At 64.6% G+C, this 57077-nt stretch carries 48 protein-coding genes and 2 pseudogenes (1 of these 50 running past the window's edge); 27 read left to right on the forward strand and 23 right to left on the reverse strand.

Features of this window, described 5'->3' with window-relative positions:
* The 4 genes and pseudogenes from FJ967_RS28305 to ppa all read left to right on the forward strand — a co-directional run.
* Positions 1-726: pseudogene (locus tag FJ967_RS28305) on the forward strand (YgcG family protein); the annotation flags it as partial.
* An 8-nt stretch (positions 727-734) separates the two neighbouring features.
* Complete coding sequence (locus FJ967_RS28310; protein WP_140735609.1) at positions 735-1373, forward strand: TPM domain-containing protein; 639 nt, start codon at positions 735-737, stop codon at positions 1371-1373.
* Between the two features lie 147 nt (positions 1374-1520).
* Positions 1521-2027 carry a GNAT family N-acetyltransferase gene (locus FJ967_RS28315; RefSeq protein ID WP_140735610.1) on the forward strand — a complete coding sequence of 169 codons (507 nt, stop codon included), beginning with the start codon at positions 1521-1523 and terminating at the stop codon, positions 2025-2027.
* A gap of 178 nt (positions 2028-2205) precedes the next feature.
* Positions 2206-2739, forward strand: coding sequence for an inorganic diphosphatase (ppa, locus tag FJ967_RS28320; protein WP_135900105.1), 534 nt, complete (start codon positions 2206-2208; stop codon positions 2737-2739).
* Between the two features lie 9 nt (positions 2740-2748).
* Here the strand turns inward: ppa and FJ967_RS28325 are convergent, their stop codons facing one another.
* Together FJ967_RS28325 and FJ967_RS28330 are read right to left on the reverse strand one after the other, a co-directional pair.
* On the reverse strand, positions 2749-3342 hold the full coding sequence (locus FJ967_RS28325; protein WP_140735611.1) for a hypothetical protein: 594 nt from the start codon (positions 3340-3342) through the stop codon (positions 2749-2751).
* 44 nt (positions 3343-3386) lie between these two features.
* The gene (locus FJ967_RS28330) at positions 3387-4001 is read right to left on the reverse strand and encodes a TetR/AcrR family transcriptional regulator (RefSeq protein ID WP_140735612.1); all 615 of its coding nucleotides are present in this window, start codon (positions 3999-4001) and stop codon (positions 3387-3389) included.
* Positions 4002-4079: 78 nt separating this feature from the next.
* Here FJ967_RS28330 and FJ967_RS28335 point away from each other — a divergent pair, with 78 nt between their 5' ends.
* Positions 4080-5363: an MFS transporter gene (locus FJ967_RS28335; protein WP_140735613.1), complete on the forward strand. Its 1284-nt coding sequence runs from the start codon at positions 4080-4082 to the stop codon at positions 5361-5363.
* 47 nt (positions 5364-5410) lie between these two features.
* Here the strand turns inward: FJ967_RS28335 and FJ967_RS28340 are convergent, their stop codons facing one another.
* Positions 5411-5638 carry a hypothetical protein gene (locus tag FJ967_RS28340; protein ID WP_246675421.1) on the reverse strand — a complete coding sequence of 76 codons (228 nt, stop codon included), beginning with the start codon at positions 5636-5638 and terminating at the stop codon, positions 5411-5413.
* A gap of 250 nt (positions 5639-5888) precedes the next feature.
* Between FJ967_RS28340 and typA the strand changes: the two genes are divergently transcribed.
* Entirely contained in the window at positions 5889-7718 is a 1830-nt protein-coding gene (typA, locus tag FJ967_RS28345; RefSeq protein WP_140735615.1) for a translational GTPase TypA, read from the forward strand.
* Positions 7719-7776: 58 nt separating this feature from the next.
* On the opposite strand, the gene FJ967_RS28350 is transcribed toward typA, so the two are convergent.
* A complete protein-coding gene (locus FJ967_RS28350) occupies positions 7777-8403 on the reverse strand; it encodes a DUF1062 domain-containing protein (protein WP_140735616.1) in 627 nt (208 codons plus the stop codon).
* Between the two features lie 403 nt (positions 8404-8806).
* On the opposite strand from FJ967_RS28350, the gene FJ967_RS28355 reads away from it, so the two are divergent.
* The gene (locus FJ967_RS28355; protein WP_140735617.1) at positions 8807-9418 is read left to right on the forward strand and encodes a LysE family translocator; all 612 of its coding nucleotides are present in this window, start codon (positions 8807-8809) and stop codon (positions 9416-9418) included.
* Between the two features lie 4 nt (positions 9419-9422).
* Here the strand turns inward: FJ967_RS28355 and FJ967_RS28360 are convergent, their stop codons facing one another.
* On the reverse strand, positions 9423-11195 hold the full coding sequence (locus FJ967_RS28360; RefSeq protein WP_246675422.1) for an aromatic amino acid ammonia-lyase: 1773 nt from the start codon (positions 11193-11195) through the stop codon (positions 9423-9425).
* Between the two features lie 187 nt (positions 11196-11382).
* A complete protein-coding gene (locus FJ967_RS28365) occupies positions 11383-11946 on the reverse strand; it encodes a peroxidase-related enzyme (RefSeq protein ID WP_140735619.1) in 564 nt (187 codons plus the stop codon).
* A gap of 138 nt (positions 11947-12084) precedes the next feature.
* Between FJ967_RS28365 and FJ967_RS28370 the strand changes: the two genes are divergently transcribed.
* Together FJ967_RS28370 and FJ967_RS28375 are read left to right on the forward strand one after the other, a co-directional pair.
* Positions 12085-16875 carry an NAD-glutamate dehydrogenase gene (locus tag FJ967_RS28370; RefSeq protein WP_140735620.1) on the forward strand — a complete coding sequence of 1597 codons (4791 nt, stop codon included), beginning with the start codon at positions 12085-12087 and terminating at the stop codon, positions 16873-16875.
* 253 nt (positions 16876-17128) lie between these two features.
* Entirely contained in the window at positions 17129-18508 is a 1380-nt protein-coding gene (locus FJ967_RS28375; protein ID WP_140735621.1) for an MFS transporter, read from the forward strand.
* Between the two features lie 41 nt (positions 18509-18549).
* Here FJ967_RS28375 and purH read toward each other — a convergent pair whose 3' ends face one another.
* Positions 18550-20166, reverse strand: a complete 1617-nt coding sequence (gene purH, locus FJ967_RS28380; RefSeq protein WP_140735622.1) for a bifunctional phosphoribosylaminoimidazolecarboxamide formyltransferase/IMP cyclohydrolase — start codon at positions 20164-20166, stop codon at positions 18550-18552.
* A gap of 75 nt (positions 20167-20241) precedes the next feature.
* On the reverse strand, positions 20242-20565 hold the full coding sequence (locus tag FJ967_RS28385) for a GIY-YIG nuclease family protein (protein ID WP_210243597.1): 324 nt from the start codon (positions 20563-20565) through the stop codon (positions 20242-20244).
* A 120-nt stretch (positions 20566-20685) separates the two neighbouring features.
* On the opposite strand from FJ967_RS28385, the gene FJ967_RS28390 reads away from it, so the two are divergent.
* Complete coding sequence (locus tag FJ967_RS28390; RefSeq protein ID WP_140735624.1) at positions 20686-21303, forward strand: DUF2239 family protein; 618 nt, start codon at positions 20686-20688, stop codon at positions 21301-21303.
* Positions 21304-21333: 30 nt separating this feature from the next.
* On the opposite strand, the gene FJ967_RS28395 is transcribed toward FJ967_RS28390, so the two are convergent.
* On the reverse strand, positions 21334-23058 hold the full coding sequence (locus FJ967_RS28395) for a heparinase II/III family protein (RefSeq protein WP_140735625.1): 1725 nt from the start codon (positions 23056-23058) through the stop codon (positions 21334-21336).
* A 366-nt stretch (positions 23059-23424) separates the two neighbouring features.
* Between FJ967_RS28395 and FJ967_RS28400 the strand changes: the two genes are divergently transcribed.
* On the forward strand, positions 23425-24357 hold the full coding sequence (locus tag FJ967_RS28400) for a phytanoyl-CoA dioxygenase family protein (RefSeq protein ID WP_140735703.1): 933 nt from the start codon (positions 23425-23427) through the stop codon (positions 24355-24357).
* 42 nt (positions 24358-24399) lie between these two features.
* Here the strand turns inward: FJ967_RS28400 and FJ967_RS28405 are convergent, their stop codons facing one another.
* Together FJ967_RS28405 and htpX are read right to left on the reverse strand one after the other, a co-directional pair.
* Positions 24400-25788: an RsmB/NOP family class I SAM-dependent RNA methyltransferase gene (locus tag FJ967_RS28405; protein WP_181176175.1), complete on the reverse strand. Its 1389-nt coding sequence runs from the start codon at positions 25786-25788 to the stop codon at positions 24400-24402.
* The gene (gene htpX, locus FJ967_RS28410) at positions 25779-26798 is read right to left on the reverse strand and encodes a zinc metalloprotease HtpX (RefSeq protein ID WP_140735627.1); all 1020 of its coding nucleotides are present in this window, start codon (positions 26796-26798) and stop codon (positions 25779-25781) included. The genes FJ967_RS28405 and htpX overlap by 10 nt, the downstream gene beginning before the upstream one ends.
* 105 nt (positions 26799-26903) lie before the next feature.
* On the opposite strand from htpX, the gene FJ967_RS28415 reads away from it, so the two are divergent.
* Complete coding sequence (locus tag FJ967_RS28415) at positions 26904-27125, forward strand: DUF1674 domain-containing protein (RefSeq protein WP_140735628.1); 222 nt, start codon at positions 26904-26906, stop codon at positions 27123-27125.
* Between the two features lie 32 nt (positions 27126-27157).
* On the opposite strand, the gene FJ967_RS28420 is transcribed toward FJ967_RS28415, so the two are convergent.
* Positions 27158-27823: an HAD-IA family hydrolase gene (locus FJ967_RS28420; protein WP_140735629.1), complete on the reverse strand. Its 666-nt coding sequence runs from the start codon at positions 27821-27823 to the stop codon at positions 27158-27160.
* A gap of 170 nt (positions 27824-27993) precedes the next feature.
* Here FJ967_RS28420 and FJ967_RS28425 point away from each other — a divergent pair, with 170 nt between their 5' ends.
* From FJ967_RS28425 to FJ967_RS28435, 3 genes are all read left to right on the forward strand, one after another.
* Positions 27994-28863 (forward strand): transglutaminase family protein, encoded by an 870-nt coding sequence (locus FJ967_RS28425; RefSeq protein WP_140735630.1) that lies wholly within the window; start codon positions 27994-27996, stop codon positions 28861-28863.
* Between the two features lie 301 nt (positions 28864-29164).
* The gene (locus FJ967_RS28430) at positions 29165-30640 is read left to right on the forward strand and encodes a pilus assembly protein (RefSeq protein ID WP_140735631.1); all 1476 of its coding nucleotides are present in this window, start codon (positions 29165-29167) and stop codon (positions 30638-30640) included.
* A gap of 404 nt (positions 30641-31044) precedes the next feature.
* Complete coding sequence (locus FJ967_RS28435; protein ID WP_140735632.1) at positions 31045-32307, forward strand: cyclopropane-fatty-acyl-phospholipid synthase family protein; 1263 nt, start codon at positions 31045-31047, stop codon at positions 32305-32307.
* Between the two features lie 9 nt (positions 32308-32316).
* Here FJ967_RS28435 and FJ967_RS28440 read toward each other — a convergent pair whose 3' ends face one another.
* The 3 genes from FJ967_RS28440 to acs form a co-directional block, all read right to left on the reverse strand.
* Complete coding sequence (locus tag FJ967_RS28440) at positions 32317-33135, reverse strand: sugar phosphate isomerase/epimerase family protein (RefSeq protein ID WP_140735633.1); 819 nt, start codon at positions 33133-33135, stop codon at positions 32317-32319.
* A 116-nt stretch (positions 33136-33251) separates the two neighbouring features.
* Positions 33252-34001, reverse strand: a complete 750-nt coding sequence (locus FJ967_RS28445) for an MOSC domain-containing protein (RefSeq protein ID WP_140735634.1) — start codon at positions 33999-34001, stop codon at positions 33252-33254.
* Positions 34001-35956 (reverse strand): acetate--CoA ligase, encoded by a 1956-nt coding sequence (gene acs, locus FJ967_RS28450; RefSeq protein ID WP_140735635.1) that lies wholly within the window; start codon positions 35954-35956, stop codon positions 34001-34003. Before acs ends, FJ967_RS28445 begins: the two co-directional genes overlap by 1 nt.
* 300 nt (positions 35957-36256) lie before the next feature.
* On the opposite strand from acs, the gene FJ967_RS28455 reads away from it, so the two are divergent.
* Complete coding sequence (locus FJ967_RS28455) at positions 36257-36529, forward strand: usg protein (protein ID WP_140735636.1); 273 nt, start codon at positions 36257-36259, stop codon at positions 36527-36529.
* A 110-nt stretch (positions 36530-36639) separates the two neighbouring features.
* Here the strand turns inward: FJ967_RS28455 and FJ967_RS28460 are convergent, their stop codons facing one another.
* Together FJ967_RS28460 and FJ967_RS28465 are read right to left on the reverse strand one after the other, a co-directional pair.
* Positions 36640-37674 (reverse strand): aldo/keto reductase, encoded by a 1035-nt coding sequence (locus FJ967_RS28460; protein WP_140735637.1) that lies wholly within the window; start codon positions 37672-37674, stop codon positions 36640-36642.
* A gap of 34 nt (positions 37675-37708) precedes the next feature.
* Positions 37709-38896, reverse strand: coding sequence for an MFS transporter (locus FJ967_RS28465; RefSeq protein WP_140735638.1), 1188 nt, complete (start codon positions 38894-38896; stop codon positions 37709-37711).
* Positions 38897-39015: 119 nt separating this feature from the next.
* Here FJ967_RS28465 and FJ967_RS28470 point away from each other — a divergent pair.
* Both FJ967_RS28470 and FJ967_RS28475 read left to right on the forward strand, forming a co-directional pair.
* Positions 39016-39919, forward strand: a pseudogene (locus tag FJ967_RS28470) (LysR family transcriptional regulator).
* A 123-nt stretch (positions 39920-40042) separates the two neighbouring features.
* On the forward strand, positions 40043-40768 hold the full coding sequence (locus tag FJ967_RS28475) for a neutral zinc metallopeptidase (RefSeq protein WP_181176176.1): 726 nt from the start codon (positions 40043-40045) through the stop codon (positions 40766-40768).
* A 34-nt stretch (positions 40769-40802) separates the two neighbouring features.
* On the opposite strand, the gene FJ967_RS28480 is transcribed toward FJ967_RS28475, so the two are convergent.
* From FJ967_RS28480 to FJ967_RS28500, 5 genes are all read right to left on the reverse strand, one after another.
* Entirely contained in the window at positions 40803-41108 is a 306-nt protein-coding gene (locus FJ967_RS28480) for a hypothetical protein (protein WP_140735640.1), read from the reverse strand.
* Positions 41109-41356: 248 nt separating this feature from the next.
* Positions 41357-42406 (reverse strand): aldo/keto reductase, encoded by a 1050-nt coding sequence (locus tag FJ967_RS28485; RefSeq protein ID WP_140735641.1) that lies wholly within the window; start codon positions 42404-42406, stop codon positions 41357-41359.
* A gap of 127 nt (positions 42407-42533) precedes the next feature.
* On the reverse strand, positions 42534-42935 hold the full coding sequence (locus tag FJ967_RS28490; protein ID WP_140735642.1) for a type II toxin-antitoxin system VapC family toxin: 402 nt from the start codon (positions 42933-42935) through the stop codon (positions 42534-42536).
* The gene (locus tag FJ967_RS28495) at positions 42935-43189 is read right to left on the reverse strand and encodes a type II toxin-antitoxin system Phd/YefM family antitoxin (protein WP_140735643.1); all 255 of its coding nucleotides are present in this window, start codon (positions 43187-43189) and stop codon (positions 42935-42937) included. Before FJ967_RS28495 ends, FJ967_RS28490 begins: the two co-directional genes overlap by 1 nt.
* 80 nt (positions 43190-43269) lie before the next feature.
* Positions 43270-43932 carry a YggS family pyridoxal phosphate-dependent enzyme gene (locus FJ967_RS28500; RefSeq protein ID WP_140735644.1) on the reverse strand — a complete coding sequence of 221 codons (663 nt, stop codon included), beginning with the start codon at positions 43930-43932 and terminating at the stop codon, positions 43270-43272.
* 153 nt (positions 43933-44085) lie between these two features.
* Here FJ967_RS28500 and leuS point away from each other — a divergent pair, with 153 nt between their 5' ends.
* The 3 genes from leuS to FJ967_RS28515 all read left to right on the forward strand — a co-directional run bounded on the left by leuS (position 44086) and on the right by FJ967_RS28515 (position 49987).
* Entirely contained in the window at positions 44086-46713 is a 2628-nt protein-coding gene (gene leuS, locus FJ967_RS28505) for a leucine--tRNA ligase (RefSeq protein ID WP_140735645.1), read from the forward strand.
* Complete coding sequence (gene lptE / locus FJ967_RS28510) at positions 46700-47278, forward strand: LPS assembly lipoprotein LptE (protein WP_140735646.1); 579 nt, start codon at positions 46700-46702, stop codon at positions 47276-47278. The genes leuS and lptE overlap by 14 nt, the downstream gene beginning before the upstream one ends.
* Positions 47279-47494: 216 nt before the next feature.
* The gene (locus FJ967_RS28515) at positions 47495-49987 is read left to right on the forward strand and encodes a DNA translocase FtsK (protein ID WP_140735647.1); all 2493 of its coding nucleotides are present in this window, start codon (positions 47495-47497) and stop codon (positions 49985-49987) included.
* 73 nt (positions 49988-50060) lie between these two features.
* Here the strand turns inward: FJ967_RS28515 and fsa are convergent, their stop codons facing one another.
* On the reverse strand, positions 50061-50717 hold the full coding sequence (gene fsa, locus FJ967_RS28520) for a fructose-6-phosphate aldolase (protein ID WP_140735648.1): 657 nt from the start codon (positions 50715-50717) through the stop codon (positions 50061-50063).
* Between the two features lie 91 nt (positions 50718-50808).
* On the opposite strand from fsa, the gene FJ967_RS28525 reads away from it, so the two are divergent.
* The 6 genes from FJ967_RS28525 to FJ967_RS28550 all read left to right on the forward strand — a co-directional run.
* A complete protein-coding gene (locus tag FJ967_RS28525) occupies positions 50809-52992 on the forward strand; it encodes a primosomal protein N' (RefSeq protein WP_140735649.1) in 2184 nt (727 codons plus the stop codon).
* A 55-nt stretch (positions 52993-53047) separates the two neighbouring features.
* A complete protein-coding gene (locus tag FJ967_RS28530; RefSeq protein WP_140735650.1) occupies positions 53048-53743 on the forward strand; it encodes an aspartate/glutamate racemase family protein in 696 nt (231 codons plus the stop codon).
* Between the two features lie 95 nt (positions 53744-53838).
* Complete coding sequence (locus FJ967_RS28535) at positions 53839-54234, forward strand: DUF4345 family protein (RefSeq protein ID WP_127275645.1); 396 nt, start codon at positions 53839-53841, stop codon at positions 54232-54234.
* 246 nt (positions 54235-54480) lie between these two features.
* Positions 54481-55041 (forward strand): F0F1 ATP synthase subunit delta, encoded by a 561-nt coding sequence (locus FJ967_RS28540; protein WP_140735651.1) that lies wholly within the window; start codon positions 54481-54483, stop codon positions 55039-55041.
* Complete coding sequence (gene atpA, locus FJ967_RS28545; RefSeq protein WP_140735652.1) at positions 55041-56570, forward strand: F0F1 ATP synthase subunit alpha; 1530 nt, start codon at positions 55041-55043, stop codon at positions 56568-56570. Before FJ967_RS28540 ends, atpA begins: the two co-directional genes overlap by 1 nt.
* A gap of 46 nt (positions 56571-56616) precedes the next feature.
* Positions 56617-57077 carry the 5' portion of a F0F1 ATP synthase subunit gamma gene (locus FJ967_RS28550; protein ID WP_140735653.1) on the forward strand. It continues 424 nt past the right edge of the window, so 461 of the gene's 885 nt are visible here — the first part of the coding sequence; its start codon is at positions 56617-56619; the stop codon falls past the right edge of the window.

Raw genomic sequence — 57077 nt, forward strand, 5'->3', positions numbered from 1 at the left:
CACGGGCCGCGCTGACCCAGAAGCTTGCCGCCTTCGAGGCCAAGGGTTCCGACCAGATCGTCGTCGCCACCATCCCCCAGCCTCGACGGCGAGGAGATCGAGCCTTACGCCAACCGGCTGTTCCGTTTCTGGAAGCTCGGCCAGGCCAAGGAAAACAACGGCGTGCTGCTACTGGTGGCGCCCAACGACCGCAAGATGCGCATCGAGGTCGGCTACGGGCTGGAAGGCACGCTGACCGACCTGCACACCAAGCTGATCATCGAGAACGACATGGTGCCGGCTTTCCGTGCCGGCGATTTCTCCGGCGGCATCTCGAAGGCCGTCGACGACATGGTCATGGTGCTGGAAGGCAACCCGGAGGAATTGGAGGCGCGCGGCAAGCGCAATCCGGCCGACAGCAGCGCGCCCATGGATCCGATCGTCGCGGTTTTCCTGATCCTGTGGGCAACGATGTTCTTCGGCGGCCTGGCGATGGCCTTCCTGCCGCCGATGTTCGGCACAAAACTGTCGCCGGGCGTGTACAGATGGTTGGGCATGACGTTTCGCTATGGCCGCGGGCCGAGCGGCTCATCCGGCACCAGCGGCTGGACGACGGGATCGTCGGGCGGCGGCTGGTCGTCGGGCAGTTCCGGGGGCGGCTGGTCCTCGGGGTCGAGTGGTGGCGGTGGCGGATTCTCGGGCGGCGGCGGTTCGTCCGGTGGTGGCGGTTCTTCAGGAAGCTGGTGAGACAGATCATGGCAACACGACCGATCAGCCCGCAGGATCATGAGCGCATCGCCGCCGCGATCCGGGCCGCCGAGGCGAAAACCGATGGCGAGATCTATTGCGTCGTGGCGCATGCCAGCGACGGCTATTTCGCTCCCGCCGCCATGATGGCGACGCTCGGCATGCTGATCGTCAGCCTTGCCGTCGCCTATGGGCTGGAGGCCTGGTGGCTGACCATCCGGCTGCCGCATTTCGTGCTTGTCCAGTTGCTGGCGCTGGCTTGCGTGCTGGCGCTGCTGTGGGCTCTGCCCGGCCTGCGCATCCATATGGTGCCGCGCCGGTTGCGCTATCAGGCAGCGCACGCCAATGCGATCAAGCAGTTCCTCGCGCGCAACGTCCACCGCACCACGGCGCGCACCGGCGTGCTGATCTTCGTCTCGATCGCCGAGCGTTTCGCCGAGGTGGTCGCCGATTCAGGCATCGACGCCAAGGTCGGCCAGCATGTCTGGGACGGGGTGGTGCGTGACCTTACCGCGCATGCCGGCGACGACCGGCTTGCCGATGGCTTCGTCAAGGCGATCGAGCAGGTCGGGGCGGTGCTTTCAGAGCATTTCCCGCTTACCACGGGCGATACCAACGAGCTGGACGACCATTTGGTCGAGATCTGAGAGGCTGCCCGCGGGGCGGCTCCCGGTCCGGCTCCTTTCCAGGCAGGCTGTCCGATATCGCCGGCGCTGCGATCGGCTGTGAGAAAGCGGTCCGCCGGCCGCCCGGACTCTTGCAATCGGGCGATGCGGGTTTATGGTTAACAAATCATGAATACGCTGACGATCGATATCCGGAAGGCAGACCCGCGCGATGCCGGTGCAATCGCGCAAGTGCATCTGGAGGCCTGGCGCGGCGCCTATAGCGGCATCATTCCGCACCGCACGCTGACATCGATGATCAACCGCCGTGGCACCGACTGGTGGGCGAATGCGATTCGGCGTGCCGCCACAGTGCTGGTGGTCGAGATCGGCGGCACGATCGCCGGCTATGCGACGATCGGCAAGAACCGCGCCAAGGAGCTCAGGCAGCAGGGCGAAATCTACGAATTGTACCTGCGTCCGGAATATCAGGGCATCGGGCTCGGCAGGCGGCTGTTCGCCGCCGCGCGGGCCCGGCTTGCCGACCACGGGCTGAAAGGCATGGTGGTGTGGGCGCTGGAGGACAACCAGAACGCACTCGCCTTCTATGCCGGGGCCGGCGGCCGCGACATTGCCGAAGGGGTCGAGATTTTCGAGCAGAAGGCGCTGAAGAAGGTCGCCTTCGTCTGGGAATGACCTCTGAGGGATAAGCTCAGCGTATCCCTGTGAAATCACGACGCTGAAACATCTTGTGCCGATGATTGAACGCGCCGGACGCCGTCGCGTCCAGCCTTGTGCATGCAAGCACCATTCGCCGCATTGCACCATTTTGCGCCGCCCGCTATCTCCTGCCAATCGAGAGAGGGACAAAGCCATGCGCATCGAAGCCATAGCCACTGGAAAGAATCCGCCTGAGGACGTCAACGTCATCATCGAGGTGCCGATCGGCGGCGAGCCGATCAAGTACGAGATGGACAAGGAGGCCGGCACGCTGTTCGTCGACCGCTTCCTGCACACCTCGATGCGCTACCCCGGCAATTACGGCTTCGTGCCGCACACGCTGTCGGGCGATGGCGACCCGATCGACGTGCTGGTCTGCAACACCCGCGCGCTGGTGCCGGGTTGCGTCATCAACGTCCGGCCGATCGGCGTCCTGATCATGGAAGACAATGCCGGCCAGGACGAGAAGGTCATCGCGGTGCCGTCACCGAAGCTGACCTTGCGCTACGAGAACGTCACCGAATACACCCACCTGCCCGAGATCACGCGCCAGCAGGTGCAGCACTTCTTCGAGCACTACAAGGATCTCGAGCCCGGCAAATGGGTCAAGATCGAGGGCTGGCACGATTCCAAATACGCCAAGAAGATGATCATGGACGCGGTCGATCGGGCGAAGGCCAGCAAATAGCCTAGGCGCTCAGTTGTCGACCCGGCCGAAAGCCGGCACGTTGCCGATCACCATGCGCTTGTCCTTGCCGCAGACGAAGCTTTTGGCCTTCTCATCGGCGATCTTGCGTGCCTGATCGTTGGCGGCGGGGTTGCCGGTGGCCAGAACCAGGCCGACGGTGCAGCCTTCACGGGCGTCCATCTGGGCGACCTTGGCGACGAGCAGAACCTCGGTCTGGCTGGTCCCGTCCTCGGGATTGCTGATCGAGCGGCGGTGGATGACCGCGAACGGCACGGCTTTGTCGCCTGACGTTTCGATGCGCCATTCGACCTTGGCCGCCGACGAGTTGAAGCCCGAAAAGCTCTCCCAGGCCGACGTCATGTCGCCGCCGGGCGGAAAACCGTAGAACAGCGATTCACGGGCATCGTCATAGCCGATCAGCACGGGATAGCCGCGATAGCCCGAGCAGGCGAGATCGGCCCAGTCGCCATCGCCCTCTTGCGCCTGCGCATAGGTCACGCAGTCTTTCTTGGAGTCGAGGTCGGTGTAGGCGCTGGATATCTCACCGGCATGCGCCGCCTGGCAGAGGCCGGCGAGGGTGAGCGGAATCAACAGGCTGCGCATCGCGGACGTCTCCGTTGGAGGTCGTCCCAGCCTATCGCCAATGGCTATTTCTTCAAGCTCGCTTCGATCAGCAGGTCGGCGTTGAGCGCCACCGACCGCGCGGGCCCGCCGAGGCCGAACAACTGGCCGCTGATATAGGCGCCTTCGATGAGCAGCAGCAGCCCGTCGCCCAGCGTGTCGGCGTCGGCGGCGCCCATCGCGGCGGCCAGGGCACGCAGCCGGCGGCGCAGTTCCTGTTTGTTGTCTTCGCTCACCACGCGCGCCGGATGGCCGCGCTCGGGGTATTCGACCGCCGCATTGGTCATGCCGCAGCCGCGATAATCGGGTTGCTGGGTGCGCTTGCCGATGCGGGTCAGGAAGGCGCGGATCTGTGCGCGGGGATCGCCCGGATGCGCGTCCACGGCTTCATCGAAGCGCTGCCAGAACTCCAGATCGTATCGCCTGAGATAGGAAGCGGCCAGTTCGTCCTTGGAAGGAAAACTGCGGTAGAGACTGGGCTTGGTGACGCCGGCGCGCCTGACGATCTCGTCGACGCCGATCGCCCTGATGCCTTCGCGATAGAAAAGGTCGCGTGCCACATCGAGGATCTTGTCGGCTGCCTTCGGAGGCGAGGCAGGGGCCCCGCTCAGCGACGCTTCAATATTTTTGTCCGATGACATTCAAGGAACTCGCTTGACAATGTTACTGACCGGTACGTATGTGTGGCGTCATTCCATTGCAACGTACCGGTCAGTAACATGGTAGCTCAATCACGTCCCTTTGGCCAGCGCTACGCATTCGTCGTGGTCGGCGTCATCTTCCTCTGCCTGCTGGTCGCGGCCGGCCTGCGCTCCGCTCCGGCCGTCATCATGCTGCCGCTCGAAAACAGCTTTGGCTGGCGGCGCGATGTCATTTCGCTGGCCGCGGGCGTCGGCATCCTGCTCTATGGCCTGACCGGTCCGTTCGCCGCCGCGCTGATGGAGCGCATCGGACTGCGCCGCACGGTGATCGCCTCGCTCGTGGTGATGTCGGGCTCGACCGCGCTCAGCCTCCTGATGACCAAGCCCTGGCATCTGTTCATCACCTGGGGCGTGTTTTCCGGCATCGGTTCGGGCGCCGTCGCCAGCGTGCTCGGCGCCACCATCGTCAACCGCTGGTTCAAGACCAATCGCGGCCTGGTCATGGGGCTGATGTCGGCCTCCAGCGCCTCGGGCATGCTGGTGTTCCTCCCGTTGATCGCCGCTTTGGCGCAGTCTGGCGGATGGCAGCCGGTGGTCATCGCGGTTTCCATCTCCACCGCCGCCCTGGTTCCGCTGGTCTGGCTGCTGGTGCCCGAGCGTCCGGCCTCCATCGGCATGGTGCGCTACGGCGCCGCGGCCGACGACGTGCCGCCGGTCTCGCCGGCCTCGCAAGGCAATTTCCTGGCGCATACGCTGAACACGCTGCGCCGCGCCGCCGGTACGCGCGTATTCTGGTATCTGTTCGCCACCTTCTTCGTCTGCGGCTTCACCACCAATGGCCTTGTCGGCACGCATCTGATCGCGTTTTGCGGCGACATGGGCATCGGCGAGGTGCAGGCCGCCGGGCTGCTGTCGATGATGGGCATTTTCGACCTGATCGGCACGACGCTGTCCGGCTGGCTCACCGACCGTTTCGATCCGCGCAAGCTGCTCGGCGTCTACTATGCGGTGCGCGGCCTGTCGCTGATCTATCTGCCCTATTCCGGCTTTTCGGCAACCAGCCTGATCATCTTTGCCGTGCTCTATGGCCTCGACTGGATCGCCACGGTGCCGCCGACGCTGCGCCTCGCCAACGAGGCGTTCGGCGACCGTAGCGGGCCGATCGTGTTCGGCTGGATCGTCGCCGGGCACCAGGTTGGTGCCGCCGCTGCCGCCGCCTTCGGCGGCACCATGCGCGAACTGCAGGGCAATTACGAACTGGCCTTCATGATTGCCGGCATGACGGCGATCGCCGCGGCCTGTATCTCGCTTCTGATCAACACCAGCCGGCCGGCTTTCGACCCCGAACCCCAGGCTGCTTGAAGCGCGACGGCTCAACAACGAAAAGGTTTTCTGAGGATGCCGCGGGATCAGTCGGGGTAGCAGACCATCGGAATATTGGGCCAAACCGCCGTATCGCAGTTGGCGCTGGCCTGTCTCTGCTTGAAGGCTGTGCTCACCGGCCCGGTCACCACCGGGTCGACGCCGTCGGGCGCGTCGGCGTAAACCTGCTGTGCCGATACCGCGTCGGCCGGCAGGACAGGCCGCGCTTCATTCAGCGTCGCGGCCGACTGCGCGGCGTTGGCCGCCAGCAGCATGGCAAAAGCCGCGGAAGCGATAAGCGGCCAAAATCGGTTGAGTCTATCGGTCATGACGGTCGAACTGCCCGGGCCTCGAAAGGTTCCCGCCTTGGTTAACAAAATCATTTCACACCGAGACCGTTAAGATTTGATGAGTATTTGGTGTCGCGCCTCCCCTTTCGCAACTGCGAAAAACCCTGTATGAGCCGCGCAACCGAAAGAGGCAGCGCCTTTGGCCTGCTGCCTGCAACGCTTCCGAGACCAGACCATGAACCTCCGCAATATCGCGATCATCGCGCACGTCGACCATGGAAAGACCACCCTGGTCGACCAGCTTTTGAAACAATCCGGCTCCTTCCGCGACAACCAGCGCGTCGCCGAGCGCGCCATGGATTCCAACGACCTCGAAAAGGAACGCGGCATCACCATTCTTGCCAAGGCGACCTCGGTCGACTGGAAGGATACCCGCATCAACATCGTCGACACGCCCGGTCACGCCGATTTCGGCGGTGAGGTCGAGCGCATCCTGTCGATGGTGGATTCGGCCATCGTGCTGGTCGATGCCGCCGAAGGGCCGATGCCGCAGACCAAGTTCGTCGTCGGCAAGGCGCTCAAGGTCGGCCTGAAGCCGATCGTCGTCATCAACAAGATCGACCGGCCGGACGCGCGCCATGTCGAGGTGGTCAACGAGGTGTTCGACCTGTTCGCCGCGCTCGACGCCACCGACGAGCAGCTCGATTTCCCGATCCTGTATGGTTCGGGCCGCGACGGCTGGGTGTCTGAAAACCCCGAAGGCCCCAAGGACCAGCAGCTCGCGCCACTGTTCGACCTCATCGTCAAGCATGTGCCGGCGCCGACCGTTCATCCCGGCCCGTTCCGCATGATCGGCACCATCCTGGAGGCCAACCCGTTCCTCGGCCGCATCATCACCGGCCGCATCGAGAGCGGCACGCTGAAGGCCAACCAGGCCGTCAAGGTGCTGCACCATGACGGCACCCAGATCGAAACCGGCCGCGTCTCCAAGATCCTCGCTTTCCGCGGCCTCGAGCGGCAGCCGATCGACGAGGCGCAGGCGGGCGACATCGTCGCCATCGCCGGCCTGTCCAAGGGCACCGTCGCCGACACGTTCTGCGACCCGGCGGTGAGCGAACCGCTGCATGCGCAGCCGATCGATCCGCCGACGGTGACGATGTCGTTCCTGGTCAATGACAGCCCGCTCGCCGGCACCGAAGGCGACAAGGTGACGAGCCGCGTCATTCGCGACCGCCTGTTGCGCGAGGCTGAAGGCAATGTCGCGCTGAAGATCGAGGAATCGCCGGAGAAGGATTCGTTCTTCGTCTCGGGCCGCGGCGAATTGCAGCTCGCCGTCCTGATCGAGACCATGCGCCGCGAAGGCTTCGAGATCGCCGTGTCGCGTCCGCGCGTCGTCATGCAGAAGGGCGAGAACGGCGAATTGCTGGAGCCGGTCGAGGAAGTCGTCATCGACGTCGACGAGGAGCATGCCGGCGTCGTCGTGCAGAAAATGTCGGAACGCAAGGCCGAGATGGTCGAGCTGCGTCCCTCCGGCGGCAATCGCCAGCGGCTGGTCTTCCATGCCCCGACGCGCGGCCTGATCGGTTACCAGTCGGAACTGTTGACCGACACGCGCGGCACCGCAGTGATGAACCGGCTGTTTCATGCCTACGAGCCCTACAAGGGCGAACTGGCCGGCCGCACCAATGGCGTTCTGATCTCCAACGAGCAGGGCGAGTCCGTTGCCTACGCCATGTGGAACCTGGAAGACCGTGGCCCGATGGTCATCGATCCCGGCGTCAAGGTCTATCAGGGCATGATCATCGGCATCCACTCCAGGGACAACGACCTCGAAGTCAACGTGCTGAAGGGCAAGAAGCTGACCAACATCCGTGCCGCCGGCAAGGACGAGGCGGTCAAGCTCACCCCGCCGATCCGCATGACACTGGAACGCGCGCTGGCCTGGATCCAGGACGACGAGCTGGTCGAGGTAACGCCCAAGACCATCCGCCTGCGCAAGCTCTATCTCGACCCCAACGAGCGCAAGCGCTTCGAGAAGTCGTCCAAGGCGGTCGGCGCCGCGTAATTTTATCTTCTTCGGATTGAGGAGGGGCGGGGCACATCGGTGCCTCGCCCCTTCTCATTTATCCTCCGGCGGCCAGCATGATGGCCTGACGATCCGGTTCGCCGGCAAGATCGATGCGGAGCGTCGTCCCCTCACGGGCAGGCTTGCGGAGGGCTTTGCTTCCCTCGGGGTCAACGACCAGCAAACGTCGCTCCTCCAGCGCCTGGAGCCGTGATCGCGAAATACCGAGCTCGCCGGCCAGCAAGCGGTCGAGCCGGAGCGCTGTCGGCATGTCGAGCCCAAGCCGCAATTCCAGTGCCGTGGCGGCGTCATTGGCCTCGCCGGTCACCTGCTTGCGCACGGCGACCTCCGAAAACTCCTCGACGCGCCCCACATGGTTGCGCAGGGCTGTGATGTCGAAGGCGTGGCGCCGTGCCAGACCCGGATCGTTGCTTTCAAGCGCCGCCAGCAGCGCCGGCTCGATGTCGCGGCGGTTGCAGCGCTCGAAAATGCCGAAATTCCAGGAATTGTCGCAGTCGATGCAGCGATAGATCAACCAGACGTCTATGCGCTTGCCATTGGCGTTGACGCGGAATTTCCCGCTGCAGCGATAGGCTTTCAGGGTGCCGCAGCGATTGCAGTTGATCAGCGGGCGTGGTGTGATTTCAGGCGCGATCGTCCACTGGACGCGCAGGATGGAAGACATGCCGGGTAGGTCCTTCCCGTCGGGAAGTTCATCCGGTCAGCGATGTCGAGATGCCCTTGCGGGCGCGGCGTGGCGAGTGGCTGCGAAAATCGTGAAGTCTAATGTTGCTGGCGGAAAGCCGAGCGACAGCGGTTCAGCGGTGCCAAACCGGTCTCGAACCGCCGCCCAGAGGAACACATGAAAAACGAAACAGGCACTGCTGATGCGGTGCCATGCAAATGTGTCGGGGGAGTTGACGAGACCGGCAGTTACTGAGGCAAAGTGAAGCTCGAAATTGTTTCGCGGCGGCTCTTCTAGCGGCGTGACGCCGCGCCGACAAGCGTCTTTTTGTCGGCGCTACCGCTGCCGGGCCGCTTGCGCTAATGTCCTGCTTTCCAAGGCTGTCCAGACAGAGACCCGCGCCATGCACGTCACCTCATTGCTGATCTTCGCCGCTGCCTTGTTCGTGGCCGCCGGTTCGCCCGGCCCATCGATCGCCGCACTTGTCGCGCGCGTCATCTCGAAAGGGTTTCGCGATGTGTTTCCATTCCTGCTCGCCATGTGGATCGGCGAGGGCATCTGGCTGTCGCTGGCGGTGTTCGGCCTCGCCGTGGTGGCGCAGACCTTCCATCTCGCTTTCGTCATCGTGAAATGGATCGGCGTCGCCTATCTCGCCTACCTCGCCTGGAAGATGTGGACGGCGCCGGTCGACGCCAGGGAAGGCGAGATGCCGCGTGAGGATTCGCCGGCAAAGCTTTTCTTCGCCGGGATGGCCGTCACGCTCGGCAATCCCAAGATCATGATGTTCTATCTGGCGCTTTTGCCGACGATCATCGACCTCGCTTCGGTCAGTCTCGTCGGCTGGGTGGAGCTAACGGCGACCATGGCGGTCGTGCTGATCGCCATCGACCTTGCCTGGGTACTCGCCGCCTCGCAGGCGCGCAAGCTGCTCAGGAGCAAACGCGCCATGAAGATCGCCAACCGCATCAGCGCCACGACTATGGCCGGTGCGGCGGCGGCCATCGCGGCGCGTTAAAAGCCTATTTCGGCAGGACTCCGGCCGCCGGCATGGCGGCAGCCGGCGGCGTCTGCGGTCCGCCGGAATAGAATTTCGAGGCGGGGTTCTCCTGCATGAAATCATAGGCAACCATGCCGAGCGGCCGTTTTTGCCGATCCGATGCAGCCTGATGCCAGGGAATGACCTGGCGCAGCGCCTCCAGCGCGGCCGTCGGCGCCTCGCCGAATTTGCGCTGCGGGTTCTGCGCCTTGCGGATTTCCATCCAGTAGCTCGCTGTCAACAGGTCCTGCGCCAAGAGATGAAAGGAGACGTCGACCGCCTCGCGGGCGCGTTGCGTCTTGATGCGGGTCTGCGCTTCCAGATCCTCGACGGTGGCCACGATTGCCTGGCCGTTCGGCGTCACCGGCGTGCCCAGGTCCGCCAGTTCCTGCCAGAGATCCGTCGGCAGATAGCCATCGAAGGTCGGGATGTCCTTGCGCTCTTCCGGCTTCAGCACATCGGCCGGCTTGACCACGGTGAAGAAGGGATTGCGGAAGCGCTCGATGCGCTGCGCCACCGCGACACCGAGATTGGTGAGCGAGATGGTGAAGGCCTCGACCTGATTGGCCATCGGATAGGGGTCCCAATTGGCGTTGGAGAAGATGTAGCCGGACTTGCCGTTACTCAGCGGTCCGCCCTTGATGTAGTATTTCATGAATTGCGGCGTGCTCAGCTCCGGCGCGCTCTGCGGCGTCAGGCCCGGCAGCACGGCCGGGTTGTGATCCGATGAATTGATGGAGAGCAGCACGGATTGGCGCAGATCCGCCCAGGCCTGCCAGGCCGAGCCCTGGCGCTGGCTGGAGGCACGCATGCTTTCGGGATCCTGGATGATGCGAGCCGGATCCTCGTCGAAGAGATAGCTGCCCTTGATCATGTCCATGATCCTCGCCGCGTCCCATGTCAGCCAGGGATAAGGCCGCATGGATTGCACCGGCACGGAAATCGGCGTTACGCTCGAATTCATGCCGTTCAGCCCCATGGCGTAGCTGAGGTCGGTCCATTCCAGCAGTTTTCTGGCGTCTTCCAGCAAAAGCACCGCCTGCGCCTGCGCGTAGGCGTTGGTGCTGATCAGCGCCGCCTGGTCGGCGGCGAACGGTTCGAGCGGCTTCAGCCCGGCCTGCGACAGGGCCTGCGAGGCCGGCATGCGAACGCCGTCGAGATAGGCCTCGCCCTCGCCGACCATGGCCGCGCCGATATTGCCGAGCGTCGCGAGGTCGCCTTCGCCGAGCGTGCCGCGCGATTGCACCACCGGCGTCACCCGCTTGTTCAGCATGTCGAGCAGCATATGCGTCAGCTGCGGGCTGGCGGCTTCATAGGACATCGTGTTGGCGCGGATCGCCATGATCGCGCGTACCAGCGCTTCCTCCTGCAGTTCCGGCCCATAACCCCGGTTGACGCCGCCCTTGAAGCGGGCGAGCTGCTGCTCCTTGAGCAGCTTGGTGTTTTCGGGCGTCGTCGGATCGCCCGAGAAGATCACCGTTTCACGCTGGTCGCCGGCGCCACGGTTGAACCAGTAGATCGTGACGCCTTCGGCGGCGCCTTCGAGCAGCAGGCCATAGGCATCCGCCGAGCGCTGCAGTGCTTCCGGGCTGAGCTCGACCTTGGCGCCGTTGCGGGCGATGTCGACGACCTGTTCGACTGTCAGATCATGACCGGTCAGCGTTATTGTCTTGGTCGCCGCCGTCTCGAAAATGGGCTGGTAGGTGGTCGCCGCCTCGAAGGCACGTGCGGCTGGAGCGCCAAGCGCCAACGTCATCGTCAGGGCGCAAAGAAGGATTCCGGATCTGGCAACTCGCTCAAGCATAAGGGCTCCCGTTCTCGAAGCCTTGGCTTCGGGCTTGAAGTTCACCCCTCGGAAATTTTGTTTCCCGGAAAACTAGCTGGCGGCGCCCGCCTGTCAACGCCTGACGAGAACGAGGACCGATGGTGGGCCGCACGTGGCCCTATCGCGCCATGGCGTGGTATTCGTCGTTCGGCCGCATGTCGATCGCGGCAGCCACCCGGTTCGACATGTTGAAGAAGGCCGCGGTCGAGGCGATGTCCCAGATGTCGCGGTCGCTGAAGCCCGCCTGGCGCAGGCTAGCGCGGTCGGCCTCGACAATTTTGGCCGGCTCCTCGGTCAGCTTGACGGCGAATTCGAGCATCGCCGTTTGCTTCGGCGAAAGGTCGGCGGCACGGAAGTTCATCACCATCATCTCGCCAAGCGCTGGCTCGCCCGAGAGCTGGCGAACCGCGGCGCCATGCGCGGTCAAGCAATAGTAGCAATGGTTGATCGAGGAGACGGCGACGGCGATCATCTCGCGCTCCAGCTTCGACAGGCCGGATTCGCCCAGCATCAGATCATTGTACATGTCGGTGAAGGCGCGCAGCTTCTTGTCGTCGAAGGCATAGGCCCTGAGCACGTTGGGAACGAGGCCGAGCTTCTCCTCGCATTTGGCGAAATAGGTTTTAGTCGGCTCGCTCAGCTCTCCCGAGGCCAGGTCGAGCGCGGTGATTTTGCCGGTCATTGCGTCATTTCTCCTCGTCAGGCGATGCCTTGCCGCCGAATTCCGATAATTCTTGGCAAGCCGTCAAACCTTTGTCGCCAAACGGCGGTCATCTGCTACCATAGTCGCAAAAGCATACGACGGGAGGGAAGAAGCGTCATGGCCAGCGTGAAATCCGCAGCGAAGCCGAAGAAAAAAGCCACATCAGCGACAAAGACCGAGGAAAAGCCGGCCAGGCTCGCCGATTATCTGCTGGCCCGTGCGCCGGCGGAAGATATCGCCGCCTATGACGTTGCCGATCTCGAACGCGCAGCCGATCTCGCCGGCCGGGCGGTCGCCGGTCACAAGAAGGGTGAGTGCGTCGTCGCCGTCGAAACCGATTCGGGCGTCGTTCGCGAAGGCCGCCCGGTGACGGTCATCACGGTCGTCAACGACAACATGCCGTTCCTGTTCGATTCCATCCTCGGCGAGGTCACCGAGACATCAGGGGAACCGACACTGGTCACCCATCCCGTGATCACGGTTCGCCATGGCAAGAAGGGTGTGGACGAGATCCTCGGCGACGGCAATTTCGCCAAGGACGACGGCAGCCACGACCGGCTGAGTGTGATTCATGTCCATATTCCCCGGCTGACGCCGGAGCAGGCAACCGGCTTGACCGAGCGGCTGCGCAAGATGCTTGGCCAGGTGCATGCCGCGGTCAACGACTGGCGGCCTATGCTGGCCCGGCTCGATCAGGCCATCTCCGAATTCCGCTATTCGGCGGTGCCGCTCGACAAGAAAAGCGTCGCCGAGGCCATCGCCTTCCTGGAATGGCTGCGCGACGACAATTTCACCTTCCTCGGCATGCGGGAATTCAAATACACCGGCGGCGAGGAAAGCGGCAATCTGGAGCGTGCCGAAAAGCCCGGCCTCGGCATCCTGACCGACCCGGACGTGCTGGTCCTGAGGCGTGGCACCGAGGCCGTGACGACGACACCGGAAATCCGCGCGTTCCTGCACGGTCCGGAGCCGCTGATCGTCACCAAGGCCAATGCCAAGTCGCTGGTGCACCGGCGCATCTATCTCGACTATATCGGCGTCAAGACCTACACCGCCAAGGGCGCTTTGGCAGGCGAACTGCGCATCGTCGGCCTGTTCACCTCGACCGCCTACACGCGCTCGGTGATGAAGATCCCGTATCTCCGGTCCAAGGCCGAAACCATCATCGCCAAGTCCGGCTTCGACCGCCACGATCACTCCGGCAAGGCGCTGATCAACGTGCTGGAAAGCTACCCGCGCGACGAGTTGTTCCAGGTGCCGGTGCCGATCCTGCGCAAGCATGCAGCGGCCATTCTCGGCCTGATCGAGCGGCCACGCGTGCGGGCGCTGGTGCGCGCCGACCAGTTCGACCGTTTCGTCTCGATCCTCGTCTTCGTGCCGCGCGACCGTTATGACAGCGTCGTGCGCGAGAAGATCGGCACCTATCTGAAAACCGTGTTCGAGGGCCGGCTTTCGGCCTACTATCCGGCCTTCCCCGAGGGCGGGCTGGCACGCGTGCACTTCATCATCGGACGCTCCGGTGGCAAGACGCCGAAGGTCGAGCAGGCGACGATCGAAGCGGCGATCCGCGACATCGTGCGCACCTGGGAGGATGCCCTTGCCGATGCGGCCGATGCCGATGGCGGCGACCAGGCGTTGAAGGCGATCGCCGCGCGGCTGCCGGAAAGCTACCGTGACTCGTTCAGCGCGGCGGTGGCGCTGACCGACGCCGGGCGCATCGCCAAAATCAGCGCCGAGAATCCGATCGCCATCGACTATTATCGCCATGCCGAGCAGAAGCCGCACCAGGCGGCGCTGAAAATCTATCACCATGGCAGCCCGGTGGCGCTGTCGCGGCGCGTGCCGGTGCTGGAGAATATCGGTTTCCGCGTCATCAGCGAGCGTACGTTCGAGGTCGGCGACGAGCAGTCCGGTCTTGTCTTCATCCACGACATGGAACTGGAGAACAGCTACGGCAAGCCGATCGATCTCGCCGATGGCGGCGCGCTGTTCGAGGACGCGTTCCTGTCGGTGTGGCGCGGCGATGTCGACAATGACGGCTATAACGGCCTTGCCCAGACCGCTGGCCTGTGGTCGGGCGAGATCACCATCCTGCGCGCCTATGGCCGCTATCTGCAGCAGGTCGGCATTCCGCAGAGCCAGGACTTCATCGCCGCCGCGCTCAACCGCTATCCCGAGATCGCGCGGGGCCTGCACGACCTGTTCATCGCCAGGCTCGGCCCGACGGCGGAAGGCGAGGGCGTGGTGGCGGCAAAGCACCTCAAGGCCAAGATCAAGGATGCGCTGGAAGATGTGCCCAACATCGATGACGACACCATCATCCGGCGCTATCTGAACCTGATCGAAGCCTCGCTGCGCACCAATCATTTCGTTGCCGATACGAAGGCGAAAGGCCAGTCGCTGGCGATCAAGCTCGAGTCGCAGGCGGTCGAGGGACTGCCGGCGCCCCGGCCATGGCGGGAAATCTTCGTCTACGGTTCTGAGGTCGAGGGCCTGCACCTGCGCTTCGGTCCGGTGGCGCGCGGCGGCCTGCGCTGGTCGGATCGCGCCCAGGACTACCGCACCGAGGTGCTCGGCCTGGTCAAGGCGCAGCAGGTCAAGAACGCCGTCATCGTGCCTGTCGGCGCCAAGGGCGGCTTCTATCCCAAGAAGCTGCCGATGAGCGCCGGCCGCGACGCGATCTTCGAGGCCGGAACCTCGGCCTACAAGAACTTCGTCTCCAGCCTGTTGTCGATCACCGACAATATCGGGCTCGACGGTGTCATCCCGCCGGCCGGCGTCGTGCGCCGCGACCCCGACGATCCCTATTTCGTCGTCGCCGCCGACAAGGGCACGGCAACTTTCTCCGACACCGCCAATGCGATCTCGGAGAAGCATGGCTTCTGGCTCGACGACGCTTTCGCCAGCGGCGGCTCGGCCGGCTACGACCACAAGAAGATGGGCATCACAGCCAAGGGCGCGTGGGAAGCGGTCAAGCGGCATTTCCGCGAGATGAACCGCGACATCCAGACCTCGCCCTTCACCGTCGTCGGCGTCGGCGACATGTCGGGCGACGTGTTCGGCAACGGCATGCTGTTGTCGCCGAAGACGAGGCTCATCGCCGCCTTCGACCATCGCGACATCTTCATCGACCCGGATCCGGACATGACGGCCTCGATGGCCGAGCGCCAGCGCATGTTCGCGCTGCCGCGGTCGAGCTGGCAGGACTATGACAAGACCAAGCTGTCGGAAGGCGGCATCATCGTCTCGCGCGCCCAGAAATCAATCACCTTGCCGGCCGCGGCGGCCGCCGCGATCGGCCTTGCCAAGACGACCGCCACCCCGGTCGAGATCATGACCGCCATTCTCAAGGCGCCGGTCGACCTTTTGTGGTTCGGCGGCATCGGCACGTATCTGAGGGCATCGGGTGAAACCAACGCCGAGGTCGGCGACCGCGCCAACGATGCCATCCGCATCACTGCGCTCGACGTGCGCGCCAAGGTGATCGGCGAGGGCGCCAATCTGGGCGTCACGCAGCGGGCGCGCATCGAGTTCGGCATGAATGGCGGGCGCTGTAACTCCGACGCCATCGACAATTCGGGCGGCGTCAACTGCTCCGACGTCGAGGTCAACATCAAGATCGCGCTGGCGTCGGCCATGCGCAAGGGGTCGTTGACGCGTCCAGCGCGCAACAAGCTGCTGGCCGAGATGACCGACGAGGTCGGCGGCCTGGTGCTGTCCAACAACTACCAGCAGACGCTGGCACTTTCGATCGCCCGCAAACGCGGCCTTGCCGACATCGCGCACCAGGCCCGCTTCATGTCGGCGCTGGAAGCTCGCGGCCTGCTCGACCGCGTGGTCGAGACGCTGCCGTCGCCGGCAGCGCTTGCCGAGCGCGAGGCGCGCGGCGAGCCGCTGACCCGGGCCGAGCTCGGCGTGCTGCTGGCCTATGCCAAGATCGTGCTGTTTTCCGACATCGTCGCCAGCGACGTGCCGGACGATGCGCATTTCGACCGTGACCTGATGGGCTATTTCCCGGACCGGATGGCGAAGAAATACGCCACCGAAATCCATGGCCACCGGCTGCGCCGCGAGATCATCGCCCGCGTCGTCGCCAATGATCTGGTCAATCGCGGCGGGCCGTCCTTCGTCAACCGGCTGCAGGAGGCGACGGGCCGCACCGCCGCGGACGTGGTGCGCACCTTTGCGGTGGTGCGTGACGGCTTCGCGCTGCCGGCGCTCTACCGCGAGATCGACGCGCTCGACAACCAGATCGACGGCCAGGTGCAGCTCGATCTCTACCAGCTGGTAAGCCGGCTCATCTATATGAGCAGCGGCTGGTACCTGAAGAACGATGCCGGCGCCGCGCCGCTCAGCGAGCGCATCGCCGAACTTCAGGAGGCGCGCAAGGCGCTGGAGCCCAAACTCGCCTCGCTGCTGCCGGCCTTCTCGCGCGAGCGGATCGAGGAGAAGCGGCACGGGCTGTTCAAGGCGGGTACGCCGGAAAAGCTGGCCGAGCAACTGGCGATGAGCGAGGTGGCCGAACTCATTCCCGACATCGCGCTGACAGCGCGTACCGCGGGCGCCGACATCGTCGCCGCGGCACGAGCGTTCTTCGCCGTCAGCGATGCTTTCCGCATCCCGCGTGTCGAGGACGCGGCGCGCTCGATCACGCCATCGGATTATTATGATCAACTCGCCTTGTCCCGCGCCACCGACACGATCGGCGCGGCGCGGCGCGGCATCGCGGTGGCGGCGCTCACCGGCCATGCCAACGCGGCCGATCCGGTGTCGGCGTGGCTCGAAGCCGGCGGCGAGCGGGTGGCGCGCATCCGCGAGCGGCTGCAGGCGCTGACCGAGGGCGGCGACATCACCGTGTCGCGGCTGTCGGTCGCGTCGGGGCTGATGAGCGACCTGACGGGGATGTGAGGAACTCTTGCTGGGGTTGGCGCGGCCGCTCATCCGGCTGGCGCCGCCTTCTTCCCGTATAGTGACGGGGGAAGCGAGCTGAGGCAAAGGTTCGCGCCCTTCATCTCCCGCCTCCGGAGCGAGATGAAGGGAGCCTTGGCTTTCGGCTGGACACCGGCAGTCCGGTCGGGGCGGCACGAACCCTTGCCAGTTTGCATGCTCATGAAAAACATGCAGACATGACGCCGGACGCGGGTGGGCCGAGGGAATCAGCATGGCGGCGGTAGAGACAGTGCAGCGTGCCTCGGGGCGCGGCATATGGGGGTGGATGTTCTTCGACTGGGCGGCGCAGCCGTTCTTCACGGTCGTCACCACCTTCATCTTCGGGCCCTATTTCGTCTCGCGCATGGCCAGCGATCCAACCACCGGCCAGGCGGCCTGGGGCTATGGCATTGCCGCCGCGGGGCTGGTCATCGCCATTCTTTCTCCCGTGCTCGGCTCGATCGCCGACCAGACCGGCCCGCGCAAGCCGTGGATCGCCTTCTTCGCGACGATCAAGATCGTGAGCCTCAGCCTGCTGTGGTTCGCCGCGCCCGGTTCGAACCTGTTCCTGGTCGTGCTGTTCTTCTCGCTGGCTTCGGTGGCAGCCGAGTTCTCGACAGTGTTCAACGATTCCATGATGCCGCGCCTGGTGCCGAAGGCTGAGATCGGCAGGATCTCCAACATGGCCTGGGGGCTTGGCTATCTCGGCGGCATGATAGCGCTGATCTTCGTCGTCCTGTTCCTGGCCGGCAATCTGGAGACCGGCAAGACGCTTATCGGTCTCGACCCGCTGTTCGGGCTCGATCCGAAGCTCGGCGAGGACGCGCGTTTCACCGGACCGATGTCGGCTGGCTGGTACTTCCTGTTCATCCTGCCGATGTTCTTCTTTACGCCCGACGCCATCAAGGGCATCCCGATCGGGCCAGCGGTGCGCGAAGGCCTTTCGGAGCTGAAATCGACGCTTGCCGAGGTGCGCAGGCGCAGCGGCATCTTCCGCTTCCTGGTCGCCCGCATGATCTATCAGGACGGGGTCAATGCGCTGCTGGCGCTGGGCGGGACCTTCGCCGCCGGCATGTTCCACTGGTCGATCACCGAGATCGGCATGTTCGGCATCATCCTCAACGTCGTCGCCATCTTCGGCTGCTGGATCGCCGCGCGCCTCGATACGGCGCTGGGCTCCAAGGCGGTGGTGATGATTTCGCTGGTCATGCTGTCGGTCGCCACCATCGGTGTCGTCTCGACCGGTCCGGGCTTCACGCTGCTCGGCCTCGTCCAGCTTTCGACAGCCGATTCAGGCGGCCTGTTCGGCACGGCGGCCGAGAAAGCCTACATCATGTACGGCCTGCTGATCGGCCTGGCTTTCGGCCCGGTGCAGGCCTCGTCGCGCTCCTACATGGCGCGCAGCGTCACGGCCGCGGAATCGGGCCGCTATTTCGGCATCTATGCGCTGGCCGGGCGGGCAACGAGTTTTCTGGCGCCGTTCATGGTGGCGACGATTACCGCCACCAGCGGCTCGGCACGGCTCGGCATGGCGGCGATTATTCTGTTCCTGGCGATCGGCATGGCGATCTTGGTCAGGACGCCTTATCCAGCAGATCGGCCCGCGGAGTAGCAGCTTTGCCTTCTCCCCCAGGGGGAGAAGGCAAGAGGCGGTCAGTGCCTGAAGTGCCTCGTCCCGGTAAACACCATGGCGATGCCATGTTCGTCGGCGGCGGCAATGACGTCGTCGTCGCGCATCGAGCCACCGGGCTGGATGACGGCGGTGGCGCCGGCTTCGATGGCCGAAAGCAAGCCGTCGGCGAAGGGAAAGAAGGCGTCGGAAGCGACGACCGAGCCCTTGGTCAGCGGTTCCGCCACGCCGGCGGCTTCCGCGGCGTCGAGCGCCTTGCGGGCGGCGATGCGCGAGGAATCGACGCGGCTCATCTGGCCGGCACCAATGCCGACCGTGGCGCCGTCCCTGGCATAGATGATGGCGTTCGATTTGACATGCTTGGCGACGCGGAACGCAAATTTCAGGTCGGCCATCTCGGCTGGCGTCGGCGCGCGCTTGGTCACCACCTTCAGGTCGAGGTCGTCGACCACGGCATTGTCGCGGCCCTGGACGAGCAGGCCGCCGGCAACGGACTTGACCGTGGTGCCGGCCGAGCGCGGATCCGGCAGGCCGCCGGTGACCAGCAGGCGCAAATTCTTCTTCGCGGCGACGATCGCCGTGGCCTCGTCGGTGGCGTCGGGCGCGATGATCACCTCGGTGAAGGTTTTCACGATTTCTTCGGCCGCCTCGGCGTCGAGGGTGCGGTTCACGGCGACGATGCCGCCGAAGGCCGAGACCGGATCGCAAGCCAGTGCCTTGGCGTAGGCGGCCTTCAGCGACGCGCCTTCGGCGACCCCGCACGGGTTGGCGTGCTTGATGATCGCAACGGCGGCCGAGCTTTTCGGATCGAATTCGCCGGCGAGCTCGAAAGCGGCGTCGGTGTCGTTGATGTTGTTGTAGGAGAGCTGCTTGCCCTGCAACTGGCGGGCCGTGGCGACGCCCGGCCGCTTGTCGCCATCGACATAGAAGCCGGCGCCCTGGTGCGGGTTCTCGCCATAGCGCATGACCTCGGCAAGCCTGCCGCCGAAGGCGCGCCAGGTCGGATGCTCGATCTCGAGCGCCTCGGCGAACCAGCCCGAGATCGCGGCGTCATAACTGGCGGTGCGGGCAAACGCCTTGGCCGCCAGCTTCTTGCGAAAATCCAGCGACAGCGAGCCGATGTTCATCTCCAGCGCGTTGAGCACGGCGGCGTAGTCGCCGGGATCGGTGACGATGGCGACGTAGGCGTGGTTCTTGGCCGAGGCGCGGATCATGGCAGGGCCGCCAATGTCGATGTTCTCGACGATCGACGCGTACTCCGCGCCGGAGCGGCGGACCTGCTCGAACGGATAAAGGTTGCAGACGACGAGGTCGATCGGCTCGATGCCGTATTTGCGCATCGCCGCCGCATGTTCGGGATCATCGCGCACGCCCAGCAGCGCGCCATGCACTGACGGATGCAGCGTCTTGACGCGGCCATCCATGATCTCGGGAAAATCGGTGAGCTCGGAGACGTCGCGCACCGCCATGCCGGCCTCGGCGATCGCCTTTGCCGTGCCGCCGGTGGAGACCAGCTCGACGCCGGCCGCGGCCAGCGCCCTGGCGAAGTCGATCAGGCCGGTCTTGTCGAAGACGGAGAGCAGCGCGCGGCGGACCGGAACGAGGTCGGGAGCGGGAATGTTCTTGGCGGCGATGGCCATGGGCGCGGCCTTTCACGGCTGGTGTGGGTGGATGCCCGCGCCCTAGCACATGATCCGTGGAAATCAAACCGGGCTTCAGACCGGCAGGGCGTTCAATTCGGCGCGCCATCGCGCCAAGCATGCCTGGAGCGCGGCTCCTGCAGGTGCCTCATCGGCATCGAACCGCTCGACGGTCTCGAATGCCAGACCATCGGCGCCGCCGCCGTTCCAAGCGGCCTGTAAATCCTTCGACGGATGGCTCCCCAATCTCAGCGTGAACCACAGCCGGTTCTGCACGGTGCCCATATCGGGCGAGTAACCAACCCACGTCTGTCCCGTCACCCCGCAATGGAGCGCATAAACGCCCGAGATCACGTCACGTTTCCTGTAGGCGGCGATTGCCTCTTTCCGGTCGATCATCGTTGCAAGCCTTTCATCAGGGCCGTCAATAGAAGAAAAGCCGAGCCGCGTCAATTTTACCCGGGTAATATTGACGTGTTGATGGCGAATGGCCTAGAGACGTTCCATGCGAGCTTGCCAATGACCACACAGAACGCCGGGCGCTATACGGCTTTTGCCGGCGATTGCATCGTGGCTCGCGGAATGCTGGTCGATGTCGCGCTCGCGGTAAAATCCGCGACCGCCGACGCGAAGCCGGCGCTGGTATTCAACGATACGACCGGCGCGGTGGTCGATCTGGACCTGCGCGGTTCGGCCGCCGATATTTCCGCGCGGCTTGCCGCATCGGCTGACCGGCAAGGGAGCGATGTCGGACCGTCACACCGCGATGCGGGTTCGGAAACACGAGGGCGAGGCAGGCCGAGGCTCGGCGTGGTCGCGCGCGAGGTGACGCTTCTTCCAAGACAGTGGGATTGGCTTGCTTCTCAACCGGGCGGAGCCTCACAGGCGCTGCGGCGCCTGGTGGATGACGCCCGGCGCTCGACCACAGGTCAGGACCGCATGCGGATGGCGCGCGAGGCGGCGTACCGCTTCATGTCGGCAATCGCTGGAGACCTGCCCGGTTTCGAGGAGGCGGCGCGGGCATTGTTCGCGGATGGAGAGCAGCGCTTCCGGGAGCTTGTCCAATCATGGCCGGCCGATATCGGGACCTATACGCTGAGGCTTGCCGAGCAGGCCTTCTCGACGCAAACGGCATGATTCCAGCCGATCGCGGTCGCCGCCTGTTTGTCAGTTGTTTTCGGGATAACCGGCGATTTTCGTTCGCGTCAGTTGCCAGTGGACCTCGGCGATTTCGGACGCCTTGAACGCAAGCACGATCTGACGGCTGCGGCGCGGCCCGCCAAGACCGGCGAAATAGATCGATTCCTCGACCTCGGGCACCACTTCGGCCGCGGTGAACACCCAGCTGTCGGCCTGGTCCGCGGTCAGCACCAGCCGCTCCTGTTCGTCCTGCAGCAGGTTGATGTCGGGGTGGACATGAAAGCGCACGGTGATGAAATCGCGGCCGTTGTTGCGGATCGCGGCGTGGCCAGGCCGCTGGAACCGGTCCCGGCCGGCAAGCACATTGCCGTTCGAAGACAGTTTCAGCTCGCGCTCATGCAGGAAGCCGAAGCGCTGGAGGTAGCCGTCGTGACGGGCAATGAAGCCGTGAACACCCTTCTGGTCGATGCGCTTGCACTGCACATGCTGCGGGCCGCCGATCAGCGGTGAACCCAACTGGTCGTTTACCCTCAGCGCGTGGGTGAAACGCGCCGAAGACGTGTCGTTGATGGTCGCGGTCGAATGCGCGGCGGTGGCGCGCGCCAGCGGCCGGAACTCGGCGGCGCCATAGGTGTCGATGCCGGCGTTGACGATGTAGTGCTGGCGGCCCGACGACAGTTCGAAGGCGAGGCATCCGGCATGCGCCGCGTTCGAGACATCGACCGGCGGCGGCAGGCCGGTATCGGCGATGACGGTGGTGCCGCCCATCGTCAGCCGCTCATAGCCCGAATGCGGTGCATGCAGCAGCGGTGAGCCGGCGGTATCGTCATGGCGCAGGATGGTGGCGATGCGGTCGTGGATGGTGGCGCCCATGCCGTTGAAGCGGGCAAGGCTGCCATCCTGATGACGGAAGAAGCGCAGCGCCGGCAGCATGCGGTCGATGGCGCCGATCAGCGCTTGCGGCGGCGCTTCGGCCTGGTTGGCGTAAGTCTGGCGCAGCGGCAGAAGGTCGGCGAGGATTTCCAGCACCGCCATCGGATTGCGGGAGATGTGGCCGCCATCGGCCAGGATCTGGCGATTGAGTTCCTCGGCGAGATTGCGGGTGGCGCCGCGCAGCGCCGAAGCCGGCGCCGGCAGCGACAATGCCGCGAAGGCCAGCGCTATGCGGGCGCGCAGCCGGTCCTTGCCGTCGGGCATCTCGCGCGCCATCGACCTGAGATAGCGGATCTGCACCGCCAGCGATTTCAGGAAAGCCCGGTAGAAGGGAAACTCGGCGCCCTGCAGCACGACGGAGGAATGCTGCAGCCAGGCGATGATGCGCTTGGCTGTCGTGCCAGGCTCCCAGGCGACGCCGGCAATGTTGTTGCCATGCATGGCAATCCAGTCGGACACCAGCGCGCGGGCGTTTGCCGCCGCAAGCTCCGTGCCGGCGGCGCGCATGTGGCGCAGCCAGCGAAAGCCGTGCAGCGTCTTTTGCCAGCCACGGTTGGGGACATTGATCTGGAAAGGCGATTTGCCGCCGGTCTCGACCAGATGGCCCGACAGCGGATAGCGGCCGTAGTAGATTTCGAGCGCGATCTGCGGATCGGCGAGGCGCAGGTCCGGCGGCGCGATCAGCACACGTTCGGGCGTGCGGCCTGAATAGCGCCAGCGATAGACCGGCCCGGCACGCAGGCGCCGGCGCGTCTTGCGCCAGAACTCCTTCGCGACCAGCGTCCATAGGCGCGTCGTGTTACCGGCAGCCAGTGCCAAAAGCCCTCCTGGTCGTCCTCTACCCCAAGGACAAGCTTATATGATTCAAGAACTTATGCGAAGGCGGATTTCGCCTTGGCGAGCCACGCGGCCGGGCCGCGGCGGGGTCGTCCCAAAAAAAGTCACGTCTTTTCCGGGTCATACACCCCGTTGCGTTCCGACTTATGTCCGCTTGGGACGACGCCGAAACCCGCCGGGCGGGCAACTTTAGCGGCCCCGTAGAAGCCGCGACCTGTTCCGACAAGCGAATCGGCAGCCGCCAGCAATAGTCCTGAGCGAAGACTCCAGGTTCATTTCGTGTCCATAGGAAGGGCCCGCGCGATGAGGTATCCTCCGGACAAGGTCGAAACGATCCAGGTGATTGAAATGTCGGTATCGGCGGACAGGCAGGCATTGGCGGGCGCCCCGCCGGTCGCGCTCACGGCCGACGGCAGGCTGCTGTCGACGATGCCGAACAGGCTCGGATATCTTTCGCCGACCGACGCATCCGTCGGCGTCGAGGCCATCCGCCGCCTTTTTGCGACGCAGGGCTATGTCTGGCTGAAGGGCCTTTTGCCGCGCGGCGAGGTGATCGACTTCCGTGGCTGGGTGCTTTCCCATCTTGCCGAGAGCGGGCTCCTGAAGCCCGGGACCGATCCGTCGCTCGGCATCGCCAGCGAGGGCGTCATCGACCGCCGGCTCGCCGAGCGCCGGCTGATGTCGGTGGTGCGGTCCACCGGCTATGAAGGCTTTTGCGCGCAGCCGCGGCTGTCGCGCCTGATGGACGCTTTCGTCGGCGGCCTTTCCTATCTGCACAAACGCAAGATCATGCGCTTCACCTTGCCCGGGACGGCCACCGTGACACCCGCTCACTACGATCTGGTCTATCTGCGCGGCGGCACCAGCCGCGTGGTGACGGCCTGGATACCGATCGGCGACGCATCCATCGACATGGGCGGTCTCCTCTATCTGGAGGGATCGCACGCCATCGGCACAGCCATGGAGGCACAGTTCGCGAAGGAAAATTCCGCGCTCGATCCGCAGGAGCGCATCAGTGCCTATAACCGCAATATGAGCGAGGGCGGCTGGGTGTCGAAGGACCTGCCTGAGATGGCGGAGCGGTTCGATACGCGCTGGCTTATGGCGGATTTCGAGGCGGGCGACATCGTCCTCCACTCGCCCTACATGATCCATGCCTCCACGACCAACCAGAGCCGCGAGAGGCTGATCCGGCTGTCGACCGATATACGCTACCAGAATGTCGACGACGAAATCGACGCCCGCTGGGGCAATCACTGGTCTCTCGATGACATGCTTTGAGGCGGGTTGATATCCAGGAATCTCAGCCCGCCTTGGGCGTGGCTAAGCCACCCGCCGCATGCGGGCGGCGAAGAAGCCGTCGAGGCCGGAGCGCTGCGGCGAGCCGAGATCGAGATCGGCCGGCGTGGTGCGCAGCGTGCCTTCCGACGTCAGGAACGGATCGATGCCGGCGATTTCACCTTCGCGCAACGGATCGTCGACCACCGCCAGCGTATCCTTGAGAAAGGCGCGGTGCAGCGCCTCGCCTTCGAGCGGGTCGAGCGAGCAGTTGGAAAAGACGATGCGGCCGCCCGGCTTGACCAGGGTGATGGCGCGCTCGAGCAGCCGGCGCTGCAAGTCGGCGAGCTTTTCGACATCGGCCGCCGTCTTGGTCCATGGCACGTCGGGGTGCCGGCGCACCGTGCCGGTCGAGGAGCAGGGCGCGTCGAGCAGCACCGCGTCGAACAATGTCTCGGGCTTGTAGTTGAGCAGGTCGGCCTGCACGATATCGGCCGCGAGGCCGAGGCGGCCGAGATTCTGCGTCAGCCGCACCAGGCGGTTCTTGGACGTGTCGACGGCGGTGACCTTGGCGCCGGCGAGGATGAGCTGCGCGGTCTTGCCGCCGGGCGCGGCGCAGAGGTCGGCGACGCGCAATCCCCTGACGTCGCCGAACAGCCGGGCCGGCAGGCTGGCGGCCGCATCTTGCACCCACCAGGCGCCGTCGGCGAAGCCGGGCAGGTCGATGACCGGACCGGCCAGATTCTCCACCCGCACCGTACCGGTCGGCAGCACGAAGCCGCCAAGCTTTTCAGCCCACAGCTCCGGATCGGCCTTGATCGAGAAGTCGACCGGCGCCTCGTGGCGATGAGCGCCGAGAATCTGCCTGGTCCTGTCCACGCCATAGGCGGCCTTCAGCCGGTCGGAGAACCATTTCGGCGCTTCATCGGTGGCGGCAAGGGCTGCCGGAAGCTCCGCGTCCTTGGCCCGCGCCAGCGTGCGCAGCACCCCATTTACCAGGCCGGAGAAACGCTGCGTGCGCGGATCGGACTTGGCATGGGTCACGGCGAGGTCGACGGCGGCGCTGTCGGGAATGTCGAGGAACAGGATCTGCGCCGCCGCCACATGCAAAATATGCGACAGGACGGTGGCGTTGGCCGGCAGCGGCTTTTCCAGCCGCCGCGCCAGCAGTCCTGCAATGGTCATGCGGTAGCGCAGCGCGGTCACCAGTATGGCGCGGACCAGGCCACGGTCGCGCGGATCGAGCGCCTTGTATTGCGGATGCCCGTTCTCGTGGTCGGTCAATCCGTCGAGCGGCGTCCGGGCGTCGATGACGGCGGCCAGCAGTCGCGCCGCCGCCTTGCGGGCGGCGAGGCCGGCGACGAATTCACCGCCTTCATTGTGGTCCTGATTGCCCGTGCGTCGAGGTGCCCTGCGAACCACGCTCACGACCACCGGCCCTTGGGCCCGGTCGGGTTGCGGCCCCACGGGTTGGATTTGGGCGCTGCCGGCTCGGCCTGCGGTTCCGGCTCGGCCGGCTTGCCCCAGGGGCCGGCCGATTGCGGCTCGTCGGCCTCTTGCTGCGCCGGCGCCTGGCGCTGGGCGGACCGCGCTGCGCCGCCGCCCATCTGGCGCGCCATCTCCTGCAGGGCGGCGATGCGGTTGTCGGTGCTCGGGTGGGTGGAGAACAGACTGTCCATGCGCTCGCCATGCAAGGGATTGATGATGAAGAGATGCGCCATTGCCGGGTTGCGCTCGGCATCGGGGTTGGGAATGCGTTCTGCGCCGCGGGCGATCTTGTCAAGCGCCGAGGCCAGCCACAGCGGGTGTCCACAGATTTCGGCGCCGCGCCGGTCGGCCTCGTATTCGCGGGTACGGCTGACCGCCATCTGCACGATCATGGCGGCGAAGGGCGCCACGATCATCGCCGCCAGCACGCCGACGAAGCCGAACGGGCTGTTGTTGCGGTTGCCGCCGAGGAAGAACGCAAAATTGCCGAGCATCGAGATGGCGCCGGCAAAGGTGGCGACGATGGTCATGGTCAGCGTGTCGCGATGCTGGACATGGGCGAGTTCGTGCGCCATCACGGCGGCGACCTCCTCATGAGTCAGCCGCTGCAGCAGGCCGGTCGAGGCGGCGACCGCCGCGTTCTGCGGATTGCGGCCGGTTGCGAAGGCGTTCGGCTGCGGACTGTCAATCAGATAGGTCTTCGGCATCGGCAGCCCGGCCTGCTTGGCCAGTGCCTGGACGATGGCGTAATATTCGGGTGCGTTCTTCTCGTCGACCTCGACGGCGCGGTTCATCGACAGCACCATCTTGTCGGCGTTCCAGTAGCTGAACAGATTGGTGCCCGCCGCGACCAGCAGCGCGATCATCATGCCGCCCGAACCGCCGATCAGGAAGCCGACGCCCATGAACAGCGCCGTCATCGCGGCGAGAAGCATGGCGGTGCGAATGGTGTTCATCGTCTGCTCCCGTCCGGCTTGTGGTGAAAAAGGGTCGATCGTCGCGTGTTCATTGCTATATGATGGGAAACGCCTGCCGCCGTTTCAATCCGCGGGAAATATCGCATGAACGACGAAACCAGTAAAACGCCCGCCGGCCCGGATGAGGGCACGTCGCCAAAGGAGCTGACGCCGGCCGCCCGCCGTGCATTGGCCGAGGCCGAGGCAAGGCGGCAAGATTATCGCAGCGAGGAAGTCGCGCTGCCTCGGGAAATCGGCGGCCGTGGCGGCAAGGAACCCGGCCGCTATGGCGACTGGGAAGTCAAAGGCCTGACCAGCGACTTCTAGAAGACCAATCTCGCCGTACCTCGCGTTGCCTTCTAGGCGGCGTCGCGTTGCGGCTCGAGGGCCAGCCAGCCCTGCTCGTCGACAGTGATGCCGACCGTGTCATAGTCCGATATCGCGGCATGCGGGGTTTGCAGAACGTGCTGGTGCGTGGCGTTGATCACCATCACCGAGGCGCCTGCCGCTTCCGCGGCAGCTATGCCGGCCGGCGCGTCCTCGAACACCAGGCAGTCGCGCGCCTCGACGCCGAGCCGCTTCGCGCCAAGCTGGAAACAGTCCGGCGCCGGCTTGCCGCGCGACACGTCCTCGGCCGCGATCAGGACGGCGGGCACGGGGATGCCGGCAACCTTCATGCGCGCCAGCGCAAGGGAGCGCGGCGCCGAGGTCACGATCGCCCAGCGCTCGGGCGGCAGCGCCTTGAGGAAAGCCACCGCGCCGGCGATCTGAACGATACCGTCGAGATCGTCGGCTTCGGCCTTCAGCAGCAAGTCGGCTTCATGCGCGGCATCGACGCCCGGCAGCGCCAGATTGCCGATGGTTTCGATCGCGCGCACGCCGTGGATAGTGGGCAGGAAGGTCGCGACGTCGAGGCCGTGGCGGCGCGCCCAGTCGCCCCACACACGTTCCGCCGAGGCGATGGAGTTGATGAGCGTGCCGTCCATGTCGAAGAGGAAGGCGGCGAATGTCTTGCCCGGGTACATGATTTTCCTTGCATTGCGGAGAGGTGTCTTGGGGAGGGCGCAACCGTAGCGCCAAGGCGCGGCCATGGAAAGGCGCATGAGAGCTAATTGGCGGTCCGGCCAGGGAACCAGCATCACCTTGCGACGTTTGCAATCGGACCATTCCTGCCATGCGAACAAGGACGACGCCCATGCTGATCCGCCTCGGCTATGAGATTGCCATTGAATGCGCCGAGGCCACGCCGGTGATTTCGCTGCTCGAGATCCACCGGGACAGGCAGGCCGACATCAAGCGGCAGACACGGGTTCTGACTTCGCCTTCGATCCCGACCCGGCTTTATCACGACCTGCATGGCAATGCCTGCCGCCGCTTCACCGCGCCGGCCGGCGTTTTTCGCATTCTCTACGATGCGGTCGTCGAGGACAGCGGCGAGACCGACGAGGTCAATACGCTGGCCCGCGAGACGCCGGTGGCCGAATTGCCCGACGAGGTGCTGGGCTACCTGCTCGGCAGCCGCTATTGCGAGACCGATCATCTGAGCAATCTCGCCTGGCAGCTTTTCGGTCACCTGCCGGCCGGCTGGGCCCGGGTGCAGGCGATCGTCGACTACGTCCACAACCGACTGTCCTTCGGCTATGGCTATGCGCGGTCGACCCGCACCGCCGCGCAGGCGCATGAAGAACGCGTCGGCGTATGCCGCGACTTCGCCCACCTGGCCATCACGCTGTGCCGCTGCATGAACATTCCGGCCCGCTATGTGAACGGCTATATGGGCGACATCGGCGTGCCGGCCGATCCGGCACCGATGGACTTCTCCGCCTGGATGGAAGTGTTCCTCGACGGCAAATGGTACACGTTCGATCCGCGCCACAACCGGCCCAGAACCGGTCGCGTCGTCATCGCGCGCGGCCGCGATGCCACCGACGTTCCCCTGCTGCACAGTTTCGGCCCGCACACGCTGACCTTATTCAAGGTCTGGACCTACGAGCAGGAGGGCAGGCTGTTCAACCCGCCCCATCACGGTGTCGACAGAACGGCCACGGCGCGGATGCTGGCCTAGGGCCTTCAAGGCAATCCCGGGACAGCTGGTCTACTTCGGCACAGGCACGCTGTGCCGCAACAGGACGTCGCCGGACGCCGGGCGAAGGCTTCGTGTCGAGCATGGTAAGCGCCTGGTAAAGGCGGGTGAAGGCACGTTCCGGCGTTTACCAGTCATTCACCTTCTTCTCGGGTGAAAATCCAACAAAAACAATGTTTTGCTGCCGGTTCCCCTGTCCCTGGGCGGATCGGAGCATCGTCCGGCTGGAATCCTGCATCGTCCTCAACGCGGCGACGAGGCCGAGGCATGCGGAGGCTGTTGGATGCGGAATTACGGGGGTCTTGTTCACGCGATCGGCGCGCTCGCCAGAGATCGCGGTGGAAATTTCGCAGTCCTGTTCGGCTTTGCTGCCTCGGTCTTGGCGCTGGTCGCGGGCTTCTCGGTCAATGTCGCGCAACTCTACAATGCCAAGTCGAGCCTGCAGGGCGTGGTCGACGCCGCGGTGACATCGACGGCGCGCGACCTGACCACCGGCGCCATCAAGGAAGCCGACGCCAACAAATCCGTGCAGGCCTTTCTCGACGCCAACGGCGCGACGATTCTGCAAGCCGGCAATGTTGCGCTGGACAGGCTGCTCATCGACAAAACGGCGAATACGGTCCAGGTCGACGCCCATGTCGACGTCGCCCTGTTCTTCCCGATTCTGGGCATGGGTGACATGAAGCGCGTCACTGCCTCGACGACATCGCTCTATTCGGACAAGCAGATAGAGGTGGCGATGATGCTCGACATAACCGGATCGATGGCCAAGCGCGGCAAAGTCGACAAGATCGGCGATCTGAAGGCAGCCGCCAGGAACGCCGTCCAGACGATGCTCGACAACCAGGACCCGACGAACCCTCGCGTCCGTGTCGCGATCGTGCCTTACGCGTCGGGTGTGAACGCCGGCAAACTGGCCGAAAACGTCTATGCCGAGACCCAGGCGAGTTCCGATCTGCCACCGGTCGAGGGCAGTCCGCTTCTCGTTGCCAAGACGGGCAAGAATCTGCTGCCGTCCTTCAGCGACTACATCTCCATTGTCGGCGCGGCCATGCCGCACACGGATAATTGCGCCACGGAGCGCAAGGACAAGAACGGCAATGCGGATTTGAGCGCCGACGGCCCGGACACGGTTCGCACGGACAAGAACGGCAAGAAATACTATGCCCTGGTCAACCGGGATGATCATCTCAGCGGCGCGGGAATGAACAAATGTCCCGATGCGCAAGTGATCCCGCTGACCGCGGATTCCGGCGCATTGCTCGATTCGATCGATGACTTCCGCGCCAATGGCTACACGGCCGGAGCGATCGCCATACAGTGGACCTACTACATGCTGTCGCCGCAATGGCGCAACGCGATCAAGGATGCCGGTCTCGGCAACGGCGCTTCGAATGCAAATAGGAAGAAGATCGCCAAGGTCGCGATCCTGATGACCGACGGGCAGTTCAATACGGCCTTCGCGGGTGTCGGGGGAAGCTACAACGGCCAGGGTGATCTGGCGCGGGGCAACGCCGAAACGCTCTGCGGCAATATGAAAAACGATGGCATCGAGATTTTCACCATCGGCTTCGATTTGAACGACAAGGACATGTCGGCGACCGAGCGGGACCAGGCAAAGGCCGTCCTGCAAGGCTGTTCGTCGAACGACGCCTCCGCCACCGAGAGACATTATTTCGAGGTGTCGACCGGCGCGGAGCTGGATGCGGCCTTTCAGGAAATCATCCGCAACACCGAAAAAGTCACGCTGACCCAGTAGTCCGCGAAAAGGAAAAGGCCGCCGCTTCTTTCGAAGCCGGCGGCCTTCCGTGTTTCCGTCCATGGCGCGGCTCCTGGCGGCAACCTCTTCGGTTGCCCGCCGCGCATCTCGCGCCTTAACGGGAAGACTGCTTCCCGAAAGTGCAATCCGCTGAGGCCACGTTCTGGAAAACGAAATCACTCGACATCGGATCACCTCCTTTCAGTTCGTTGAACACGATGCCAAGGTGGGGTGTTTCGGCCGCTTTGGCAAGGGGCGCGATGCGCGCTCGTCGCCGCAGGCGTGTCAAGGGCGCGCCGATGTGTCCCAATCGAGACACTTCATGGCCGCTGCCGCCTCGGGGTTGCACGCGGCCGGTCGAGCGGCCACAATCAGACCGGGCCGCCGGCCCGGGGGAGAAGGGCATGAATGCAGCCGACAAGGCAGCACGTATCGTTCGCACCGTCGTCGAGGCGCTGAAGCCGGGTTTCACCGTCAGGCTGTGGACGGGCGAGCGCATCGGTCCACCGGACGGTCCGGTGCTTGCCGTAAACGATCAGGACATTGTCTGGCAGCTGGTCCGCAGGCCGAATTTCTCGACGCTGGTGGAAATGTGGATCGCCAAGACGATCGACATCGAGGGCGGATCGATTTTCGATCTCTACGCCATGCCGTCGAAGGGCAAGCTGCGGCTCAAATCCCTGCCGAAGCGCGCCATCCTGCGCGACCTGCCCGCCGTGCTGTTTTCGCGACGGCAGATGACGAAGCGGGCCGATCTGGCCGGTCAGAATCCCTTCGTCAGCGGTTCGAACAAGAAGGCGATCGAGCATCACTACGACATCTCGAACGCATTCTACCGGCTCTTCCTCGACGAGCGCATGGTCTATACCTGCGCCTACTTCACCGATTTCGCCAACGGAATCGACCAGGCGCAGAAGGACAAGCTCGACCATATCTGCCGCAAGCTCAGGCTGAAGCCGGGCGACAGGCTGCTCGATATAGGCTGCGGCTGGGGGGCCATGCTGATCCACGCCGCCAAGCACTATGGCGCCATCGGCCACGGCGTCTCGCTGTCGGAGGAACAGACCCGGCTGGCACGCGAGCGCATCCGCGCCGAGGGCCTGGAGGACAGGATCACCATCGACATCAAGTCCTACACGGAGCTCGACGGCAGCTACGACAAGATCTCTTCGATCGGCATGTTCGAGGCGGTCGGCATCGCCAACCATGCCACCTATTTCTCGACCGTCCATCGCCTGCTGAAGCCCGGCGGCATCTATCTGCACCATGCCATCACGAGGCGCGGCAAGGGCAGCGCGAAAAAGACGCTGCGCAAGGGGGCGGAATACAAGGCGCTGATCAAATACATCTTTCCCGGCGGCGAGGTCGACACGATCGGCATGACGCTGGGCAATCTGGAGGCGCATGGTTTTCTCGTCCATGACGTCGAGAACCTGCGCGAGCATTATGCGCGCACCTGCAGGCTGTGGGCCGAGCGCCTGCAAGCGCGGTTCGACGAAGCGATCGCGGAAGTGGGCGAGCCCCGAGCGCGGCTCTGGCTGCTTTACCTGACCGGCTGTTCGATCGCCTTCGAGCGCGCCTCGGCGCAGATATTCCAGACCGTCGTCACCAAACGGGCGCGCGGCCCGTGCGGCCTGCCGCCGACCCGCGCGGATCTGTACCGGTAGCGCGGCGCTCTATTCGGCAATGCCAAGCGAAGTGAGATAGGCCGCCGAAGCCGGTATCTTGGACTTGTCCCTGATCTCGATGATGAGGCGTGGATCGCTGTCGAGTTTCGCCAGCGCGGCAAAGACCGATCGCCATGGAAGCGTGCCCTCGCCGAGGCTCCAATGGCGGTCGGCGTAGCCGTCGGCATCCTGCAGATGGACATGGCGCAGGCGGTTGCCGGCGGCGTGCACATAGTAATCGACCGGCGGAGCGCCGGTCGAGCCATGGGCGTAATAGGCGTGGCCGGTATCGATCGAGACGGCGACCGCGGGCGAACTGAAACTGTCGGCCAAGGCCACGCGGATATGCGGATCCTTGTCCTCGATGTTTTCGAGCACCATCGTGCAACCGATGTCTTCGGCCCGCTTGACGGCATCGCGCAGCGTCAGCCGGGAGTATTCGACGATTTTCTCGCGCTCGCCGGGATTGTTGTCGAGGTTGTTGTAGGACCAGGTCGTGTAGGGGCTGTGGACGACCATGTGCGTCGCGCCGATGGCGGCACAGACATCGAGACCTTGCAGCAGACGCCTGCTGACGACATCGCGGATGTCGGGGTCCTGCGAGGCGATGGTGAAGCCCCAGAACGGCCCATGAATGCCGAGCCGACCCTTGTGGCCGTCGAGAAGCTTTTTGGCGCGGGCGGCAAGCGGTGACCAGTCGCCGTTGAGAACGCCGGCCTCGGCAAAATCCTGCAGTTCCAGGTCCCGTTGCTTCTCCAAAAGCCAGTCGCGATGGATTTCGAGATCGTTGAGGGTCATGGCTGCGCCAAGAATGGGCAAGGAAGGCATCGGCACTCCAATCGTGGGATCTGAAATGGTGAACGGCGACAGACACGCCGCGCCGGCTGTATGGCGCCGTTTTCTGTCATGCGTATTACAAGCTTGTGCCGCGCTATGGCGCCGCGTCAGAGGAACCGCATCGGCGCGCCGATCTCGACGCGCGCCGGCTGGTCCACCGTGCAGTAGACGCCGAGATTGTGGGCGTTGTGGCGCACCAGATTGCGCAGGATCGCCGGATCGTGGTCGAAGCTGTCCTGGGCGATGATGGTGAAGCCGCAGCGCCGGCATGGTTCGGAGATGGTCAGCTGGAGGTCGCCGACGGCGAGCTTGCGGCCGATCCATTCGGTTTCTGGAAACGAGCCTTCGACATCGGCAATGTCGACGACGATGTTGGGACGGAAGCGGCGCGGGTCGGCAGCACCCTGCGGATGCAGCGCCTTCAGCCGCGCCAGCGAGGCCGTGGTCAAGAGATGGATCGGCGCCTTGGCGTAGCGCGCCTGCGTCAGCGGGCCGGCATAGGCCGGCGGCGCGTTCTCCTGGCCGAACGGCCGGATCGAAGCGGTGAAACCGAGATAGGCGGATAGGGCGCGATCGCACTCGTCGCCGGGCGCGGCCAGCCAGGCGCCGCCGGGAACGGCGATTTCCAGGGCACGGTCATTGTTCAGCCGGGTGCGGATGCGCGGCACCTTGTGCCACTTCGCCTCGCGGTCGGGCCGCGCGATCTCGTTATCGGAAGTATCGACGAGACCGAACATGCGGTCGCCCTCGATTCCGGCCGGACCGACCTGGATGGCGTCACGGCGCTCACCGGCGAGCGAACTCGCCGGGTAGCGCCAAAGCTCCGTGACGGTACCCATCACAGTCTCGCCCGCCATCAGCCCTTCTTGTTCTGCCGGTTGGCGACGAGATCGTCGACGACAGCCGGATCGGCCAGCGTCGAGGTGTCGCCGAGAGCGCCGAAATCGTCCTCGGCGATCTTGCGCAGGATGCGGCGCATGATCTTGCCCGAACGCGTCTTGGGCAGGCCCGGCGCGAACTGGATCTTGTCGGGCGTGGCGATGGCGCCGATCTCCTTGCGGACGTGGGCGACGAGTTCCTTGCGCAGATCTTCGGTCGCTTCGACGCCCTTCATCAAGGTGACGTAGCTGTAGATGCCCTGGCCCTTGATATCATGGGGATAGCCGACGACGGCGGCCTCGGAAACCTTGTCGTGGCTGACCAGCGCCGATTCGACTTCGGCCGTGCCCATGCGGTGGCCGGAGACGTTGATGACGTCGTCGACGCGGCCGGTGATCCAGTAATAGCCGTCGGCGTCGCGGCGGCAGCCGTCGCCGGTGAAGTATTGGCCCTTGTAGGTCGAGAAATAGGTCTGCACGAAGCGCTCGTGGTCGCCATAGACGGTGCGCATCTGGCCGGGCCAGGAATCGGTGATGCAGAGATTGCCGTCGGCGGCCCCCTCCAGCACCTTGCCCTCGCCGTCGACCAGCTGCGGCTTGATGCCGAAGAAGGGTCGCGTCGCCGAGCCTGCCTTCAAGTCGGTCGCGCCCGGTAGCGGCGTGATCAGGATGCCGCCGGTCTCGGTCTGCCACCATGTGTCGACGATCGGCACCTTGCCGTCGCCGACGACGTTGAAATACCACTCCCAGGCTTCCGGGTTGATCGGCTCGCCGACCGAGCCCAGCACGCGCAGCGATTTGCGCGAGGTCTTCTTCACCGGATCGTTGCCGGCACCCATCAGCGCGCGCAGCGCCGTCGGCGCGGTGTAGAAGATGTTGACCTTGTGCTTGTCGATGACCTCCCAGAAGCGCGACTGCGACGGGTAGTTCGGCACGCCCTCGAACATCAGCGTCGTGGCGCCGTTGGCGAGCGGTCCGTAGACGATGTAGCTGTGGCCGGTCACCCAGCCGACATCGGCTGTGCACCAGTAGATGTCGCCGTCATGGTAGTCGAAGACATATTGGTGCGTCATCGAGACATAGACGAGGTAGCCGGCGGTGGTGTGCAGCACGCCCTTCGGCTTGCCGGTCGAGCCCGACGTATAGAGGATGAACAGCGGATCCTCCGCCTTCATCTTCTCCGGCTTGCACTCGGCCTTCACCGTCGCGACCTCGTCATGATACCAGAGGTCGCGGCCGGGAGCCCAGCCGATCTTGCCGCCGGTGCGGCGCACGACCACGACGTTCTTGACCCTGACATGGTGCTTGGCGGCGATGTCGATCGCCTTGTCGGTGTTGTCCTTGAGCGGGATCGGCTTGCCGCCGCGCAGGCCTTCGTCCGAGGTGATGACGAAGGTCGATTCGCAGTCGACGATACGGCCGGCCAGCGCATCGGGCGAAAAGCCGCCGAAGACCACCGAATGGATGGCGCCGATGCGCGTGCAGGCCAGCATCGCGTAAGCCGCCTCCGGGATCATCGGCATGTAGATGGTGACGCGGTCGCCCTTCTTGACGCCGTGCTTCTTCATCACGTTGGCGAGCCGGCAGACATGCTCGTAGAGCTCGTTGTAGGTGATCTTCTTGTCGTCGTAAGGGTTGTCGCCTTCCCAGATGATGGCTGTCTGGTCCCCCCGTTTCTTCAAATGGCGGTCGATGCAATTGTAGGAGACATTGGTCTGGCCATCCTCGAACCATTTGATCGAGACCTTGCCGTCGAAAGAGGTGTTCTTGACCTTGCTGAAGGGCTTGAACCAGTCGATGCGCTTGCCGTGCTTGCCCCAGAACTTGTCCGGGTTCTTCACGCTGTCGGCATACCATTTCAGGTAGGTATCATTGTCGATCAGCGCGTTTTTCTTCCACGCCGGCTGGACGCGGTGGACATGAACCTCGGACATTTCTTCGCTTTCCTCCCGAACCGGCGCCGGCTCGAACCGGCGGGATCGCGGCGACGCGGCCGCGAATTCGCGCGCATTATTAACAGTTCCGCGCGCACGGCAACATTAGACGTTGGATTCGCGCGGCGGGATGCCGCAGCGGCCTCGTGAAGGGCTGTCAGCACTCCCCTGATATCGCTGCTAAATGCATGTTTTGGCGAGAGAAAAGCGGCCATCAACCAGGAAAAATCAATAGACGGTTAAGTAACCGGGCGCACAATCCTGCGTTGGGAGGAAAGGAGAATCAACCTGGGGGACGCCATGCGCGACCATTCCGAAATGGACCTGATGCTCAGAGGTTACGGCCTGACCACGGCCAAGATTCTTTATCACTTCCCCGACCATCCGCATCTGCTGCAAAGCTTTATCTGGCAGGACTACGACATAGCGCCGAAATTTCCGGTGCTGATCCGCTTCATCGAATTCTGGAAGGCCAAGCTGGACGGGCCGCTGCATTCGGTCAGCTACACCCACCAGAAGCTGATCGCGCCCAACGAGTGGCGCAAGGTTGATGGGGAATTCGTGCTGCATTAGGAGCCGGGCTCAAGGGCTGTTGATGCAGGCGCTCTACGGCGCCCCCCTCTGTCCTGCCGGACAGAGGGGGGCGCTGTCTCGCGAGCCTTCGGCCTTAGTAGCCAACTCAATCACACCGCCGGCGGGCTCAGCCGGGCAAAGCCTTCCTGGCGGCGGTAGGGAAAATACGGGTAGGGCGCCGTGACATCGCTTGCCGCGTCGAGCTTTTTTATTTGCTCCGGCGTCAGCGCCCAGCCAATCGCGCCGAGATTCTGGCGCAACTGCTCCTCGTTGCGGGCGCCGATGATCACCGACGACACGGTCGGGCGCTGCAGCAGCCAGTTGATGGCGATCTGGGGAACCGTCTTGCCGGTCTCTTCGGCCACCGCGTCGAGCGCATCCATGACCCTGTAGAGATGCTCGTCCTCGACCGGCGGGCCGAAGCTTGCCGTGTCGTGCAGCCGGCTCTTTTCAGGCAAAGGCTGGCCACGGCGGATCCTGCCGGTCAGCCGGCCCCAGCCGAGCGGGCTCCACACCAGCGCGCCGACGCCCTGGTCGAGGCCAAGCGGCATCAGCTCCCACTCATAGTCGCGCCCGACCAGCGAGTAGTAGACCTGGTGCGCCGCATAGCGTGGATAGCCGTGCTTTTCGGCCAGGCCGAGCGATTTCATCACCTGCCAGCCGGAAAAATTGGAGACGCCGACATAGCGCAATTTGCCCAACCGCACGAGGTCATCCAGTGTCGACAGCACCTCCTCGATCGGCGTGCCGGCGTCGAAGGCGTGCAACTGCAGCAGGTCGATATAGTCGGTGCCGAGGCGCTTCAAGGCGGCATCCACGGACTTGATCAGCCGCGAGCGGGACGAGCCGTAATCGGCCGGGCCATCGCCCATCGGCAGCGCGGTCTTGGTCGAGATCAGCACCGCGTCGCGGCGGCCCTTGATTGCTTCGCCAAGCACTTCTTCCGAGGCGCCGTTCGAGTAGACGTCCGCCGTGTCGAACAGGTTGACGCCGGCCTCGATGCAGATGTCGATCAGCCGCCGCGCCTCTTGCGCGTCGCTGTTGCCCCAGGCGCCGAACAGCGGGCCGGAGCCGCCGAAGGTGCCCGCGCCGAAGGAGAGTGCGGGCACTTTCAGGCCCGATGCGCCGAGACGTCGATAGTCCATGATCTTGCTCCTTGTGATGTCGATTTTGGAATGGTCAGCACTGGGCCGTGGCGGGCGTGACGATTGCGCCGCCGCGCTCCAGGCGCAGCGCCAGAAGCACCACGCCAAGTGCCGCGAGCGGCACGATGCCGGCGATCAAGGGGACGGCGCCGAGGCCGGGGCCATGATCGATGACGAAACCGCCGAGCCAGGCGCCGATGGCGTTGCCGAGATTGAAGGCCGCAATGTTGAAGGAGGAGGCGAGACCCTGGCCGGCGCCCCTGGCCTTGTCCAGCACCCATATCTGCAGTGGCGCGACGGTGGCGAAGGCGGCCGCGCCCAGCAGGCCGACGGCGATGATCGCCGTGATCGGCTGGTGCATGGCCGCGGTCATGACGAACAGCACGGCCGAAAGCGCGATCAGCGTGCCGATGACCGTTGGCATAAGATGCCGGTCGGCCAGTCGTCCGCCAAGCAGGTTGCCCGCGACCAGGCCACCGCCGAAGACGAGCAGGATCGGCGACACGGCGGCTTCGGAAAAGCCGCTGATGCGAGTGAGGATCGGCGCCAGATAGGTGAAGGCGGCAAAGACGCCGATCCAGCTCAGCACCGTGGTCAGAAGGCCAAGCAGCACCGGCCGGCGGCCAAGCACGGCAAGCGCGCCCCCGGAATTCTCGTCTTCACTTGCCCCGGCCGGTTCGTCGCGCGGCACCAGCAATGCGATCACGGCAAAGGCGATGACGCCAACCAGCGCGACGGCAAGGAAGGTCGAGCGCCAGCCATAGGCCTGGCCCAGCCAGGTGCCGAACGGCACGCCCAGGATGTTGGCGACGGTCAGGCCGGTGAACATCAGCGCGATGGCCGAAGCCTTCTTGTTGGGGGCGACGAGGCCGGTGGCCACGACCGAGCCGACGCCGAAGAAAGAGGCATGGGCGAAGGCGGTGAGCACGCGCGCGGCCATCAGCGTCCAGTAGTCGGGCGCCAGCGCACAGGCGAGGTTGCCAACGGTGAAAACCACCATCAAGGCAAGCAGCAAAGTCTTGCGCGGCAGGCGGCCGGCGACCGCGCCGAGCAGCGGCGCACCGACAACCACACCCAGCGCATAGCCGGAAATGAGCAGGCCCGCCGCCGAGATCGAGACGCCGAGATCGGCGCTGACGTCGAGCAGCAGGCCCATGATGACGAATTCGGTGACGCCGATGCCGAAGGCGCCGGCGGTGAGGGCATAGAGAGCGAGGGGCATGGCGACGGTCCGTTTGTCTGGAAGGGCGCTCAGTCCCTGCGCCCGGACCGAAGATCGTGATCCGCCAAACTGTGAACCAGACTTGCCTGAGGCATATTTCTTGTGAAATAGATTCACAGATGGCCAGGCCCGACATCAACCGCTCCGGCGAGATCGAAGTCTTCGTGCGCGTCGTCGAGGCGGGCAACTTCTCAGCCGCGGCGCGGCGGCTGCGCATGACGCCATCGGCGGAGCAAGCTGATCGCCCGGCTGGAGGCGCGGCTCGGGGCGCGGCTGGTCAGCCGCTCGACGCGCAAACTGCAACTGACACCGGAAGGGACGGCGTTCTACGACAGCGGCGTCCGCATCCTGGCAGACCTCGACGCCGCCGAGCGCGAAGCCGCGGCGGGTGCGGCGCCGCGTGGGCGGCTGAGGGTCAATGCCTATGTACCGTTCGGGCAGCATCGATTGATGCCGCTGCTGCCACGTTTCCTGGAACGCCATGGCGAGATTACCGTCGAGGCCGTGCTGACCGACAGCGTCATCGATCTCATGGAAGAGCGTGCCGACATCGCGATCCGTGCCGGGCCGCTTCGCGAATCCCGGCTGGTGGCGCGCAAGCTCGGCCAAAGCCGGATGGTGGTGATTGCCGCGCCCGCCTATCTCGAGGCGCGTGGCACGCCGCTGACGCCAGGCGATCTCGGCCGCCACAACATGCTGGCCTTCGGCTTTGCGCGCTACATCGACGGCTGGCCTTTCATCGATGCGGCCGGCGCGCCGGTGATGGCCCCGATTGCGGGCAACATCACGCTCAGCGACGGAGAGGCGATGCGGCTTTCCGTGCTTTCAGGCGCCGGCATTGCGCGGCTGGCGCGCTGGCATGTCGAGCCGGACATTGCCGCTGGGCGCCTGGTGCCGCTGCTGGAAGACTTCAACCCCGGCGACGAAGAGCCGACGCATGCCGTCTATGTCGGCCAGGGCAAACATCTGCCCGCACGGGTGCGGGCCTTTCTGGATTTTCTTGCCGAGACCGTGCGGCTCTGAGGAAACGCCGTCTTCAAGGTCCGTTCGACAAGCCGAGAGGGGCGGTATATGGATTCCTGCCGGTCACGGCGGGCGCGCCTCGCGTCCGGGCACCGAGAGCTTTGGCAATCTGGGAGGCGTGAATTGGTCCGCTTGTCCTTGGTCACGGCATCCCTGCTTGCCATCGTGACAGGGCTGCATGCCCCGACAATCTCCGAGGCTGCCGAGGTCTCGAAAGCGGTTCTGCCTGCTCCAAACGCCAGCGATGACAACGTCAAGCAGTTCCTCTCCACGGTCCTGGCGGAAACCGAGGATTTCTGGGACGCCACCTTCAAAGCCTGCGGATCGACCTATGAGGAGCCCAAGCTGGTGTTGTTCACCGGCTTCATCGCCACCGCGTGCGGTGCTGTTTCAGGGACATTGTACTGCGCGGCGGATCACAAGATTTACCTGGATCCGGCCTTCCCCGAGCTTCGACGGATCGGTCTGACCGGCGATTTCGCCAAGGCATTGATTGTCGCCCGGGAGGTTGCATATCACGTGCAGAACATCTCCGACGTTCCGCATCCGGCTATAGCTGACGGCGACCAGCAAGCCGCCATCACCCGATCGGAACAGGTCGAGCTGCAGGCCGATTGTTTTGCCGGGCTGTGGAGCCGCTATGTCCAGGATCAGCACCTGCTTGAAGACACCGATCTGACGCAGGCCAGGGACCTGCTGCGATCGCTCGGAGACGATCAGCCCGCCAACGCTTCCGGCAATTCGACGGCTAAGCGCTACGGCACCTCGGAACAAAGAATCCGCTGGTATGATCGGGGGCTTGGGGGAAAAGCGGTGGCGGACTGCGACACTTTTGCCAATCCGCTTTGATGCCGAGCCTGTCCGTTGCCGGGTGAGCCGGCCATCATTGGCCGATGGCCTTCGAGGCTTTTCTGATCATTTCGACGACGGTGCCGATGTCCGATCGCCCGGACGTGTATTCTCCATCCGGGTCGTAATAGGCGTCCCGCAGCCGCTCCAGGCGAGAAATCACGACAGTTGCGTAGTCCTGCGCCGTGCCGGTGACGGCGACCTTTTCAAATTCGCTTCGCGCGGCGCTGACAGCGCCGACGCAGACTTTCCAATCGTAAGGGCTGGCGGAGGCAGCGGCCTGGCGATCAGTGATGATCGCGACAATCCGGTCTCGAAACTCCTTGGCGGATGTTGCCATCATCACCCCTGACATGCCGGTACGCTGCCCCGGCGTCATGATGGTAGCTGTGAACACGCGTCCGGTACATGGCGGCCGTGACGAAGAGCGAAGAAGCCGCGTGCCTGGAGCCTGTTCCATTCCGATTGAATCGGGATGGGGCTCTATCTCTTTGTCTGAGCATGATCTTCTCCGAAAACCGACACCCACTTTTCGGGATCATGCTCCAAAGAGCACGCGGCTTTCCGGAAAACCGCCTTGGAACCTGATTACGCTTTCGGTGTGAACGGCGCCGGGCGCCGGCCAGCCGCCTGGCGCTCGAGCATCCAGCCGGGATATTCGGCCGGCAGCGCGCTGACCTCGTCCAGTTTGGCGAGATCGTCCGCATCGAGCTTCACTTCAGTCGCGGCAAGGTTCTGCTCCAGCTGCTCCATGCGGCTGGCGCCGATGATGACGCTCATGACGAAAGGCTTGGCCAGGACATAGCCGAGCGCCACGGTGGCGACGCTGACGCCATGCTTCTTGGCGACCTCGCGCATGACGGCGACCGCCGCCCATGCGCGGTCCTCGTTGACCGGTGGGAAGTTGAAGGAGGCGCGACGGCCTTCGCCATTGCCGGGCGCGCCGGGACCGTATTTGCCGGAGAGCAGCCCGCCGGCCAGCGGCGACCACACCATCAGGCCAAGCTTTTCCTCGTTGATCAGCGGCACGATCTCGCGTTCGAGGTCGCGGCCGGCGATCGAGTAGTAGGACTGGATGGTTTCGAAGCGGGCAAAGCCCTTGCGGTCGGCGATGCCGAGCGCCTTGGCGATGCGCCATGCGGCCCAGTTGGAGACGCCGACATAGCGCACCTTGCCGCTGGCGACGAGATCGTCCAGCGCCCGCATTGTCTCGTCGATCGGCGTCACCGTGTCGGTGCCATGCAGCTGGTAGAGGTCGATATGGTCGAGCTGCAGGCGCTCCAGGCTCGCATCGACCGAATCCATGATATGGCCGCGCGACGAGCCGCGCTGGTTCGGGCCTTCGCCCATCGCGCCATGGACCTTGGTGGCGACGACGACATTGGACCTGGCAACGCCCAGATCCCTCAGCGACTGGCCGAGCAGTTTTTCGGACTCCCCAAAGGAGTAGACGTCCGCGGTATCGAAGAAATTGACCCCGGCGGCAATCGAGCGGCCGACGATTTCGTTGACGCCTTTCTGGTCGAGGCTGGCGATCAGGCCCCATTGGGCGTTCTGGCCGGGGGCGCCGAAGGTCATGGTGCCAAGGCAAAGTTCGGAGACGAATAGCCCGGTATTTCCAAGCTGATTGTAACGCATGGTGAAGGCTCCAGGGATGTATGATGACACAAAACAGATAGGAACGGTACGTTTCGTTTCAAGCTCTGGTGCAAGCGCGCCGACCGGTTGGCCCAAGAGAGCCTGAGGCAGTTTGCGGGTGGTGCGGTCAGGCGTCCCAAGGATTAAGGACGGTGACGCCGATGTCTTCGAAGTCGGTGACATTGCGCGTCACCACGATAAGGTCATGGACGAGCGCCGTCGCCGCTATAAGCGTGTCCGCGCTTCCTCTCGTGCGACCTGCCGTTATGCGGCCCCATGCCAAGGCAATTTCTTCGGTGACTGGGAGAATGCGGTCCGCATTGTCTCGTCGCAATTCTCGCAGCCAGACATCGAGCCGGGCTGCCCGATCTGGGTCCGCCTTGCGCTGCTTGACGATCCCCCGCTCGATCTCGCCGAGCGTAATCACGCTAAGGCTGATTGATGCCGGCTCAATCGAAGCCAGCCAGGCGGTTGGTTTCGGCAGACGCCTCTGCACATCCGAGACCAGGTTGGTGTCGAGCAGGTACATCAGAGGTCCACATCCCGGATCATGGTGTCCGGGCGAGTGGTGATCTCTTTGTGGAACTCATCGTCCCAGCCGGGACCGGTCAGAAGATATTCGACGAGCGATTTTTTCTTTCCTGCCAGCTGGTCGTAGTCCTCCACGGAAAGCACAACCACAGTCCGTTCGCCACGAAGCGTCACGGTTTGAGGACCTCTGGTCCTCGCCAGTTGAACCACCTTCGAAAAATTGTTCTTTGCGTCTTGAAGATGCCAGTTCATCCGCAGCTCCTAGCTAGCTTGGCTAGATATAGTACGGCGGCCGTGGGTTATCAACTTCAGCGTAAGAAACGGGCGAAGGGTCACCGGCTGCCGAAGATCGCAGAGCCCACCCGCACGCTTGTGGCGCCGAAAGCGATCGCCGTCTCATAGTCGCCTGACATGCCCATCGACAGCTTCTCCACTCCTGCCTCCCGCGCCAGCTTTTCCAGCAGGGCGAAGTGCGGGCCGGGGTTTTCGTCGGCCGGCGGGATGCACATCAGGCCTTCGATTTCGATGCGGTGGACGTCGCGGCAGCGGGTCACGAAAGCGATCGCGTCGCGCGGTTCGATGCCGGCCTTCTGCGGCTCCGAGCCGGTGTTGACCTGGACGTAGAGTTTCGGGGCACGGCCTTGCCGGACGATTTCCTTGGCGAGTTCGGCGGCGATCTTGTCGCGGTCGACCGTCTCGATGACGTCGAACAGCGCCACCGCTTCCCTGGCCTTGTTCGATTGCAAGGGGCCGATCAGGTGCAGCTCGATATCGGGGCAAGCCTCTTTCAGGCCGGGCCATTTGCCCTGCGCTTCCTGCACGCGGTTCTCGCCGAAAACGCGCTGGCCGGCCTCGATCACAGGCTCGATGTCGGCGGCGTCGAAGGTCTTGGAGACCGCGACCAGCGTCACCGCGCCGGCTTCACGCCCGGCCTCCTGTTCGGCGGCGGCGATCCTCGCCTTGACCGCGAAAAACTGCTGAACGGTGTCGCTCATATGCAAATCCCGCTGTTTTGACCCGCGTTTTTGTCAGACGCGATGCCCATATGGTTGACGGGTTTGCCAAACCATGGTGAACACCCGGACCATATCTCATGAACCGCCGGGCTCTCGCCCGCGGTCCGCATGCTTTTAAGTGAAAAACGTCCCATGGCAACCGAACGATACAATCCGCGCGCGTCAGAACCCAAATGGCAGAAGGCCTGGGCCGACAAGAAGCTTTTCGAAGCGCGCAATGACGACCCGAAGCCAAAATACTACGTGCTCGAGATGTTCCCCTACCCGTCTGGGAAAATCCATATCGGCCACACCCGCAATTACACGATGGGTGACGTGGTGGCGCGCTACAAGCGGGCCAAGGGGTTCAACGTGCTACATCCGATGGGCTGGGACGCTTTCGGCATGCCGGCTGAAAACGCGGCGATGCAGAACAAGGTCCATCCCAAGGAGTGGACCTACCAGAACATCGCCACCATGCGCGAGCAGCTCAAGGTGATGGGCCTGTCGCTGGACTGGGCACGCGAATTCGCCACCTGCGACGTCGATTACTACCACCGCCAGCAGATGCTGTTCCTCGACTTCGTCGAGAAGGGGCTGGTGACGCGCAAATCCTCCAAGGTCAACTGGGACCCGGAGGACATGACCGTGCTCGCCAACGAGCAGGTCATCGACGGGCGCGGCTGGCGCTCGGGCGCACTGGTCGAGCAGCGCGAACTGACGCAATGGTTCTTCAAGATCACCGATTTCGCACAGGACCTGCTCGATTCGCTCGATGGCCTCGGCGAGTGGCCCGAAAAAGTGAAGCTGATGCAGCAGAACTGGATCGGTCGGTCGGAAGGCCTGCTGATCCGCTGGCCGCTGGCTTCGGACATTGCCGGCGAGCATGAGCTCGAAGTCTACACGACGAGACCTGACACCATTTTCGGCGCTTCGTTCATGGCGATCGCGGCGGATCATCCGCTGGCCAAAAAGGCTGCGGCGACCAATCCCGCGCTGGCGAAATTCATCGACGAGGTGCGCCATATGGGCACTTCGGTGGCGGCGCTGGAGACGGCCGAGAAGAAGGGGTTCGACACCGGCATCCGCGTCGTGCATCCCTTCGACGAGACCTGGACGCTGCCTGTCTATGTCGCCAATTTCGTGCTGATGGAATACGGCACCGGCGCCATTTTTGGCTGCCCGGCGCATGACCAGCGCGACCTCGACTTCGCCAACAAATACGGCTTGCCGGTGGTGCCGGTGGTGATGCCCGAAGGCGAGGACAAGGCGACCTTCCAGATCATCGACGTGGCTTACAGCGACGATGGCGCGATGATCAATTCGCGCTTCCTCGACGGCATGAAACCGGATCGGGCTTTCGACGAGGTGGCCACGCTCTTGGAAAACAAAACGATCGGCGGCCGGCCGATGGCCGAGCGCAAGGTGAACTTCCGCCTGCGCGACTGGGGTATTTCGCGGCAACGCTACTGGGGCTGCCCGATCCCGATGATCCATTGCGAGGATTGCGGCGTGGTGCCGGTGCCGAAGGCCGACCTGCCGGTCAAGCTGCCGGACGACGTCGATTTCGACCGGCCGGGCAATCCGCTCGACCGTCATCCGACCTGGCGGCATGTGAAGTGCCCGCAATGCGGCAAGGACGCGCGCCGCGAGACCGACACGATGGACACGTTCGTCGATTCGTCCTGGTATTTCGCCCGCTTCACCGCGCCCTGGGCGCATGAACCGACCGATCCCAAGGCAGCCAATGAGTGGCTGGCCGTCGACCAGTACATCGGCGGCATCGAGCACGCGATCCTGCACCTGCTCTATTCGCGCTTCTTCACCCGCGCCATGCGCGAGACCGGTCATGTCGACCTGGCCGAGCCATTCAAGGGCCTGTTCACGCAAGGCATGGTGGTGCACGAAACCTATCGCGTCGGCGGCTCGTCGACCAATGGGCGCTGGCTGGCACCGACTGAAGTGCGGCTGGAAGAGGTCGGCGGCAAGCGCCGGGCCATCGAGATCGCGACCGGCGAAGAGGCGACGATCGGCGCTCTCGAAAAGATGTCGAAGTCGAAGAAGAACACGGTCAGCCCCGAGGACATCACCGACGGCTATGGCGCCGACACGGCGCGCTGGTTCATGCTGTCGGATTCGCCGCCCGAGCGCGATGTCGAATGGACCGATGATGGCGCCGCCGGCGCGCATCGCTTCATGCAACGCATCTGGCGCCTGGTGTCGACGGCGGCCGAAACGCTGGCCGGCGTGACGCCGGCCGCGGCCAGGGATGGCGAGGCGGGCACCGTGTCCAAGGCGGCGCACAAGATCCTGAAGGCCGTCGGCGAGGATATCGAGAAGCTTGCCTTCAACCGCGCCATCGCCCGCATCTACGAACTGGCCAATGCGCTGACCACGCCGCTCAGCGAGGTGGCGGAAGGCAAGGCCGACGCCGCGCTGCAAGGCGCCTGCCGCGAGGCCGTGGAGATCCTGGTGCACCTGATCGCGCCCGTGATGCCGCATCTGGCGGAGGAGTGCTGGGAGACGCTCGGCGGCACCGATCTTGTCGCCGAACGGCCGTGGCCGGTCTTCGATCCGGCGCTGGTCGTCGACAACGAAGTCACCTATCCGGTTCAGGTCAACGGCAAGAAGCGGGGGGATTTGACAATTGCCCGCGACGCGGACCAAGGTGCGGTCGAAAAAGCGGTCCTGGCTCTCGACTTCGTGCAGAAAGCACTTGAAGGTAAGGCCCCGCGCAAGGTGATCATCGTGCCGCAGAGGATCGTCAATGTCGTTACCTGATCGGGAAAAGACAGAGTTGAGCCGTTTGCTGCGCCGCATCGCTCTTGCCGGCCTCGTCGGCTCGCTCGCGCTGGTTTCGGCCTGCACGGTGCGGCCGCTCTATTCGAGCGCGCCGCTGGCGAACGGCTCCAGCGCCAATGCCGAACTGGCGTCGATCGCCGTCAAGCCGGTCAAGACGCGCTATGCCCAGCAGGTGCGCAACAATCTGATCTTCGGGTTCGGGCGCGGCGCTGGCGAGCCGGCCTCGCCGCTCTATTCGCTCGATCTCGGCGTGACCGAGGCCGTCGATTCGGCGGCGCTGGTGCAGAATGGAACCGATGAAGACGAGCCGACCGCCGGCTCGGTGACGCTGACTGCCGGCTATACGCTGACCGATGCGAAAACCGGCGCCGTGATTGCGGTCGGCAAGCGGGCGATCACCTCGTCCTTCGACAGGCCGCGTCAGGAGTTTGCCTCCTACCGGGCGCAGATCGACGCCGAGAACCGTGCCGCGCGCGAACTGGCCCAGGCCCTGCAACTGTCCATCGCCCAGGATCTGGTCCGGCACGGCAAGACGGCCGGCTGACGTCCCAGCCTCGCAGGACCCGAGCCTGGCTGCCGCCGGGCCGATCCGTCGTTGCAGAAGGCTTGCTCTCCCCGTCCTGCCCGGTATCCCCGGCAAATTCAATTTGTCGATAGGGTCTCGGAAAAAAATTCGGCTGCCCCGGGACGCGTGGCGGGAAGCAACTGTTAACCACTCGCTCCCTATTGCTCAGCGGTCGGTTCACAGTGAGTTCTCATAATGGAAGCCAGGCGTTTTTCTCGGGTCAATTCGTTGCACGCGGCCGCGCCCGATGACCCTGAAGGGGACCGTTCAGGCGGCCCGGGCGGCAAGGTGGATGCCGCCCGGCCGGGTGCTTCCCAGGCGGCCCACCTGGCGCGGGCGAACATCAAACCCGCGCCGGACAATGCCTTGCCGCAGGGTGGCGACACCGAAAGCCCTGCCTGGCAGGAGTATTTTTTCCTCGCCCCCAATGTGCGTTTTACACGCACGCCGGATTATGAGCCCAAGCATCGGCAGCCGCATGACGAGGTCGTCGAGGAGGCCCCAGCGCAGCCGCTTCCAACGCGGCAGGGCCTAGCTGGCGCCATCGTCCATCGCGGACCGCCAGCAGCCGCGCCGGCTCAGCCGGGGCGCGTCGTCGAGAGGGTGCAAGGCGTTGCGGCCACGGCTCCGAAAGTGCCGGCAGCGGCACCAGCCGTCCCGCGAACGGCACCCGTTGCCGGCTCTGGCGCGCCCGTCACGGCAACCACCGCCGAGAAGGTCAGGCGGCTCCACGTTTCCGATCACGCCTTCTTCGAGGGTTTGGCGCCTCTCCTGGTCGATGTCAGGTCGCCGGCGCGGCAGGACTCCTCGGTCCGGCCTGTACCGGCAGCGCCGCACACCGCGGCGCGCACCGCCATATCCGCGTCCGCCGTGGCCGACGTCACCGCCTTGTTCCGCACCATCGAATGCCTTCCCGGCCAGGCCTCTTCCGCTTTGCCGGACGTCCTTCCTGCCAACTCGAACGAGGTCGCGACCGAGGCGTCCGTCTCCGCGGGCAGGGCCGCCCGGCAGGCTCGGGCGACGGCCGCGATCGCGCCCGCCGCCGCGCCGATTGCGCAACGTGTGGAGGAAACCGTCCCCGTTCGAGCACCGTCGCTGCCCATGGCCGGCAAGGTTGCGCGGCCGGTCGTTGGCGAAAGCTACGAGCTTCCCTCGGAGGAGTTGCTGCAGCAGCCGCCGGAGGGCCAGGGTTTCTACATGTCGCAGGAGCGGCTGGAGCAGAACGCCGATCTCCTGGAAAGCGTGCTTGAGGATTTCGGCGTCCGCGGCGAAATCATCCATGTGCGCCCCGGTCCGGTCGTCACGCTCTATGAGTTCGAACCGGCGCCGGGCGTCAAATCCTCCCGCGTCATCGGGCTTGCCGACGATATCGCCCGCTCCATGTCGGCGGTATCGGCGCGCGTCGCGGTGGTGCCCGGCCGCAACGTCATCGGCATCGAATTGCCCAACGAGACCCGCGAGACCGTCTATTTCCGCGAACTGATCGAATCGCAGGGTTTCCGCAAGACCAGCTGCAAGCTGGCGCTTTGCCTCGGCAAGACAATCGGCGGCGAACCGGTGATCGCCGAACTGGCGAAGATGCCGCATCTGCTCGTCGCCGGCACCACCGGTTCGGGCAAGTCGGTCGCCATCAACACCATGATCCTGTCGCTGCTCTACCGGTTGAAACCGGAGGAATGCCGGCTGATCATGGTCGATCCCAAGATGCTGGAACTCTCGATCTATGACGGCATCCCGCATCTTCTGACCCCTGTCGTCACCGATCCGAAGAAGGCGGTCACCGCGCTCAAATGGGCGGTGCGCGAGATGGAGGACCGCTATCGCAAGATGGCGCGGCTCGGCGTGCGCAACATCGACGGCTACAATGAGCGCGCCGCCCAGGCCCGCGACAAGGGCGAGACGGTCGTCATGACCGTGCAGGCCGGCTTCGAGAAAGGCACCGGCGAGCCGCTGTTCGAGCAGCAGGAAATCGACCTCGCGCCGATGCCCTACATCGTCGTCATCGTCGACGAGATGGCCGATCTGATGATGGTCGCCGGCAAGGAGATCGAAGGCGCCATCCAGCGCCTGGCGCAGATGGCGCGCGCCGCCGGTATCCACCTGATCATGGCGACGCAGCGGCCTTCCGTCGATGTCATCACCGGCACGATCAAGGCCAATTTCCCGACCCGCATCTCCTTCCAGGTCACCTCCAAGATCGACAGCCGCACCATTCTCGGCGAGCAGGGCGCCGAACAGTTGCTCGGCCAGGGCGACATGCTGCACATGATGGGCGGCGGGCGCATTGCGCGCGTGCACGGCCCGTTCGTTTCCGACGCCGAGGTCGAGCATGTCGTGGCGCATCTGAAGGCGCAGGGCCGGCCCGAATATCTGGAGACGGTGACCGCCGACGAGGATGAGGAAGAAGAGGAAGCCGACCAGGGCGCGGTCTTCGACAAGGGATCGGTCGCGGCCGAGGACGGCGATTCCAGCTATGACGAGGCGGTCAAGGTAGTGCTGCGCGACAAGAAATGCTCGACCTCCTACATACAGCGCCGCCTTGGCATCGGGTATAACCGCGCCGCTTCACTGGTTGAGCGCATGGAGAAGGAAGGCCTGGTCGGCGCCCCCAACCATGTCGGCAAGCGCGAGATCATGGCTGGCAAGCGCCAGCCCGTGGCCGCTGCCGGCGATGACGAGGCGGATTGAGCGGCAGGATCGCCACCGCAGACCAATAAAAAAGGCCGGTTGCCCGGCCTTTTTCATTGGAAGCGGAACAGGCTCAGCCGATCTTCTGGCCGGTCTTGGCCCAGTCGGCGAGAAACTGCTCCAGGCCCTTATCGGTCAGCGGATGCTTGACCAGCGCCTTCAGCGTCGCCGGCGGCGCGGTGATAACGTCGGCGCCGATCAGGGCCGCCTGCTTGACGTGGTTCACCGTGCGCACCGAAGCGGTCAGAATCTCGGTCTGGAAATCGTAATTGTCGTAGATCTGGCGGATTTCCTGGATCAGCTCCATGCCGTCCGAGCCGGTGTCGTCGATGCGGCCGACGAAGGGCGAGATAAAGGAAGCGCCGGCCTTGGCGGCGAGCAGCGCCTGGTTGGCCGAGAAGCACAGCGTGACGTTGACCATGCGGTTCATCTCGGTGCGGATGGTCTTGCAGGCCTTCAGGCCGTCGAGCGTCAGCGGCACCTTGATGGCAATATTGGGCGCGATCTTGGCCAGCACCTTGGCCTCGGCCATCATGTCCTTGTACTCGGTCGCCACGACCTCGGCCGAGACAGGGCCTTCGACGATGTCGCAAATTTGCTTGGTGACCTCGATGATCTTGCCGCCCGACTTGAGGATCAGCGACGGGTTGGTGGTGACGCCGTCGAGCAGTCCCAGATCGTGCAGTTCCTTGATCTCCTTGATATCGGCTGTATCGGCGAAAAATTTCATGGCGGGTCTCCTGACGATTTCGTCGTGCTTGGGAAGGCACGTTCAGCGTTGCTCTTTGATCTAGACCAAAGTCGGGGCAAGGTCACGCCTCATGATCGAAGATTCGCCCTTTGTCGCGGCCGCGCCGGTGCTGGTGCCGATGCCGGCCGAACGTCCCTATACCTATGCCGTGCCTGCCGGCATGCGTGTGGTGCCGGGCTCGATCGTGCGCGTCCCGCTTGGGCCGCGCCAGGTCGCCGGTATCGTCTGGGACGGCGTGGTCGAGCAGGTCGACGCCAGAAAACTGCGCCCGATCGAACAGGTCTTCGACTGTCCGCCGATCGACCGCGCGATGCGCCGCTTCGTCGACTGGGTGGCGCAATACACGCTGTCGGCGCCGGGCATGGTGGCGCGCATGCTGCTCAGGGCGCCGGAGGCCTTCGATCCGGAACCCTGGATCGAAGGGTTGCAGCGGACAGGGACGGTTCCCGACCGGATGACGGATGCGCGGGCGCGCGTCCTGGAAACAGCCGAAGGCGGGCTGGCCTGGACGCGCTCCGGGCTCGCGCATGCCGCCGGGGTGTCGTCGACGGTGATCGAGGGGTTGAAGGCGCAAGGTGTCTTCGAAACAGTGATGATCCCGCCGCGCCCGGTGGTGGCCGCGCCCGATCCCGGCTACGCCGTGCCGGAACTGATGCCGGACCAGAACGAGGCCGCCTCGATGCTGCGCGCCAATGTCGCGGCGGGCGCGTTCAATGTCGCGCTGCTCGACGGCGTGACCGGATCGGGCAAGACGGAGGTCTATTTCGAGGCGGTGGCGGCCGCACTCGAGCGGGGCAGCCAGGTGCTCATCCTGTTGCCGGAAATCGCGCTGACGCATGCCTTTCTTGAACGCTTCCAGCAGCGCTTCGGCGCCAAGCCGGCGGAATGGCATTCGGACCTGCCGCCCAGGATGCGCGAGAAAGTCTGGCGGCAAGTAGCGGAAGGCGGCGTGCGCGTCGTCGCCGGCGCACGCTCGGCGCTGTTCTTGCCGTTCAAGGAACTTGGCCTGATCGTCGTCGACGAGGAGCACGACCCCGCCTACAAGCAGGAAGACCGCGTCTTCTACAATGCGCGCGACATGGCCGTCGTGCGCGGCCATATAGGCGGCTTCCCGGTGGTGCTGGCGTCGGCGACGCCGTCGGTCGAGAGCCGGGTCAATGCCAGCCAGGGCAGATATAACAGGGCCGTTCTGTCGGCCCGCTTCGCCGAGGCGGCGCTTCCCGATCTCAAGTCGATCGACATGCGCCGCGCGCCGCCGGCGCGCGGCGGCTTCCTGTCGCCGGTGCTGATCGAGCATATGCGCCGGACGCTGGAGAAGAAGGAGCAGTCGCTGCTGTTCCTCAACCGGCGCGGCTATGCGCCGCTGACGCTGTGCCGGGTCTGCGGCCACCGCTTCGGCTGCCCGGTGTGCTCGGCCTGGCTTGTCGAGCACCGCTTCCGCGGGCAATTGGTCTGCCACCATTGCGGTCACAACGAGCGCCGCCCGGAGGCCTGCCCCGAATGCGGCACGCTGGACCATCTGGTGGCTTGCGGGCCTGGGGTCGAACGCATCGCCGAGGAGGTCGTCACGCATTTCCCCGACGCGCGCACCATCGTTCTGTCATCCGACATCATGGGGGGTGTGCGAAGGTTGCGGCTGGAGCTCGAGGCAATCGCCAATGGCGAGGCCGACATCGTCATAGGCACGCAACTGGTCGCCAAGGGCCACAATTTTCCCAATATGACGCTGGTCGGTGTCGTCGATGCCGATCTCGGGCTTGCCAATGGCGACCCGCGCGCCGCCGAGCGCACCTTCCAACTGCTCAGCCAGGTGACCGGCCGCGCCGGCCGCACCGGCAAGAAGAGCCTGGGCCTGCTGCAGACCTTCCAGCCCGACCATCCGGTAATGCGGGCGATCGTCTCCGGCGATGCCGAATCCTTCTATCAGCGCGAGATTTCCGAGCGGGAGCGGGCCGCCTTGCCGCCCTTCGGCCGCCTGGCCGGCGTCATCGTCAGCGCGGTGACGCGGGCCGAGGCCGAAGGCCACGCACGCGGCCTGCGCCGCGCGGCGCCCGAGGCGTCGGACCTGTTCGTGCTCGGGCCGGCCGAGGCACCATTGTCCCTGCTCGGCGGCCGGCACCGCTTCCGCCTGCTGATCCAGGGCGAGCGGCGCGCCGATATGCAGGGCTTCATCAGGGCCATGCTGGCCGAAGGGCCGAAGGTCAGAGGCTCGGTCAGGGTGCAGGTCGATATCGACCCGCAGAGCTTTTTGTAAAGCCGGGACAGCCGCGACAGGTTGGCGCAAATTGAGTGGAGAGTGGACAGCCATCATGAAAACCCTTGGCCTCATCGGCGGCATGAGCTGGGAATCGACCGCCATCTATTATCGCCTGCTCAACGAGATCGTGCGCGAGCGGCTTGGCGGGCTGCATTCGGCGAAGCTGCTGTTGTGGTCGTTCGACTTCGCCGAGATTGCCGAGCGGCAGCATCATGGCGACTGGGACGGCGCCGGCGCGCTGCTGGCCGATGTGGCGCGCAAGCTCGAGGCGGGCGGCGCGCAAGGGCTCGTTCTGTGCACCAACACCATGCACAAGCTTGCCGACCAGGTGCAGGCGGCCGTGTCGGTCCCGCTGATCCACATCGCCGACGCCACGGCGGCCGCGATCAGCCGAGCCGGCCTGCGGCGCCCGGCGCTGCTGGCGACCCGGTTCACCATGGAGCAGGATTTCTACAAGGGCCGGCTTGCCGACAAATACGGCCTCTCACCAGTCGTGCCCGATGCGGCCGGGCGCGACATGGTGCATCGCGTCATCTATGACGAGCTTTGCCGGGGCATTGTCTCGCAAGCCTCGAAGGCAGCCTATGTCGCCGAGGCAAACCGGTTGCGCGGCGAAGAGGGTGCCGACAGCCTGATCATGGGCTGCACCGAGATCACCATGCTGATCGGCCAGGGCGATTTCGACATTCCGGTTTTCGACACGACGCGGATCCATGCAGAGGCGGCGGTGGAATTCGCACTCGGCTGATGCGTGCCTCCTAATGTGTATGAAGCCATCTGGCGCGGCGTCTATCGTCCGCTAGAATGCCCGGAATTTCAAAACAGGCATTTCGAGGGGACAGTATGGATTTTGCGCTTCCATGGCCGACGAGCCAGGGCGAATGGTTGGCCTGGTCGAGCGCGGTCTTCACCGTGCTGCTTGGCCTTCTGTTCTTCCTGGCGCCGGGTCTGGCGTTCCGCATCCTGCGTCTGCAGGCCAAACCCGAGAAGGCGGCTGCGATCGCGGAGGGACGGGGCCGCATGTCGGGCTTCTATCTCGGGGTCGGCCTGTGCTGCATCCTGCTCGCGCAGCCGCTGGTCTACATGGCGCTCGGCTTCTCCTGGCTGTTCACCGCCTTCGGTCGGCTGCTGTCGATGATGTCGGATGGCGCCAACACACCTTTCAATTGGGTTTCCATTGTGGTGGAACTGGCGCTTGCGGCCTTGCCGCTTGCCTTTGCCTTCGGCTTTGTGCCCTGAATCCGGGGGTATTCCAGCGCACAAGACGCTGATCTTTCGCCGGATGCGACAATAGTGCCTGAAAACCATGCGGAACGACGCATTGCGGTCTTAAAATGCCTGTGCTAGACGGCAATCGACTTTCGGCCGGGGATAGCGGAAGCCGCGTCTCCGTGCTTGAAAAAATGCAGTAAGGTCAAAGATTTAGCCAGAGTTTTCGCTCGCGCCAACAATCTGCGGCCTGTCAGACAAGAGAAAAGACGGTCCGTGGCCCAATCGTCATCGCCAATCTCAGGTGTCGCAGAACGCTATGCCGGTTCGCTGTTCGAACTGGCATCGCAGGCAAATTCCGTGGCCAAGGTCGAGGCCGATCTCAACGGTTTCGAGGCATTGCTCGCGGGCAGCGCGGATCTCACCCGGCTGATCAACAGCCCGGTGTTTTCCAGCGAAGACCAGGCCAAGGCCATCGCGGCGATCGCCGACAAGGCGGGAATCACCGGCCTGACCGGCAATTTCCTGCGTGTCGTCGCCAAGAACCGCCGTCTGTTCGCCGTGCCCGGCATGATCAAGGCGTTCCGCCAGATATCAGCCGAAGCGCGTGGCGAGGCCTCCGCTGAAGTGACGTCGGCTCATGAGCTGACCGCGGCCCAGCAGACCGAACTCAAGGCGGCGCTCAAGGGCGTTGCCGGCAAGGACGTGGCCATCTCCGTCACCGTCGATCCGTCGCTGCTCGGCGGGCTGGTGGTCAAGATGGGCTCGCGCCAGATCGATACGTCGCTCAAAACCAAACTCAATTCGCTCAAGCTTGCACTGAAAGAGGTCGGCTGATGGACATCCGCGCCGCGGAAATTTCCGCAATTCTGAAAGACCAGATCAAGAATTTCGGCAAGGAGGCAGAAGTCTCCGAAGTCGGCCAGGTGCTGTCCGTCGGTGACGGTATCGCCCGCGTCTACGGCCTCGACAACGTCCAGGCCGGCGAGATGGTCGAGTTCCCCGGCGGCATCCGCGGCATGGCGCTCAACCTCGAAGCCGACAATGTCGGCGTCGTCATCTTCGGCGCCGACCGCGACATCAAGGAAGGCGACACCGTCAAGCGCACCGGCGCCATCGTCGACGCACCTGTCGGTCCCGGCCTGCTCGGCCGTGTCGTCGACGCGCTCGGCAACCCGATCGACGGCAAGGGTCCGATCAAGGCGGTCGAGCGCAAGCGCGTCGACGTCAAGGCGCCCGGCATCATTCCGCGCAAGTCGGTGAACGAGCCGATGTCGACCGGCCTCAAGGCCATCGATGCTCTGATCCCGGTCGGTCGCGGCCAGCGCGAGCTGGTCATCGGCGACCGTCAGACCGGCAAGACCGCCATCATCCTCGACACGATGCTCAACCAGAAGTCGGTGCACGATAGCGGCCCCGAGAAGGAAAAGCTCTACTGCGTCTACGTCGCCGTCGGTCAGAAGCGCTCGACCGTCGCGCAGTTCGTCAAGGTTCTGGAAGAGCGCGGCGCGCTCGAATATTCGATCATCGTCGCCGCCACCGCTTCCGACCCGGCGCCGATGCAGTTCCTGGCGCCGTTCACGGCTTGCACCATGGGCGAGTATTTCCGCGACAACGGCATGCATGCGCTGATCTCTTACGACGATCTGTCGAAGCAGGCCGTCGCCTACCGCCAGATGTCGCTGCTGCTGCGCCGCCCGCCGGGCCGCGAAGCCTATCCGGGCGACGTCTTCTACCTGCACTCGCGCCTGCTCGAGCGCGCCGCCAAGCTCAATGACGATCTGGGTGGCGGCTCGCTGACCGCCCTGCCGGTCATCGAAACGCAGGCCAACGACGTGTCGGCCTACATCCCGACCAACGTGATCTCGATCACCGACGGCCAGATCTTCCTCGAGACCAACCTGTTCTTCCAGGGCATCCGTCCCGCGGTCAACGTCGGCCTGTCGGTGTCGCGCGTCGGTTCGTCGGCGCAGATCAAGGCGATGAAGCAGGTTGCGGGCTCGATCAAGGGCGAGCTCGCGCAGTACCGTGAAATGGCTGCTTTCGCGCAGTTCGGCTCGGATCTCGACGCCGCCACGCAGCGCCTGCTCAACCGCGGCTCGCGCCTGACCGAACTTTTGAAGCAGCCGCAGTTCTCGCCGCTGAAGACCGAAGAGCAGGTCGCGGTGATCTTCGCCGGCGTCAACGGCTATCTCGACAAGCTGCCGGTCAACCAGGTCGGCAAGTTCGAGCATGGCCTGCTCAGCCACATGCGTTCGGCCGGCAAGCCCGTCCTCGACGCCATCCGCAAGGAAAAGGCGCTCTCGGACGATCTGCGCGGCAAGCTGAAGGCCGAGATCGACGCCTTCGCCAAGACCTTCGCCTGAGCGAAGTGCCGGTGCGGATAAGACAAGACGGGATCAGGTTTGAAGCATGCCTTCATTAAAAGACCTTCGTAACCGTATCGCCTCGGTCAAGGCGACGCAGAAGATCACCAAGGCGATGCAGATGGTCGCCGCGGCGAAGCTGCGCCGTGCGCAAGAGGCGGCGGAAGCGGCGCGTCCCTATTCGGAGCGCATGGGTTCCGTCCTGGCCAACATCACCCAGGCGGTCGGCGGCGGTGGCGATGCCCCGGCGCTGATGACCGGAACCGGCAAGGACGACGTGCATCTGCTCGTCGTCTGCACCGCCGAGCGCGGCCTGTGCGGCGGCTTCAATTCGCAGATCGCCCGTCATGCCCGCGACCATATCCGCCGGCTGCTGGCCGACGGCAAGCAAGTCAAGATCATCTGCGTCGGCAAGAAGGGTTTCGATATCCTGCGCCGCGACTATGCCTCGATGATCATCGAGCGCGTCGATCTGCGCGAGGTCAAGACGCTCGGCTTCGTCAATGC

It is taken from the genome of Mesorhizobium sp. B2-3-4 (assembly GCF_006442315.1).
In the GTDB taxonomy this organism is placed as follows: Bacteria; Pseudomonadota; Alphaproteobacteria; order Rhizobiales; family Rhizobiaceae; genus Mesorhizobium.

What these genes read in the sequence shown, in the direction of transcription:
- FJ967_RS28310 (WP_140735609.1), top strand. Translation starts at nt 735, where the DNA reads ATGGCAACACGACCGATCAGCCCGCAGGATCATGAGCGCATCGCCGCC.
- FJ967_RS28315 (WP_140735610.1), top strand. Translation starts at nt 1,521, where the DNA reads ATGAATACGCTGACGATCGATATCCGGAAGGCAGACCCGCGCGATGCC.
- ppa (WP_135900105.1), top strand. Translation starts at nt 2,206, where the DNA reads ATGCGCATCGAAGCCATAGCCACTGGAAAGAATCCGCCTGAGGACGTC.
- FJ967_RS28325 (WP_140735611.1), bottom strand. Translation starts at nt 3,342, where the DNA reads ATGCGCAGCCTGTTGATTCCGCTCACCCTCGCCGGCCTCTGCCAGGCG.
- FJ967_RS28330 (WP_140735612.1), bottom strand. Translation starts at nt 4,001, where the DNA reads ATGTCATCGGACAAAAATATTGAAGCGTCGCTGAGCGGGGCCCCTGCC.
- FJ967_RS28335 (WP_140735613.1), top strand. Translation starts at nt 4,080, where the DNA reads ATGGTAGCTCAATCACGTCCCTTTGGCCAGCGCTACGCATTCGTCGTG.
- FJ967_RS28340 (WP_246675421.1), bottom strand. Translation starts at nt 5,638, where the DNA reads ATGCTGCTGGCGGCCAACGCCGCGCAGTCGGCCGCGACGCTGAATGAA.
- typA (WP_140735615.1), top strand. Translation starts at nt 5,889, where the DNA reads ATGAACCTCCGCAATATCGCGATCATCGCGCACGTCGACCATGGAAAG.
- FJ967_RS28350 (WP_140735616.1), bottom strand. Translation starts at nt 8,403, where the DNA reads ATGTCTTCCATCCTGCGCGTCCAGTGGACGATCGCGCCTGAAATCACA.
- FJ967_RS28355 (WP_140735617.1), top strand. Translation starts at nt 8,807, where the DNA reads ATGCACGTCACCTCATTGCTGATCTTCGCCGCTGCCTTGTTCGTGGCC.
- FJ967_RS28360 (WP_246675422.1), bottom strand. Translation starts at nt 11,195, where the DNA reads ATGACGTTGGCGCTTGGCGCTCCAGCCGCACGTGCCTTCGAGGCGGCG.
- FJ967_RS28365 (WP_140735619.1), bottom strand. Translation starts at nt 11,946, where the DNA reads ATGACCGGCAAAATCACCGCGCTCGACCTGGCCTCGGGAGAGCTGAGC.
- FJ967_RS28370 (WP_140735620.1), top strand. Translation starts at nt 12,085, where the DNA reads ATGGCCAGCGTGAAATCCGCAGCGAAGCCGAAGAAAAAAGCCACATCA.
- FJ967_RS28375 (WP_140735621.1), top strand. Translation starts at nt 17,129, where the DNA reads ATGGCGGCGGTAGAGACAGTGCAGCGTGCCTCGGGGCGCGGCATATGG.
- purH (WP_140735622.1), bottom strand. Translation starts at nt 20,166, where the DNA reads ATGGCCATCGCCGCCAAGAACATTCCCGCTCCCGACCTCGTTCCGGTC.
- FJ967_RS28385 (WP_210243597.1), bottom strand. Translation starts at nt 20,565, where the DNA reads ATGATCGACCGGAAAGAGGCAATCGCCGCCTACAGGAAACGTGACGTG.
- FJ967_RS28390 (WP_140735624.1), top strand. Translation starts at nt 20,686, where the DNA reads ATGACCACACAGAACGCCGGGCGCTATACGGCTTTTGCCGGCGATTGC.
- FJ967_RS28400 (WP_140735703.1), top strand. Translation starts at nt 23,425, where the DNA reads ATGTCGGTATCGGCGGACAGGCAGGCATTGGCGGGCGCCCCGCCGGTC.
- htpX (WP_140735627.1), bottom strand. Translation starts at nt 26,798, where the DNA reads ATGAACACCATTCGCACCGCCATGCTTCTCGCCGCGATGACGGCGCTG.
- FJ967_RS28415 (WP_140735628.1), top strand. Translation starts at nt 26,904, where the DNA reads ATGAACGACGAAACCAGTAAAACGCCCGCCGGCCCGGATGAGGGCACG.
- FJ967_RS28420 (WP_140735629.1), bottom strand. Translation starts at nt 27,823, where the DNA reads ATGTACCCGGGCAAGACATTCGCCGCCTTCCTCTTCGACATGGACGGC.
- FJ967_RS28425 (WP_140735630.1), top strand. Translation starts at nt 27,994, where the DNA reads ATGCTGATCCGCCTCGGCTATGAGATTGCCATTGAATGCGCCGAGGCC.
- FJ967_RS28430 (WP_140735631.1), top strand. Translation starts at nt 29,165, where the DNA reads ATGCGGAATTACGGGGGTCTTGTTCACGCGATCGGCGCGCTCGCCAGA.
- FJ967_RS28435 (WP_140735632.1), top strand. Translation starts at nt 31,045, where the DNA reads ATGAATGCAGCCGACAAGGCAGCACGTATCGTTCGCACCGTCGTCGAG.
- FJ967_RS28440 (WP_140735633.1), bottom strand. Translation starts at nt 33,135, where the DNA reads ATGCCTTCCTTGCCCATTCTTGGCGCAGCCATGACCCTCAACGATCTC.
- FJ967_RS28445 (WP_140735634.1), bottom strand. Translation starts at nt 34,001, where the DNA reads ATGGCGGGCGAGACTGTGATGGGTACCGTCACGGAGCTTTGGCGCTAC.
- acs (WP_140735635.1), bottom strand. Translation starts at nt 35,956, where the DNA reads ATGTCCGAGGTTCATGTCCACCGCGTCCAGCCGGCGTGGAAGAAAAAC.
- FJ967_RS28455 (WP_140735636.1), top strand. Translation starts at nt 36,257, where the DNA reads ATGCGCGACCATTCCGAAATGGACCTGATGCTCAGAGGTTACGGCCTG.
- FJ967_RS28460 (WP_140735637.1), bottom strand. Translation starts at nt 37,674, where the DNA reads ATGGACTATCGACGTCTCGGCGCATCGGGCCTGAAAGTGCCCGCACTC.
- FJ967_RS28465 (WP_140735638.1), bottom strand. Translation starts at nt 38,896, where the DNA reads ATGCCCCTCGCTCTCTATGCCCTCACCGCCGGCGCCTTCGGCATCGGC.
- FJ967_RS28480 (WP_140735640.1), bottom strand. Translation starts at nt 41,108, where the DNA reads ATGGCAACATCCGCCAAGGAGTTTCGAGACCGGATTGTCGCGATCATC.
- FJ967_RS28485 (WP_140735641.1), bottom strand. Translation starts at nt 42,406, where the DNA reads ATGCGTTACAATCAGCTTGGAAATACCGGGCTATTCGTCTCCGAACTT.
- FJ967_RS28490 (WP_140735642.1), bottom strand. Translation starts at nt 42,935, where the DNA reads ATGTACCTGCTCGACACCAACCTGGTCTCGGATGTGCAGAGGCGTCTG.
- FJ967_RS28495 (WP_140735643.1), bottom strand. Translation starts at nt 43,189, where the DNA reads ATGAACTGGCATCTTCAAGACGCAAAGAACAATTTTTCGAAGGTGGTT.
- FJ967_RS28500 (WP_140735644.1), bottom strand. Translation starts at nt 43,932, where the DNA reads ATGAGCGACACCGTTCAGCAGTTTTTCGCGGTCAAGGCGAGGATCGCC.
- leuS (WP_140735645.1), top strand. Translation starts at nt 44,086, where the DNA reads ATGGCAACCGAACGATACAATCCGCGCGCGTCAGAACCCAAATGGCAG.
- lptE (WP_140735646.1), top strand. Translation starts at nt 46,700, where the DNA reads ATGTCGTTACCTGATCGGGAAAAGACAGAGTTGAGCCGTTTGCTGCGC.
- FJ967_RS28515 (WP_140735647.1), top strand. Translation starts at nt 47,495, where the DNA reads ATGGAAGCCAGGCGTTTTTCTCGGGTCAATTCGTTGCACGCGGCCGCG.
- fsa (WP_140735648.1), bottom strand. Translation starts at nt 50,717, where the DNA reads ATGAAATTTTTCGCCGATACAGCCGATATCAAGGAGATCAAGGAACTG.
- FJ967_RS28525 (WP_140735649.1), top strand. Translation starts at nt 50,809, where the DNA reads ATGATCGAAGATTCGCCCTTTGTCGCGGCCGCGCCGGTGCTGGTGCCG.
- FJ967_RS28530 (WP_140735650.1), top strand. Translation starts at nt 53,048, where the DNA reads ATGAAAACCCTTGGCCTCATCGGCGGCATGAGCTGGGAATCGACCGCC.
- FJ967_RS28535 (WP_127275645.1), top strand. Translation starts at nt 53,839, where the DNA reads ATGGATTTTGCGCTTCCATGGCCGACGAGCCAGGGCGAATGGTTGGCC.
- atpA (WP_140735652.1), top strand. Translation starts at nt 55,041, where the DNA reads ATGGACATCCGCGCCGCGGAAATTTCCGCAATTCTGAAAGACCAGATC.